The sequence below is a fragment of the Rothia sp. 27098_8_161 genome (genome assembly GCF_041432905.1).
Lineage (GTDB): Bacteria > Actinomycetota > Actinomycetes > Actinomycetales > Micrococcaceae > Rothia.
This window is the reverse complement of the sequence record NZ_JAPWAL010000003.1, coordinates 1-57,671: the sequence shown is the minus strand read 5'-3', so window position 1 is coordinate 57,671 and position 57,671 is coordinate 1. Positions and strand designations below refer to the sequence as shown.

General features: G+C 59.4%; 39 protein-coding genes, 3 tRNA genes and 1 pseudogene (1 of these 43 running past the window's edge). 9 read left to right on the top strand and 34 right to left on the bottom strand.

The annotated features are described in order from the left end of the window. Positions 1 to 1,963, top strand: the final stretch of a protein-coding gene (gene hrpA, locus O3648_RS01860; protein WP_371568063.1) for an ATP-dependent RNA helicase HrpA. 2,528 nt of this gene lie to the left of the window's left edge; the window shows 1,963 of its 4,491 coding nt (coding positions 2,529-4,491); its start codon lies beyond the left edge, outside the window; it ends in the stop codon at positions 1,961 to 1,963. 366 nt (positions 1,964 to 2,329) lie between these two features. On the opposite strand, the gene O3648_RS01855 is transcribed toward hrpA, so the two are convergent. From O3648_RS01855 to glnA, 5 genes are all read right to left on the bottom strand, one after another. Continuing rightward, positions 2,330 to 2,401, bottom strand: a tRNA-Val gene (locus O3648_RS01855). 24 nt (positions 2,402 to 2,425) lie between these two features. Continuing rightward, positions 2,426 to 2,496: transfer RNA gene (locus tag O3648_RS01850), tRNA-Cys, on the bottom strand. Between the two features lie 47 nt (positions 2,497 to 2,543). Further along, positions 2,544 to 2,616, bottom strand: a tRNA-Gly gene (locus O3648_RS01845). A gap of 403 nt (positions 2,617 to 3,019) precedes the next feature. Continuing rightward, positions 3,020 to 6,358 (bottom strand): bifunctional [glutamine synthetase] adenylyltransferase/[glutamine synthetase]-adenylyl-L-tyrosine phosphorylase, encoded by a 3,339-nt coding sequence (locus tag O3648_RS01840; protein ID WP_371568062.1) that lies wholly within the window; start codon positions 6,356 to 6,358, stop codon positions 3,020 to 3,022. Between the two features lie 217 nt (positions 6,359 to 6,575). Beyond that, positions 6,576 to 7,916 (bottom strand): type I glutamate--ammonia ligase, encoded by a 1,341-nt coding sequence (gene glnA / locus O3648_RS01835; RefSeq protein ID WP_279740488.1) that lies wholly within the window; start codon positions 7,914 to 7,916, stop codon positions 6,576 to 6,578. A gap of 389 nt (positions 7,917 to 8,305) precedes the next feature. Between glnA and O3648_RS01830 the strand changes: the two genes are divergently transcribed. Further along, the gene (locus O3648_RS01830) at positions 8,306 to 10,153 is read left to right on the top strand and encodes a geranylgeranyl pyrophosphate synthase (RefSeq protein WP_371568060.1); all 1,848 of its coding nucleotides are present in this window, start codon (positions 8,306 to 8,308) and stop codon (positions 10,151 to 10,153) included. A gap of 54 nt (positions 10,154 to 10,207) precedes the next feature. Beyond that, entirely contained in the window at positions 10,208 to 11,122 is a 915-nt protein-coding gene (gene panB / locus O3648_RS01825; RefSeq protein WP_371568057.1) for a 3-methyl-2-oxobutanoate hydroxymethyltransferase, read from the top strand. A gap of 140 nt (positions 11,123 to 11,262) precedes the next feature. Here panB and O3648_RS01820 read toward each other — a convergent pair whose 3' ends face one another. Further along, positions 11,263 to 11,520 (bottom strand): hypothetical protein, encoded by a 258-nt coding sequence (locus tag O3648_RS01820; protein ID WP_348539259.1) that lies wholly within the window; start codon positions 11,518 to 11,520, stop codon positions 11,263 to 11,265. 277 nt (positions 11,521 to 11,797) lie between these two features. Between O3648_RS01820 and map the strand changes: the two genes are divergently transcribed. Beyond that, the gene (map, locus tag O3648_RS01815) at positions 11,798 to 12,709 is read left to right on the top strand and encodes a type I methionyl aminopeptidase (RefSeq protein WP_279740483.1); all 912 of its coding nucleotides are present in this window, start codon (positions 11,798 to 11,800) and stop codon (positions 12,707 to 12,709) included. 112 nt (positions 12,710 to 12,821) lie between these two features. Beyond that, positions 12,822 to 13,673 carry a polyphosphate--glucose phosphotransferase gene (gene ppgK / locus O3648_RS01810; RefSeq protein ID WP_279740482.1) on the top strand — a complete coding sequence of 284 codons (852 nt, stop codon included), beginning with the start codon at positions 12,822 to 12,824 and terminating at the stop codon, positions 13,671 to 13,673. Positions 13,674 to 13,842: 169 nt separating this feature from the next. Here the strand turns inward: ppgK and nrdR are convergent, their stop codons facing one another. The 24 genes and pseudogenes from nrdR to dinB all read right to left on the bottom strand — a co-directional run bounded on the left by nrdR (position 13,843) and on the right by dinB (position 45,940). Continuing rightward, complete coding sequence (gene nrdR / locus O3648_RS01805) at positions 13,843 to 14,298, bottom strand: transcriptional regulator NrdR (protein WP_005506525.1); 456 nt, start codon at positions 14,296 to 14,298, stop codon at positions 13,843 to 13,845. Between the two features lie 177 nt (positions 14,299 to 14,475). Beyond that, complete coding sequence (gene dnaE / locus O3648_RS01800) at positions 14,476 to 18,018, bottom strand: DNA polymerase III subunit alpha (RefSeq protein WP_371568053.1); 3,543 nt, start codon at positions 18,016 to 18,018, stop codon at positions 14,476 to 14,478. A 90-nt stretch (positions 18,019 to 18,108) separates the two neighbouring features. After that, complete coding sequence (locus O3648_RS01795; RefSeq protein WP_279754657.1) at positions 18,109 to 19,095, bottom strand: RluA family pseudouridine synthase; 987 nt, start codon at positions 19,093 to 19,095, stop codon at positions 18,109 to 18,111. 133 nt (positions 19,096 to 19,228) lie between these two features. Then, on the bottom strand, positions 19,229 to 19,894 hold the full coding sequence (gene lspA, locus O3648_RS01790) for a signal peptidase II (protein WP_279754659.1): 666 nt from the start codon (positions 19,892 to 19,894) through the stop codon (positions 19,229 to 19,231). Positions 19,895 to 20,197: 303 nt separating this feature from the next. Further along, a complete protein-coding gene (locus O3648_RS01785; RefSeq protein ID WP_254756137.1) occupies positions 20,198 to 20,737 on the bottom strand; it encodes a DivIVA domain-containing protein in 540 nt (179 codons plus the stop codon). Positions 20,738 to 21,184: 447 nt separating this feature from the next. Next, a complete protein-coding gene (locus O3648_RS01780; protein WP_254756139.1) occupies positions 21,185 to 21,484 on the bottom strand; it encodes a YggT family protein in 300 nt (99 codons plus the stop codon). A gap of 10 nt (positions 21,485 to 21,494) precedes the next feature. Then, a pseudogene (locus tag O3648_RS01775) lies at positions 21,495 to 21,806 on the bottom strand (cell division protein SepF); the annotation flags it as partial. Positions 21,807 to 22,593: 787 nt separating this feature from the next. Continuing rightward, the gene (locus O3648_RS01770) at positions 22,594 to 23,430 is read right to left on the bottom strand and encodes a YggS family pyridoxal phosphate-dependent enzyme (protein ID WP_279740472.1); all 837 of its coding nucleotides are present in this window, start codon (positions 23,428 to 23,430) and stop codon (positions 22,594 to 22,596) included. Positions 23,431 to 23,449: 19 nt separating this feature from the next. Continuing rightward, positions 23,450 to 24,298, bottom strand: a complete 849-nt coding sequence (locus tag O3648_RS01765; RefSeq protein ID WP_279788738.1) for a polyphenol oxidase family protein — start codon at positions 24,296 to 24,298, stop codon at positions 23,450 to 23,452. Positions 24,299 to 24,446: 148 nt separating this feature from the next. Beyond that, positions 24,447 to 25,628, bottom strand: a complete 1,182-nt coding sequence (ftsZ, locus tag O3648_RS01760; protein WP_279788740.1) for a cell division protein FtsZ — start codon at positions 25,626 to 25,628, stop codon at positions 24,447 to 24,449. Positions 25,629 to 25,824: 196 nt separating this feature from the next. Continuing rightward, the gene (locus O3648_RS01755) at positions 25,825 to 27,447 is read right to left on the bottom strand and encodes a cell division protein FtsQ/DivIB (protein WP_371568048.1); all 1,623 of its coding nucleotides are present in this window, start codon (positions 27,445 to 27,447) and stop codon (positions 25,825 to 25,827) included. Between the two features lie 9 nt (positions 27,448 to 27,456). Beyond that, positions 27,457 to 28,956 carry a UDP-N-acetylmuramate--L-alanine ligase gene (gene murC / locus O3648_RS01750; RefSeq protein ID WP_279740464.1) on the bottom strand — a complete coding sequence of 500 codons (1,500 nt, stop codon included), beginning with the start codon at positions 28,954 to 28,956 and terminating at the stop codon, positions 27,457 to 27,459. After that, positions 28,956 to 30,056: an undecaprenyldiphospho-muramoylpentapeptide beta-N-acetylglucosaminyltransferase gene (gene murG / locus O3648_RS01745; RefSeq protein WP_279740463.1), complete on the bottom strand. Its 1,101-nt coding sequence runs from the start codon at positions 30,054 to 30,056 to the stop codon at positions 28,956 to 28,958. Before murG ends, murC begins: the two co-directional genes overlap by 1 nt. A 184-nt stretch (positions 30,057 to 30,240) precedes the next feature. Continuing rightward, a complete protein-coding gene (locus tag O3648_RS01740) occupies positions 30,241 to 32,397 on the bottom strand; it encodes an FtsW/RodA/SpoVE family cell cycle protein (RefSeq protein ID WP_371568045.1) in 2,157 nt (718 codons plus the stop codon). A gap of 149 nt (positions 32,398 to 32,546) precedes the next feature. Then, positions 32,547 to 34,133 carry a UDP-N-acetylmuramoyl-L-alanine--D-glutamate ligase gene (murD, locus tag O3648_RS01735; protein WP_371568042.1) on the bottom strand — a complete coding sequence of 529 codons (1,587 nt, stop codon included), beginning with the start codon at positions 34,131 to 34,133 and terminating at the stop codon, positions 32,547 to 32,549. Beyond that, a complete protein-coding gene (gene mraY, locus O3648_RS01730) occupies positions 34,133 to 35,338 on the bottom strand; it encodes a phospho-N-acetylmuramoyl-pentapeptide-transferase (protein WP_279740457.1) in 1,206 nt (401 codons plus the stop codon). The genes murD and mraY overlap by 1 nt, the downstream gene beginning before the upstream one ends. A 6-nt stretch (positions 35,339 to 35,344) precedes the next feature. Beyond that, entirely contained in the window at positions 35,345 to 36,964 is a 1,620-nt protein-coding gene (murF, locus tag O3648_RS01725; protein ID WP_371568039.1) for a UDP-N-acetylmuramoyl-tripeptide--D-alanyl-D-alanine ligase, read from the bottom strand. Next, entirely contained in the window at positions 36,957 to 38,702 is a 1,746-nt protein-coding gene (locus O3648_RS01720) for a Mur ligase family protein (RefSeq protein ID WP_371568036.1), read from the bottom strand. The genes murF and O3648_RS01720 overlap by 8 nt, the downstream gene beginning before the upstream one ends. A gap of 168 nt (positions 38,703 to 38,870) precedes the next feature. Further along, on the bottom strand, positions 38,871 to 40,736 hold the full coding sequence (locus tag O3648_RS01715; RefSeq protein WP_371568033.1) for a peptidoglycan D,D-transpeptidase FtsI family protein: 1,866 nt from the start codon (positions 40,734 to 40,736) through the stop codon (positions 38,871 to 38,873). Between the two features lie 62 nt (positions 40,737 to 40,798). Beyond that, positions 40,799 to 41,776, bottom strand: coding sequence for an amino acid ABC transporter ATPase (locus O3648_RS01710; RefSeq protein ID WP_371568031.1), 978 nt, complete (start codon positions 41,774 to 41,776; stop codon positions 40,799 to 40,801). Positions 41,777 to 41,796: 20 nt separating this feature from the next. Beyond that, positions 41,797 to 42,861, bottom strand: coding sequence for a 16S rRNA (cytosine(1402)-N(4))-methyltransferase RsmH (gene rsmH, locus O3648_RS01705; protein ID WP_371568029.1), 1,065 nt, complete (start codon positions 42,859 to 42,861; stop codon positions 41,797 to 41,799). 103 nt (positions 42,862 to 42,964) lie between these two features. Continuing rightward, positions 42,965 to 43,396, bottom strand: a complete 432-nt coding sequence (gene mraZ, locus O3648_RS01700) for a division/cell wall cluster transcriptional repressor MraZ (protein WP_279740445.1) — start codon at positions 43,394 to 43,396, stop codon at positions 42,965 to 42,967. Positions 43,397 to 43,900: 504 nt separating this feature from the next. Then, positions 43,901 to 44,302, bottom strand: a complete 402-nt coding sequence (locus O3648_RS01695; protein ID WP_049337555.1) for a DUF3040 domain-containing protein — start codon at positions 44,300 to 44,302, stop codon at positions 43,901 to 43,903. Between the two features lie 213 nt (positions 44,303 to 44,515). Next, the gene (dinB, locus tag O3648_RS01690; RefSeq protein ID WP_371568026.1) at positions 44,516 to 45,940 is read right to left on the bottom strand and encodes a DNA polymerase IV; all 1,425 of its coding nucleotides are present in this window, start codon (positions 45,938 to 45,940) and stop codon (positions 44,516 to 44,518) included. A 185-nt stretch (positions 45,941 to 46,125) separates the two neighbouring features. On the opposite strand from dinB, the gene O3648_RS01685 reads away from it, so the two are divergent. Continuing rightward, the gene (locus O3648_RS01685) at positions 46,126 to 47,358 is read left to right on the top strand and encodes a polyprenyl synthetase family protein (RefSeq protein WP_371568023.1); all 1,233 of its coding nucleotides are present in this window, start codon (positions 46,126 to 46,128) and stop codon (positions 47,356 to 47,358) included. Between the two features lie 133 nt (positions 47,359 to 47,491). On the opposite strand, the gene O3648_RS01680 is transcribed toward O3648_RS01685, so the two are convergent. Beyond that, on the bottom strand, positions 47,492 to 47,860 hold the full coding sequence (locus O3648_RS01680) for an Rv2175c family DNA-binding protein (RefSeq protein ID WP_279754678.1): 369 nt from the start codon (positions 47,858 to 47,860) through the stop codon (positions 47,492 to 47,494). 216 nt (positions 47,861 to 48,076) lie between these two features. On the opposite strand from O3648_RS01680, the gene O3648_RS01675 reads away from it, so the two are divergent. Beyond that, entirely contained in the window at positions 48,077 to 49,798 is a 1,722-nt protein-coding gene (locus O3648_RS01675) for a serine/threonine protein kinase (RefSeq protein ID WP_371568022.1), read from the top strand. A 167-nt stretch (positions 49,799 to 49,965) separates the two neighbouring features. Here the strand turns inward: O3648_RS01675 and O3648_RS01670 are convergent, their stop codons facing one another. Then, positions 49,966 to 51,330, bottom strand: a complete 1,365-nt coding sequence (locus O3648_RS01670; RefSeq protein ID WP_279754680.1) for a class II 3-deoxy-7-phosphoheptulonate synthase — start codon at positions 51,328 to 51,330, stop codon at positions 49,966 to 49,968. A gap of 305 nt (positions 51,331 to 51,635) precedes the next feature. Continuing rightward, positions 51,636 to 52,385 carry a lysophospholipid acyltransferase family protein gene (locus O3648_RS01665; RefSeq protein ID WP_371568020.1) on the bottom strand — a complete coding sequence of 250 codons (750 nt, stop codon included), beginning with the start codon at positions 52,383 to 52,385 and terminating at the stop codon, positions 51,636 to 51,638. A 213-nt stretch (positions 52,386 to 52,598) separates the two neighbouring features. On the opposite strand from O3648_RS01665, the gene O3648_RS01660 reads away from it, so the two are divergent. After that, on the top strand, positions 52,599 to 53,465 hold the full coding sequence (locus O3648_RS01660) for an alpha/beta hydrolase (RefSeq protein WP_371568019.1): 867 nt from the start codon (positions 52,599 to 52,601) through the stop codon (positions 53,463 to 53,465). A gap of 147 nt (positions 53,466 to 53,612) precedes the next feature. Next, complete coding sequence (locus tag O3648_RS01655) at positions 53,613 to 55,769, top strand: AMP-binding protein (protein ID WP_371568018.1); 2,157 nt, start codon at positions 53,613 to 53,615, stop codon at positions 55,767 to 55,769. Positions 55,770 to 55,897: 128 nt separating this feature from the next. Here the strand turns inward: O3648_RS01655 and O3648_RS01650 are convergent, their stop codons facing one another. Continuing rightward, positions 55,898 to 57,355, bottom strand: a complete 1,458-nt coding sequence (locus O3648_RS01650) for a mycothione reductase (protein WP_279788764.1) — start codon at positions 57,353 to 57,355, stop codon at positions 55,898 to 55,900. Positions 57,356 to 57,671: the final 316 nt, after the last annotated feature.

Sequence of the window (57,671 nt, the reverse complement as noted above, 5' to 3'; positions counted from 1 at the left end):
CAAGGGCACCCTCTTCGGCCTGACCATCTACGCCGACCGCCCCGTGCAGTACGCTCGCGTAGACGCCGCCGCAGCCCGCGAACTGTTCATCCAGTCCGCCCTCGTCGAAGGCCAATGGCACACCCAGCACAAGTTCTACCTGCGCAACCAGCGCGCCCTCGCCGAAGTCGAAGAACTTGAGGCGCGCCTGCGCCGCCGCGATCTGCGCGTGGATGACTCCGTACTCTTCGCCTTCTACGACGCACGCATCCCCGCCCACGTGACGGACGTTCGCGCCTTCGATAAGTGGTGGAAGCAGGCACGTCTCGAAGACGACAACTACCTGGACTTCAACCCCGAAAAGCTCATCAACGAGGAGGCCGCCGACTACGACGACTCCCAGTTCCCCCGTCAGTGGGTGCAGCGCACCGACAGCGGCGAACTGACCCTCGACCTGCGCTACGAATACGCCCCCACCGCCGGCATCGGAGGCGCACGCACCGACGCCGCCAAGCGCGACGGCGTAGCAGTCCAGGTACCCATCCTGTTCCTCAACCAGCTGAGCCCCGAACCGTTCCGCTGGCAAATCCCCGGCCTGCGCCACGAACTCGTTACCGCGCTCATCAAATCGCTCCCCAAGGCGATCCGACGCAACTTCGTGCCCGCGCCCGACGTGGCACGCGCCGCCTGCGCCGCTCTGGAAGAGGACTACTCCCCCGCCACCGACGAACTCGTCCCCTCCCTGGCACTCGTACTACGCCGCCTGCGCGGCGTCGTTGTCGAGCCCGAAGCCTTCAACTGGGACGCCGTGCCCGAACACCTGAAAATGGGATTCCAGGTGCGCAACGCACGCAACAAAATCCTGGGCGAAGGCAAGGACCTACGCGCCCTGCAGCAACAGCTCCACAAGGAGATTCGCGGCGCCCTCGCCGACTCGCTCGGCGCATCCGACGACACCATGGCAAAAATGGTGGCGCTCGCCCAGGGCGGCTCGGGTGGCTCAGGTACTTCCGCGGCTTCTGCCAAGAAGGGCGCGAAGAATGCTCAGGGTAGCACCACCGCTCAGGCAGCTGACGCACACGGCTCGCAGGTACGCGAAATCAGCGGCCTCACCGAATTCCCCGCCGACCTCTTCCCCAACGGAGAGATTCCCCGCAAGGTACAGCGCATCATCGCCACCCAAGCGGTCAACGGCTACCCCGCCCTCGTCGACGAAGAAACCAGCGTAGGCCTGCGCATCTTCCCCACCGAAGCCGAACAGCTCCACGCCCAGCGCCGCGGCATCATCCGCCTGCTCCAACTGCAGGTGCCCTCACCCGTACGCTACGTGAGCGAACACCTCTCCCACAAGGAGAAAATCGTCTTCACACAGAACCCGCACGGCTCCATCAACGAACTCATTCGCGACTGCACCGTCGCGGCACTCGACCATCTCGTGCCGCACACCCCCATCTTCACGCACGCCGAATACAGCGAACTCTACGAGCACGTGCGTGCCGAACTCATCGAGACGGTTTTCGACGTCACCAAGCTCGTCGCCGAAATCCTCTCCGAGACCACCGCGCTGAAGAAGGCAATCAAGAAGGCAACCTCGCTGACGACCATGCACGCCGTCTCCGACGTGAAGGCACAGATGGAGAACCTGGTCTACACCGGATTCGTGGCGAAGACCGGCTACGACCAGCTGGTTCACATCCCCCGCTACCTCAAGGCCGCCCAGGTGCGCCTGACGAAGCTCGGCCCGAACCTGCACCGCGACAACCAGCTCATGCTCACTGTGCAGGATCTGGAAGACTCCTACGATAACGCAGTTAAGTCGCTACCGACAGGCACCATCGTGCCGGATGCGCTCCGCCGCGTGAACTGGATGATTGAGGAGCTGCGTGTCAGCTTCTTCGCCCAGGAGCTTGGCACCGCCTACACGGTGTCTGAGAAGCGCATTGCGAAGGCTCAGCGTGAGGCGTTGAACGCTATCAAGCACTAATTCCGGGAATACGGTTTAGTTGCGGACAGGCGGTGTTCGTCCTCGCTCCTACAGGGGCGCCCGCCGCCCCGGACGCTCTCCGCTCTTCCTTACGTCGCGGTGGAGAGAGCCCGGGGCGGCACCCTGATGTCACGACGGAGGACACCGCCCCTCCGCCTCGTAAGTAAAACACTTAGCCTCGGTTCCGCATGTGCAGGGCTTGGGTACGCGAAGTGAGGCGAGGGCAGGTTCCCTGCGACACCACGGAGGAAATATACGCAGCACCGCCTCCAGAACATACACAGGGCAACGGAGCAACACCGCCCCTCCTCAACCAAAAAATTAAACACAAAAGCCCTTAGCTCGAAAGCTAAGGGCTTTTATCTGTGCGCGATACTGGGATCGAACCAGTGACCTCTTCCGTGTCAGGGAAGCGCGCTACCGCTGCGCCAATCGCGCTCACAAAACAATTGTTTTGTTGCGAGGTGAGGACGGGATTCGAACCCGCGTACACGGCTTTGCAGGCCGCTGCCTAACCACTCGACCACCTCACCGCATACGCTCCACAAGGGAACGCGTTCGAACTCTTGGAGTCCTTACGAGCGGTTGACGAGACTTGAACTCGCGACATCCACCTTGGCAAGGTGGTGCTCTACCAACTGAGCTACAACCGCATATCAGCTTATTCATTTTGAATCATTCCGAGGAGTTTTTCCCTCCGTCGTGCTGACAGGTAAATACTATACGGGGTTTTTGAGTGTTTGCCAAATCCTTTGTAGATTACCCCGTATTCCGCATGTTTCCGGGGCAGAATGGGGTGTTTCGCTTCGTTTTTGAGGAGTGCAATCAAAATTTATTTTCATGGTGCCAGTCACATTTTAGAAGTTTTGGGGTGGTTACTAGTCCCGCGAGGTTAGCGGCGGGCACATGATGTCCGCTGAACGTCCACAAAATTTTTCAAAAGAGAACGAAGAAAAGGAGAGGCGGGGAACCATGTTCCCTACCCCTCCCCTATGAAATCCGCACCGGAAATTCGCACCGGCGAAAACGCCAGGCTCATATTTTTATGGAATCTTTCTAGAACTCCTCGAAGAAGAGGCGTTCGTAGACCTTGCGGGCGTTGCGGGTTTGACGCAGGTAGTCCTCTTCGAGGGCGCGTGCGCTGCCGGCGGGGTATCCGCACCAGCGGGCGATCGCCTCCAGGTCGGCACGTCCTGAGGGCAGGATGTCGGATTGGCGCACGCCGCGCAGCACGTTGCCGCCGCGAATCTTCGTGACTAGCAGCCAAGCGCCGCTAAGAATATCCGCATCCGCACTCTCAATGAGTCCCGCCTCAACTGCCGCATTCAATGCTGACAGCGTGGAGGTGGTGCGTAGCCCCGGCACGGCGTGCGCGTGGCGCAGCTGCACGAGCTGTACCAGCCATTCCACATCGGAGAGGCCGCCGCGGCCGAGCTTGAGCTGGCGGGTGCGGTCGGCACCGTGCGGCATGCGTTCGTTCTCGACGCGCGCCTTCATGCGGCGAATCTGCTGCACCTGTTCGGGCGCGAAAGCTGCCGGGTAGCGGTACGGGTCGATGAGCTCCACGAAGACACGTCCGAGCTCCTTGTCGCCGGCGATGGGGCGGGCGCGGGTGAGCGCCTGGAATTCCCAGGTTTCCGCCCAGCGTTCGTAGTAGGAACGATAGGAGTCCAGCGAGCGCACAATAGCGCCCTGCTTGCCTTCGGGGCGCAGGTCGGCGTCCACTTCGAGGGGCCGTTCGGCGCGAATGGCGGGCTTCACCGGCTGCTTGAGGAGCGCCAGGGTACGGTTGACGATGCGTGCCGCCTGTTCCTGCGCGGCGTCTTCGTCGACCCCCTCGAGGGGTTCGTGGACGAACATGACGTCCGCATCGGAGCCGAAGCCGTTCTCGGCGCCGCCGAGGCGGCCCAGACCGATGACGGCGATGCGGGTGAGCAGCTTCTCCCCCACAGTTTCCTCCGCTGACTCAGAGCCTTCCGGGGTGACCTGAAGCTCACGCAGGGCAATCTGCAACGCCGCGCCAATCGTACACTCATCAATGGCAGCAAGACCGGCGCAGGTATCCTCAATGTCAACGATGCCCAGAGTCCACCCCATGGCAGTGCGCAGAGTCTCACGCCGACGCATATAACGCACGGCGCGCATTGCCTCGACCGCATCGGCGTGACGAGCCAGCAAAGAAGACACCTCAGAAGCGAGCGCTTCCTCCCCCAGCGGCTTGAGGTCTGCTACCTTATCCAGCCAGGCAATAGAGGCGGAGGCGTCCTCCAGCAGGTCGGTCATAAGGCGCGAGCTGGAGAGCAGCTGACTGAGGCGTTCAGCAGCTGCGGGTGAGTCACGGAGCATACGCAGGTACCAGCTGGTGCTGCCGAGTGATTCGGAGACGATGCGAAATCCGAGCAGGCCGGCGTCCGCGTCCACGCCGCAGGCGAACCAGCCCAGCAGCACGGGCATGAGGTGACGCTGGATATCTGCACTGCGGGAAAGTCCCGTGGTGAGTGCCTTGATGTGGCGCATAGCGCCGCGCGGGTCGCGGTAGCCGAGGGCTGCAAGACGGTCCTGTGCTGCCTGTTCGCTGAGAACCACTTCGTCGCGGCTGAGCGTGGAGACAGCGGCGAGTAGCGGGCGGAAAAAGATTCGCTCATGCAGAGAACGGACATTCCGTTTAATTTTCTGCCAAGCTTTCAGCATCTGTTCAGCGGAGAGCGTGCCATTGCGTTCCGGGGACAGGATTGAACGAGCCAGGGCACGCTGTTCGGCGTCCTTCTCGGGCATCAGGTGGGTGCGACGCAACTGCTGCAGCTGGATGCGATGCTCCAGCACGCGTAGCTTCTTGTAGTCGCGGCTGAACGTTTCGGCGTCAGTGCGGCTAATGTAGCTAACAGCGGTCAGCGCCGCCAGGGAATCCACGGTGGACTTGGTGCGCACGGCGGGGTCGGTTCGACCGTGCACGAGCTGTAGCAGCTGCACGGTGAACTCAATATCGCGCAGACCACCCGGGCCCAGCTTAATCTGACGGCCCACCTGGTGTATGGGAATGTTGTCGGTCACGCGGGCACGCATCGCCTGCACGGATTCCACGAAGGATTCACGGGCGGCGGACTCCCACACAAAGGGGTCGATTGCGCGGGCGTAGCGGGCTCCCAGCTGCGCCGAACCGGCGATGGGGCGTGCCTTGAGCAGCGCCTGAAACTCCCAGTTTTCGGCCCAGCGTTTGTAGTACTGAACGTAGGATTCGACGGTGCGAACGAGCGGGCCGTCTTTACCCTCGGGGCGCAGGTTCGCGTCGACTTCCCAGAGGGCGGGTTCGGGCGCGGGGCCCATGATGGCGCGGGTGAGGGCGTGCACGAGTTCCGTGCCGATGGTGGAACATTCGTTCTCTGTGAGCTTGAGCGGGGCACTCTCCCCCTCCGCCCCGGTATTGGGCGTGGCGGCGGGTTCCACGGGCGCAACCACGTACACCACGTCAACGTCAGAGATGTAGTTCAGCTCGCGGGCACCGCACTTACCCATGCCGATAATCGCCAAGTCCAGGGCGTTTACGGCTTCGCCACGGCGAGGAGCCGCCAAGCCAGGGCCCAGCCCCTCCGCAACTTCCGTGCGTGCAATAGCGAGCGCGCCCTCCAGCGCGGCGGCAGCCAGATCAGCGAGGTGACGACCGATGGTGGGCATCATTTCAACCGGGTCTTCACAGCACACATCAATGAGGGCGATACGCGCCAGGGCGGCACGGTAGGCAACGCGCAGGGTCACGTAGCCGTCTTTGCCGGTCTGCTCGACGGCAGCGCGCGGACGCTCCGCGTGGGGGTCGGCGCCGAGGGCGGTAAGGATATCGCGGCGGTAGGGGGTGTCCAGCGGTGCGATGGGGGTCAGGAATTCCCCATCGGTTTCCGGCAGAATCGACGCCGGGTGCTGGGAGCGAATCAGCGCGCTCTCAGCCGGGTACACCTGCGTGTCGAAGAGCGAGTCAATGTGCTCGGGGCGGCGGTAGAGAAAATCGCCAATCGCCTGGGACGCACCGAGCAGGCGGTACATGCCGAATTCTTCTTCGCTGCAGTTGGCGCGCTCAGCAACCGCTGGATGCTTCTCAATGAGGCGCACAAGGGCGGGCAGGGCAATATCCGGTGAGGGGGCAAGGCGCAGCCCGGCAAAGAGCGCATCCTGCGAGACGTGCTGCAGTTCAGGCGCGTTGAGCCAGCGCTCTGCCTTGGAGGGGTCGTGGAAGCCGGTGGCGATCATGCGGGTGCGCAGGCGCAGCTGGGCTTTGCGTTTGGCTTCGGCTCGCTGCTCGTCGCCGAGTGCGTCGGCAGCGATGTCAGTCAGCGGTTTGGGTTCTTTGGCAGGGTCGATCATGCGGATGAGCCCGGTGGCCGGGTAGTGGGATCTGTCAGTCATAGCGTGAGAACCATGGGTAGAGAACTACGGGTAGGGAGTAGGTCCGTGGGGTGGGGAGTATAAATTTTGGCCGCTAAAAACAGCGGTGAACGGTAAAGCTGATAGGTGCAATGGATATATCTGTAGGCGGTACCCGCCGGTGCGTTACCGGTGGCGGGTACCGCCCTGAGGCTGTCAGCGCTCACTCACCGTACGAGGAGGTGAGAGGATCCAACCGCTAGAGGATTCCAAGGTTGTACTTGAGCTCGTAGGGGGTCACCTGAGCCTGGTACTGATCCCAGTCGGCACGCTTATTGCGTAGGAACTGTTCGAAGACCTGCTCACCCAGAACCTCCGCCATGAATTCGGATTCTTCAGTAATGTTGATGGCTTCACGCAGGGAAGCAGGCAGCGGGTTGTAACCCATAGCGCGGCGTTCGGCGTTGGTCATGGCGGCCAGGTCCTCGGTCACGGCGGGCATGAGCGGGTACTCGTTCTCGATACCTTTCAAACCGGCGGCAAGAATCACCGCGTAGGCGAGGTACGGGTTCGATGCCGAGTCCAGACCGCGGTACTCGATGCGTGCGGACTGCATCTTGTTCGGCTTGTACAGGGGCACACGCACGAGGGCAGAGCGGTTGTTATGGCCCCAGGAGACGTAGGAGGGAGCCTCGCCGCCGCCCCAGAGGCGCTTGTAGGAGTTGATGAACTGGTTGGTGACCGCGGTGAATTCAGGGGCATGCTTGAGCACACCGGCGATGAAGTGGCGTGCGGTCTTGGACAGCTGGTATTCGGCACCCGCTTCGAAAAATGCGTTGGTGTCGCCTTCGAAGAGGGAGAAGTGGGTGTGCATGCCGCTACCGGCGTACTTCGTGAAGGGCTTGGGCATGAAGGTTGCGTACATGCCGCGTGAGTAAGCGACTTCCTTGATGACGGTACGGAAGGTCATGACGTTATCGGCGGTCTGCAGGGCATCGGCGTGGCGCAGATCGATTTCGTTCTGACCCGGGCCGGTTTCGTGGTGGCTGAATTCGACGGAGATGCCGACTTCTTCCAGCATGGTCACTGCCTTGCGGCGGAAGTCCTGCACGATGCCGCCGGGGGTGTGGTCGAAGTAGGATTCGTAGTCCACGGGCACGGGGAACCCGTCAGCGCCGAGCTTGGAGGATTCGAGCAAGTAGAACTCAATTTCGGGCGAGGTGTAGCAGGTAAAGCCCATCTCCGCTGCCTTATTGAGCACACGCTTGAGCACACCGCGGGTGTCGGAGGCGCTGACTTCACCGTCGGGGGTAAGCACGTCACAGAACATGCGGGAGGTGTAGTCTTCCTCGCCGCGCCAGGGCAGAATCTGGAAGGTGGAGGGGTCCGGTTGCAGCAGCATGTCGGATTCGTAGATGCGGGAGAAACCCTCAATCGAGGAGCCGTCAAAGCCCAAGCCCTCATCGAAGGCGCTTTCTACTTCAGCCGGTGCGAGCGCAACGGATTTGAGGGTGCCGACCACGTCGGTAAACCAGAGGCGGATGAAGCGGATGTCGCGCTCTTCGATGGTGCGCAGTACGAATTCCTGTTGGCGGTCCATGAGTTGCCCTCTCGGTGCGGGCGCGCATCCGCGTGGTACCCGTCTGCGGGTGGCGGAGGCGCGCTAAATTTTACTGCCGTGGTGCGGAAAGCCCTGCATATCCCTTGGGATTCCAGGGGTTCCGCCGGGTTACGTGCCAGCGGTGCTGGCGCTTCCTTGCCCCGGCGTATGTCCTGTTGTTATCTAGCCTATCGGGTTCTGCTGTGTGGCGGGCGGGTGAGAGGTTTCGTTTGTGTAAATTCTTGTTCCTGCGCCACGGCAGCTCAGATTCTGGGCGATACTAGGAGGGGCACTCCCCCACTTTTTCTGCGGTGTGGGTTTTGTTCAGATACCCAGCACATGACGGGTTCGCGGGACGGGGAGCGGTGTCGCCTTGCGATAATGGGAGTATGCCACATTCCATTATTCTTCCCTCGACTGTGCAGTTTCCGTTGGCGCAGTTTCCATTAGCGCAGCTTCCGCTGGCGACCAGCATGGTTGCTGCCGACCCTACCGGTTTAGAGTGGCTACTACTTATTGCCGCTCCCATTGTTTTCTTGGTGTTGTACCTAGTCTGCCTTTTTGTGGTTGCGGTCTTTGGCCCGACAGTCATGAAGAACAACAAGTCTGGCGGCACGACCTACCTGCTGGACCGCCCCTCCCGTGTGGCGTTTAGGATTCGCACTTTGGCGTCGTGGGCGCTGATTGGTGCGTTTGTGGAGTTCATCTGGACCGGTTACACGGGCCGTTTGGGTTCGAGCGCGGCTATTCCGGTCATTATTTTTAGTTGGTCGTGGAAGTACACTTTCTTCTTCCTGCCGCTTCAGGTACTTCGTGCCTGGTATGTTCACGCAAGCCGCGGCAAGTATGATGCGCTGTCCGCTGAGGGTGCTCAGCGCCGTGAGAAGCTGAACCATAAGAGCGCCTACGAAGTGTCGAAGATGATGCAGCGTAACCCACAGCAGTTTGCGATGAGCAAGGAGCTGCATACGCTGGCGTGCGGTCAGAAGATTGCAGGCGTGCGTCCGTTCCAGAACCTTGACGAGGCGGGTAAGAAGCGCCGCACGAACTATACGGTGGAGCTGGCTGTGGCGCTCATGCAGGCGCGTGTCATGAACCCCGGTAAGCTTCCGTCGGAGGCGTTCGGTGAGAGCATCCTGGGTATGGGTGCTGGCATTACTTCTGATCGGGCGGTGGAGCAGACCTGGCTGACTCTGTGCACGGAGCGTGTCAATGCGCCGGATGCGCCGAACTACCCGGATTCGCTGGGGCCGGTGGCGGCTCGTTTTTCGCTGTTTACCACGATGTCGCTGTTGCAGCCGGTGATGGGTCGCCCCTATTCGCCGTTTACCGCTGAGGATGCGCGCCGTTTTGTTCCGCGTGATTTCTCGGCAGACACCGTGCTGTTGAAGACTGAGGAGCGGGGCAAGAAGGCTCTGACGCAGAGTGCGATTTTCCGTCAGCTTCATGAGCGTCTTCTGCCATTACATCAGCAGCAGCCCCAGCTGGTGGATGGTCGCGCCCTGGCGTATTGCGGTGCCCTGCTGTTGACTGTTGCGAAGGCTGAGGCGGAGAGCCAGCGGTTGACGAGCCAGATTCTGGTAGCGGCGGCTTCGCAGCGCGGCATCCTGTCCTACGGTTTGTTCTCGCAGATTGCTGAGGATTATCAGTGTGTTCAGCGTCTGCTGAATCTGATGGTGAAGGCGACCGCCGACATTGAGCGTTTCCTGAACTCGGTGGAGGCGCTGGTGCAGATACATTCTGGTCCGGTTCAGCCGTCCGGTATTGCGTATGAGAAGGTGCAGATGGAGTACATCGCTGCTCTTCTGGACGTTATTGTCTTCTCTTCGCACGCCCCGCTTGCCGGTTCTGTTCAGGCGTCTTACGCCCTGCTGAAGGCAGACTATGAGGCATTTACTTTCAACACTACCGATGAGTTGAGCCGCAGCTACTGGTTGCAGTACGCGAAGAACGCGGTGAGCGCCTGCGATACGGGTCTGTCTGGCGGCTACGAGGGTTTCTTCGGCTCTAATGATGCGGCAAAGACGGCGTGGGAGTCCTACGCGGAGGACGTCGTGAAGGAAGTCTGCACCTATTCGATTACGCAGCTGTATTGGGATGCGCTGGTGCAGCAGGCGCTTATTCAGCGCGATTTGCCGCGTGAGTTTAGTGATGCTTCTTCCGCTATTCCGGAGCTGATGAATAAGAACGCTGCTGCATCATTCCCGACCTACTACATTAACCTCATCTGGAACTAGGTTCGGGGCGAGCGGTACACCAGGTTGGAGCCGTGCAGGGTTAGAATAGTCAGCATGACTACTGAGCGTTCTTCCGAGATCTCTTCGCCTTACGCGGCACAGCCTGCCGCTACCTCAGCGGCTGTTCCCGCTGCTGCTAGCACATCGAAGCCTTTTGACCTGGACACCATCAAGAAGGTGCGTACCGTTCACCTGGCGCAGGCTAAGGCTACCGGGCAGAAGTTCTCCATGCTGACCTGCTACGACGCCCTGACGGCAGAGATTTTTGACCATGCCGGCATCGACATGCTGCTGGTTGGCGATTCTGCGGCGAATGTGGTGCTCGGATACGAATCGACCCTGACCATTACTCTGGACGAAATGATTCCGCTGGTGGCGGCGGTTTCTCGCGGTGCTTCCCGTGCCATGGTGGTTGCTGATCTGCCGTTTGGTTCTTATGAGCAGTCTCCGCAGCAGGCGGTGGCGAGCGCTGTTCGCCTGATGAAGGAGGGTGGCGCGCACGCGGTCAAGATTGAGGCGGATGCTTCGATGACTGAGTGGGTTCGTGCCCTGGTTCATACCGGTATTCCGGTGGTGGCTCATGTTGGTTTCACTCCGCAGTCGGAGCATGCTCTGGGTGGTTTCCGTGTGCAGGGCCGCGGCGATGCGTCTGAGCGTGTTCGTGAGGATGCGGTGGCGCTGGCTGAGGCTGGTACATTCTGCGTGCTCATGGAGATGGTAACCGCCCAGACCGCGCAGCTGGTTGATGAAGCTGTGGGCGCTGTGCCGACTATTGGTATTGGTGCCTCGAATGTGACAACCGGTCAGGTGCTGGTGTGGCAGGATATGATGGGTGTTCGCTCCGGTCGCGTGCCGCGTTTTGTGAAGCAGTTTGCGCAGGTTGGCCAGGTCATGGAGGACGCTGCGCGTGCTTATCGTGAGCAGGTTCGTTCGGGTGAGTTCCCGGCGGCTGAACACACCTTTGAATAGGCTTTAGCTTAAGAAAAAGCTTGAGAAGAAAGACCCCCGTATCCGGTGCTCCGGGTGCGGGGGTCTTCGCGTCTCACGTTTTATGTCTATTGGTCGGCGTGCCCCTTGAGCAAGTGAGTAAGGCTGAGGGTGCTCGTTCTTTAGAGCCAGCCGCCGTCCTTTTCCCAGGCGTCGTTGCGTTCACGGGTGCGGTCCATGGCATGTGCCGCCTCCTCGTAGGTTTTGAAGGGGCCCCACAGGGAGGTGACGGCGCTCTGCTGGCCGCGTTCCACCTCGCCGGTGGACAGGTTGTACCAGTACTCTTCGGGGTGCGGGCTGGTGGCTTCGGTCGCGGAGTTTAGGGTCTTTTCGACCGCCGAAACGATTGCGTCGCTCAGGCGGTTTTTCGTCTCGCTCACGGGTTCTCCTTTGACGGTGAGGGGTTGGTGTTTCTAGCTTCTCACGCGCATCGGTTCGTGGCAATGAGGCAGGCGGAGCTTCTCACGGCGCTTCCCCCCCTCTTCCACGGTCGTCCGCCCCATGCCTTCCGCTCCTGTCTTCCGTTCCGCGCAGTTTTGCCGCTAGGCTGCATGAAATTTTATTCACAATCTGGGAAAAAGGTACGGCTTATGTATCCGCCGCTTTTTAGAGCCCCGGCAACGGACACAACCCGCCCACGCCCGGTAAGATGAAACTATGTCTTCAACCAAAACGAATACTTCGCATAATCTTCCCGCAGAGCCCGGTCGAGCACCCGTCGGTTGCCTGACTGCCGGACGCATCACCCCCGTGCGCCCGGTCCCCTCGCACATTGTTCGCCCCGAGTACGTGGGTAAGCCCACCGCCAACGAGGGTAACGACTCGAACATGTACACCCCCGAGGAAGTTGAGCGGGTTCGCGCCGCCGGCAAGATCGCGGCAGGCGCCATCGTTGAAGCTTCCAAGATTTGCGTACCCGGCACCACCACCGACGAAATTGACGTGCTGGTTCACGAGTACATTTGCGACCACGGCGCGTACCCCTCCACCGTGGATTACCGCGGCTACCCCAAGTCCGTGTGCACCTCCCTGAATGAGGTTATCTGCCACGGCATCCCGGACTCCACCGTGCTGGAGGACGGCGACATCCTCAATCTGGACGTCACCGCATACCTGGACGGCATGCACGGTGACACCAACAAGACCCTGCTCATCGGTAACGTGGACGAAGAGTCCCGCCTGCTGGTTGAGCGCACTGAAGAGTCCCTGAACCGTGCGATTAAGGCTGTGAAGCCGGGCCGCCAGATTAACGTGATTGGTCGCGTCATTGAGAAGTATGCGGCACGTTTCGGTTACGGCGTAGTTCGCGACTACACCGGTCACGGTGTGGGTCGCGAGTTCCACTCGGGCCTCATCATCCCCCACTACGATGCGGCACCCGCCTACGACACTGAGATTCGTGAGGGCATGATTTTCACCATCGAGCCCATGCTGACCCTCGGCACCATCGAATGGGACCTGTGGGATGACGACTGGACCGTGGTCACCCGCGACCGCAAGCGCACCGCACAATTCGAGCACACCCTCGTGGTGACCGCTGACGGCGCGGACATCCTCACCCTGCCCTAAGTTGTTGTCTTAGACATCTAAGTTTTAGGGATAACCTGGCGAACCATCTATTCATTATTACTCGATAGCGCAGATATGTTTCTCCGCTCAGGCGAAGGAAAGAAAGGAAATTATGGCTAACTACGCTGAGCCCAGCCTCATCAACGGCCTGCCCGCTCCTACCCCCAAGGACCTGCAGATTGGTGTGGACATTGGAGGCACCGGTATTAAAGGCGGCATCGTCGACCTGCGCACCGGTGACCTTGTTTCGGACCGTTTCCGCATCGACACCCCCAAGCCCGCAACCCCCGCCGCTGTGGCTGAGGTTGTACGCCGCGTAGTCGATGAGTTGCAGGGCCGTGACCTGGCTCCGGATCCCGAGTCCGCTGTCGGCATCGACTTCCCCGCAGTAGTGAAGAACGGCATGGTCTTCTCCGCAGCAAACGTAGATGACTCCTGGATTAACACCGACCTGGAGCAGGTTATGAGCGAGGCACTGGGCGGCCGCACCGTCTACGGTCTCAACGACGCTGACGCAGCCGGTCTGGCTGAGGCAACCTACGGTCAGGGCCGTAACCGTGACGGTCTAATCGCTGTCATCACCCTGGGCACCGGCATTGGCTCCGCCCTCATCAATGACGGTGTTTTGATCCCGAACACCGAACTGGGCCACCTGGAGCTGGATGGCCACAACGCCGAGTCTCAGGCTTCCGCTCGTGCCCGCGAGGTGCACGACCTGTCCTGGAAGAAGTACGGCAAGCGCCTGTACCGCTACTTCGACCATGTTCAGATGCTCTTCTCCCCCGACCTGTTCATCATTGGCGGCGGCATCTCTAAGAACCCGGAGAAGTTCATGCCCTACTTTGAGGACCACATCCGCACCCCCATGGTCATGGCTGCTCTGCGTAACAACGCGGGTATCGTCGGTGCGGCACTATGGGCTGGCGGTATGCTGCCTGAGCGTAAGCGTCGAGGCGAAGCTTAAGAGCTGCTTCCTGTTTTACCCGCGGCCGCGTCAGCGCCGCGGCGAAGCGTAAAGTGTAGCTACAGCTAAAGGGGCTGTTTCTGAGATAGTTATCTCGGGAACAGCCCCTTTCTGTGTGCCAACCGCGCGTATAGCAGCGGCTGAACTCATTAGCTACTGGGCTAAAAAGTTACTGGGCGATGCGGTCCTCACGCAGACGCGCAATCGCCTCCTCAAAGTCTTCAAGATTCTCAAACGCCTGGTACACACTCGCAAAACGCAGGTAGGCGACCGCATCCAACTTCGACAGCGGCTCCAGGATGGTCAGACCCACCTCGTGCGCGTTAATCTCCGCCAGGCCGCGGGCACGAATCAGCTCTTCAACTTCCTGGGCGAGCTTTGCCAAATCGTCCTCACCCACGGGGCGGCCCTGGCATGCCTTACGCACACCGGCGGCAATCTTCGAACGGTCGAAGGGCTCGGTCACGCCGGAACGCTTAATCACCGAAATGGTGGTGGTTTCAACGGTCGTGAAACGGCGAGCGCAGGAGGTGCACTGGCGGCGGCGGCGAATTGCGGCGCCATCATCGGTGGTGCGGGAATCCACTACGCGCGAGTCGGTGTGCTTGCAATAGGGGCAGTACATTCTTTTCTCCTTGGCTGGGCGATAGCACCCGAGTATACAGCGCTCAAGAATATTTATACCTATTCTACCGTGATATACAGCGGGTACACCGTATGTTTTGGGTGAATATACGCTCAGAGTGGACCTTGTCATATAGAATCCACTCTGAGTCTTACCCCTCGCGGGGACCTTCTACCGTTAGCGTCGAATACAACTCGGGCCGAAAATTGTCTTAATCTCACCGAAGAGGCTCGGGTTCGGTTCCACGCGCACACTCGGATCCAGCAGCACCAGCTGCTCCTTATCGCGGGTACGCACAAGCATGCGCACATCCGCGGTGCCCTTATGGTCGCGCAGGGTCTCCTTCAGCTCCTTCAAGTTCACCTCGGTCACCAGGTACTCGGGTACCATAATGGTGATGGGTGCGGCGCGGCCGTCATCGCTGATTTCCAGGATCTGCAGTTCCTGCGCGCTCATGTTCACACTGCCGTCATCGCGGCGCTGAACGCGGCCACGAATCGAGCAGATGAGGTCGTCCGCCAGGGCGGCGCCCATCGTCTCGTAGGCGCGGGAGAAAAACATCACCGTAATGGTTGCGCCCGAGGGGTCTTCCAGCTCCACGGAGGCGTACTGGTTACCGCTGGACTTGGCGATACGGCGCGAAACGCCGGTGAGCATACCCGCAATGGTAACGGTTTCACCGTCGCGCACGTGCGAATCTTCACCGATGATATCGTGCACCGAATGGTTTGCGGCATCCGAGAGCGCACGCTCCAGGCCACGCAGCGGGTGGTCCGAAACGTACAGGCCCAGCATGTCACGCTCAAAGTTCAGCTTCTCGCGGCGCTCCCAATCCGGTACCTCCGGGATGGTCACGGTCAGCTCATCACCCAGAGCATCATCCATGCCGAGGGAACCGAAGAGGTCGAACTGACCCGCCGCTTCCTTACGCTTGACCACCACGGCCGCGTCCACCGCCGCCTCGTGAATGAGGGACAGCGAACGGCGCGTATGGCCCAAATCGTCGAAAGCGCCCGCCTTAATAAGCGACTCAATGGTGCGCTTATTGCACACCTGCAGCGGCACCTTCTTCAGGAAGTCGTTGAAGGACTCGTATCGGCCCTTCTCTTCACGGGCGGCAATCATACCTTCGACCACGTTCGCGCCCACGTTACGGATTGCGCCCATACCGAAGCGAATATCGTCACCGACAGGGGCGAAGGTCAGGGTGGACTCGTTCACGTCCGGTGCGAGCACGGTAATGCCCATGGCGCGGCACTCATTCAGGTACAGCGCGAGCTTGTCCTTGTTGTCGCCCACGCTGGTCAGCAGCGCAGCCATGTACTCCTGCGGGTAATGCGCCTTCAGGTACGCCGTCCAGTACGACACCAGACCGTACGCAGCCGTGTGTGCCTTGTTGAACGCGTAGTCGGAGAACGGCAGCAGAATATCCCAGAGCGCCTTAATAGCTCCCTCAGAGTAGCCGTTAGAAATCATGCCGTCGTGGAAGGTAGCGTACTGCTTATCCAGCTCCGCCTTCTTCTTCTTACCCATCGCACGGCGCAGCAAGTCCGCCTCACCCAGAGTGTAGTTCGCAACCTTCTGAGCAATCGCCATCACCTGTTCCTGATACACAATCAGGCCGTAGGTGGTGTCCAGAATATCCTTCAGCGGCTCTTCCAGCTCGGGGTGGATCGGCTCAATCTCCTGCTTACCGTTCTTACGCAGAGCATAATTGGTGTGCGAGTTCGCACCCATCGGGCCCGGACGGTACAGCGCCAACACTGCCGAAATGTGCTCGAACTCCTCGGGCTCCATGAGCTTGAGCAGCGAGCGCATCGGGCCGCCATCGAGCTGAAACACGCCGAGAGTGTCGCCGCGCGCCAGCAGACGGTACGATTCCGGGTCATCCAGAGAGAGGGACTCAAGGTCCAGGTCAATGCCTCGGTTAGCCTTAATGTTCTCCACCGCATCAGAGATGATGGTGAGGTTACGCAGACCCAAGAAGTCCATCTTAATCAGGCCCAGACCCTCACAGGTGGGGTAATCGAACTGGGTAATGACCTGGCCGTCGGCCTCGCGGCGCATCACGGGGATCACGTCCACGAGGTCCTTGCTGGACATGATCACGCCCGCAGCGTGCACGCCCCACTGGCGCTTCAGACCCTCCAAGCCCTTCGCAGTTTCGAATACCTGGCCGTAAATCTTATCGACCGGGTCCTCAATGAGGGCGCGCAAATCTGCCGCCTCGGCGTAGCGTTTATCCTCTTCGTTGTACACATTCGCTAGGGCGATGTTCTTGCCCATGACATCCGGCGGCATCGCCTTGGTGAGGCGCTCGCCAACCGAGTACGGCTGGTCCATCACGCGGGAGGCGTCCTTGAGCGCCTGCTTCGCCTTAATGGTGCCGAAGGTGACAATCTGTGCGACCTTCTCTTCACCGTACTTTTCGGTCACGTAGTCGATAACTTCGCCGCGGCGACGATCGTCAAAATCCACATCGAAGTCGGGCATGGAGACACGGTCGGGGTTGAGGAATCGCTCGAAAATCAGGTCGTGGTCGAGCGGGTTCAGGTCGGTAATACGCATCGCGTACGCGACCATGGAGCCTGCACCGGAACCACGGCCGGGACCCACGCGAATACCGTTGCGCTTCGCCCAGTTGATAAAGTCTGCGACCACGAGGAAGTAGCCCGGGAAGCCCATGGAGGTAATAACCCCCACCTCGTACTCTGCCTGCTTGCGCACAGCGTCGGGAACGCCCTGCGGAAAGCGGTAGTGCAGGCCCTTCTCGACCTCCTTCACGAACCAGGATTCCTCGTTTTCGCCCTCGGGCACGGGGAAGTTCGGCATGTAATTCGCCTTGGTATTGAACTCCACGTTGCAGCGTTCAGCGATTTCCAGGGTGTTCTCACACGCGCCGGGAATGTCACCGAACAGGGCGTACATCTCTTCTGACGAGCGCAGGTAGAAGTTATCCGCGTCGAACTTGAAGCGCTTGGGGTCGGTAAGGGTCGAGCCGGACTGCACGCACAGCAGCGCCGCGTGAGCCGTGTTGTCTTCCTGGCGGGTATAGTGCAGGTCGTTGGTTGCGACGAAGGGCAGGTTCAGCTTCTTGGCGAGGCGGTGCAGATCCTCCTGGACGTTGCGTTCAATGTCCAGGCCGTGGTCCATGACCTCGCAGTAGAAGTTGTCCTTGCCGAAAATATCGCGGAATTCGCTCGCCGCCTGGACTGCCTCATCGAACTGACCCAGGCGCAGGCGCGTCTGAACCTCACCGGAGGGGCAACCGGTGGTCGCAATCAGACCCTTCGAGTAGGTCTGCAGCACCTCACGGTCCATACGCGGCTTGTACAGCTGACCTTCCAGCGAAGCAATCGAGGAGGCACGGAACAGGTTGTGCATACCCTCGGTGGTTTCAGCCCACATCGTCATATGGGTGTACGCGCCACCGCCGGAGACGTCGTCGCGGGAACCGTCGCCCCAGCGCACACGCGAACGGTCGGTGCGGTGCGTGCCGGGGGTCAGGTACGCCTCCACACCAATGATGGGCTTAATGTCGTGCGCTTTAGCCTGGCGCCAGAAGTCGAAGGCACCAAAGAGGAAGCCGTGGTCACTGGTCGCCATGGACTTCATGCCGAGTTCTTTAGCGTGGGTGAACAAGTCGCCCAGGCGCGCGGCACCGTCGAGCATCGAGTACTCGGTGTGCACGTGCAGGTGCGTAAATTCTTTGGTTGCCACGGGAATCTCCTGGAGGTATGGGCTGGAGGATGGGCGGTGAAGGTGAAGCTGTGTGCGGCGGCGTGCGGGCTGCTATAGCTAGCCGACTGTCTAGCCGAGCTGAACCTTACCCTCGCGCAGAGCGGTCAGCGCGTAGGACAGGTCGAGCGGGTACTCGCTGTTGAAGGTTACGCGCTCGCCGGTGCCGGGGTGATCGAAGCCCAGGCGGTGCGCGTGTAGCCACTGGCGGGTCAGGCCCAGTTCGGCGCTAAAGCGCGGGTCGGCGCCGTAGGTGAGGTCGCCGCAGCAGGGGTGGCGCAACGCAGAGAAGTGGACACGAATCTGGTGAGTGCGTCCGGTTTCCAGGTGTACCTCGACCAGCGATGCGGGGCCGAAGGCTTCGAGCACATCGTAGTGGGTAATGGAGTTGCGTCCGTCTTCGACCACGGCGAACTTCCATTCGTTGCCGGGGTGGCGGCCAATGGGTGCGTCAATGGTGCCGTGCAGCGGGTCGGGCAGGCCCTGCACGAGGGTGTGGTAGACCTTGTCCACGGTGCGTTCCTTGAAGGCTCGCTTGAGTGCGGTGTAGGCGCGTTCGCTGCGGGCTACGACCATCAGGCCGCTGGTGCCCACGTCCAGACGATGCACGATGCCCTGGCGTTCTGCCGCGCCGGAAGTAGCAACCGAAATGCCCTCGCCCATGAGCGCGGAGATGACGGTGGGGCCGTGCCAGCCCGGTGAGGGATGTGCCGCCACGCCTGCGGGTTTGTCCACCACGACGATGTCGTCGTCCAGGTGCACGATACGAAAGCCGTCCACCTTTTCGGGGCGGATGTCTGCCAGATCACGCGGTGCGGGTGCATCCACGACGACTTCGTCCCCTACAGACAGCTTGTAGGACTTGCCGATTTTCACGACCTTGCCGTTGTTGGTCACGGTCACGTGGCCATCACGAATCCACCCGGAGGTGCGGGTGCGCGGCGCGTCGAGGGCACCGGCGAGCGCGGCGTCCAGGCGCATACCGGAAAGCGCGCCTTCAACGGTGAATTCGGCGCGGATACCTGCCGATTCTTCGGTGGCGTTGGTAGTTTCGCTCATGCGGCTCTCCTTCGGGTGGTGCTTGCTTTAGTTGTCTGTGTGGGAGGGGCTGTGTGAAAACGTCTCTGTGTGAAAACGTCTGTAGGCGCATGTGGCTACGATGTAGCCGAGGCATGTAGCGGAGGAGGGAAAGCTACTTGGCGCTCTTCGCTGCCCTGTTCTTCTCAGCCGCGTTCTTGTCACCAGCCAGGGCCTCGTCAGCCGAGGTTTCTTCAGCGGGCGCCTGCACGCGGGTGCCGTTGAGGTTCAGACCTTTGAAGTTCAGCAGCACGATGAACGCCATGCACACGCAGATTGCGGAGTCTGCAATATTGAAAATCGCGAAGTTCGGTACGGAAATAAAATCGACCACGTGGCCGGAGCCGAAGCCGGGCTCACGGAAGAGACGGTCGAAAAGGTTGCCGCAGATTCCGCCGAGCAGGCCACCTAATGCGAGCGTCCAGGACAGGGCGCGGGTGCGGCGTAGCAGGTACAGTACCACGGATGCGGCGGCGATCATGACGAGGGTGAAGGCCCAGGTGACGTTCTCGCCCATGCTGAATGCGGCGCCAGAGTTACGAATCGAGTACCACCACAGCAGCCCGTCAATGACGGTAACGCGTTCCCCCAACTGCATCTGAGTAACGACCAGGTATTTCGTGCCCTGATCGATAGCGAACACGACGGCGGCAAGCACGAGCGCGAGAATACCCGCGGAGCGTCCAGAAAGGATGCGCACGCGGTGACCAGTAGCTTCTTCGGCGGCGTTATCGGCTACCTGTGAGACTGAGGATTCAGCAGTCTTGGGGATGTTGGTCATAGCTCTCCTCTAGTCTGTGCCGGTTGCTGCGCCTACGGTGTGGCGGACCTGCGGTGCGGAGGCGGGATGCGCTCGCGTTCGATAGTGCCCCTCTAGCTTAGCAAATCGGGGTAGTGCATCGAGTATTCTGGGTGATTTTGCGGGTACTCTCCCCCGCTTCGCACGCTGGGTTCTTGAGTCATGCCGGGCGGACATGAGAATACCGCCCGGTTCTCTCGATCCCCCCAGTGAATAGCGGTGGAAGAGAAAGAATCCGAGCGGCATACGCTTCAAAGCGTCGTTAGCTTATTCAGACACGCTGTTTTATGCGGAAGCCTCGATAGATTTGAGGTTCTTGAGCTCCTGAACCTGTGCGTCCAGGTGCTGCAGCAGCTTGGAGCGGTAGCGGCTCTCGAAGCCGCGCAGAGCCTCAACAGCGACCTCCAGCTCTTCCTTCTCATCGGTGAGGCGAGAGAGAATCTCTTCGCGCTGCTGCTGAGCTTCGCTCACCATAGCGTCTGCCTTCTTCTCTGCTTCTTCGAGCAGTTCCGCCTTAGCCTTTTCGCCCTGTGCCACATAGTCGTCGTGAACCTTCTGTGCCATGGCGAGCAGTGCCGCCGCATCCTGAGGTCCAGACGGTGCCGCGGAAGACTGTGCGGGTGCTACAGCCGCTGCGGGGGAATCGGGTGCGTTTGCAGAGAGCTGCTCAACCTGGCGTTCGAGGGTATCACGCTCGGAGTAGAGTGCACGCAGTTCGACAACGAGCTCGTCCAGGAAATCGTCGACCTCGTTGCGGTCGTAACCGGACTCTTCGGTCACGACCTTGAAGCTCTTAGTGATCAGGTCTTCGGGGGTGATTGCCATGGGCTTCTCCTCTAAATATCTCTACGGGGTTGGTGATGAATTAAGTGCAGCGAATTCGCCACCCCAATAGTTCAGGGGTATGGCTATACCGCGATGCAGTCATTGGCACCAATTCTACTATTCTTTGGTTTCTGTGCCCGGTTATATATCGGCTGAATAACAAAATATGTACTCGGCACAAGGGTGGGATTCACCACGTGACGCGTCCTCCCTTATCCCCCGCCATATCAGGCTCAGTATCTGCTGACAGGTGCATTTCTCATCATCTGATGTAGCTCGCGAACCCAGCTTGTAACCTGTCACGGAAAGCTACCTCAGCCACGGAGCGGGACACCGCAATCAATCCAGCAATCAGGCACAGAAAACCCCGCCAGCATTCCAACCCACAGGGTTTAGAGCGCAGGCGGGGCTCTACAACATTGTTCTCTAACCTCTCAACGGAGCGGTTTAGGAGAATGCCGCTGTCATCCGCATCATAATGCTCAGCAGCAGAGACAACACAACAATCAAAATCAGGAAGCCGGTATCCAACGCAACGTTACCCACACGAACCGGCGGGATCAGGCGGCGCAGCTGGTTCATCGGCCAGTCCGTCACCGCGTACACGCCGCTGGCGAAGAGTAGCACAAAGCCCTTGGGTCGCCACTCCGGAGCGAACATGCGCACCCAGTCAAAGAGCATGCGCAACAGCATCGCAATGTAGAGAACGTAGACAACGATTGTAATGAGGGCGAAAATATAACCCATCTATCAGTCCTTAGCCCTGGTCGAAGGGGAATTCGCCGTCGGTCTCAAAGCCGGCGGGAACCTCGGAATTAGCCACGCCCAGAACCTCCAGGTTGGAGGGGGTCAGCAGAAACACCTTAGCGGTGACGCGCTCAATGCGGCCTTCCAGCGCGAATGCCAGACCGGATGCAAAGTCCACCAGGCGCTTTGCGTCTGCGTCAGGCATTTCTTCCACGTTCATAATCACGGGGATGTTCTCGCGGAATGCCTCACCAATGATCTTTGCGTCATTGTAGGAGCGGGGGTGGATAGTGGTGATACGGCGCAATTCGTCCTCTTCTTCCTCGTAACCGTAGGTGTATCCGTTGGTTTCTTCGGGCTCGTAGCCCTGGTCGTAGTAGCCGTCGTTGGAGTACGTCTCGGCGTACTGCTCGGTGTATTCGGTATTCGGCACCGGGGTGTCCTCCCAATTGTCTGCGCTGACGTCGTCCCAAGTCTGCTCGGTTTCCGCCAGATCAGCTGTGGTTTCAGGTGTATGAGCGGTGGCGTATGCCGCTGCATCTACGGTTGCTCGTCCGTCGGCAGTTTCTTCTGCGTCCAGATACTCGGTTTCTGTACCGTCATCGTAGCTATTAGCTTGCTGGTACACTTCTTGTTCAGTATAGGGGGGTTCGTCCTGCAGGTGGTAGGTTGCGCTCTGCGACTCGGCAACGCTGTACTGTGCTGAGCCGGGCAGTGCTGAGAGCCTGTTAGAGCTGTCGGTCTTCTGTGCTATAGCAGCCTGCCCTGCGGAGGCGTTTGCCTCCCGGCGGGAGTCAGCCTGCACAGCCTGCGGGGATTCTTCCGGCGTCGTCTCAGCGTTCTGGTATCGTTCCAGGCCGAGGAAACCCGCCAGACGGCTTTGTTTCGCCATGATTCTCTCGCTGTTCTTTCACGTTGGTGGTGTACAGGTTCTGCCGTAGTGCGTCATCAGAAGGTGTGTGCGTAACGGTACGCCATGCACCGGCATGTATATATTACCAGCGCACGCCCCGCGCAGGCGGTCAAGGGCACCGATGATTATGCCGCAGTTTGTACCGAAAGCAGTCCAGAGTGCGATAGGCAACGCACGGCGCGTAGCTTGGGCGAGGCTAGAGCGCCGGGCGCTTACCCATGATGTCGCTACCCACGCGCACGCAGGTCGAGCCCCAACGCACCGCAGCCTCCAAATCCCCGCTCATACCGGCAGAAATCTCGGTCGCATGCGGCACCTGCTCACGCACCAGCAACGCCAGCCCGTAGAGCTTCTCAAATGCCTCATCAGGGTTCATTCCCAGCGGCGCCACCGCCATCACGCCACCACAGCGCAAATGCTCGTGGTTCTCGATGCGCTCCACCAACTCCAGCAGCTCAGAGGCGCTCGTACCACCGCGCGCGCCCTCAGCGGCGTGGCCAGCCGTCGCAACCTCTGCCAGGGACACCTGCACCAGGCAGGTCAGCGCACCCTGCTCCGCCGCCGCGGGTGCGGGTGCCTCCCCCGCCTCGAAGCGCGCGAGCTGGTTTGTGTACGCCTTCGCCAGCGCGTCCGCCAGGGAGGGGCGGTCCACTGAATGCACGCTGGAGGCGTACTTGACCACAGACTTCGCCTTATTCGTCTGCAACTGGCCAATAAACGCCCAGTGCGGGGGCTGCACCTCACGCTGGGCGCAGTAGGCGGCAAGCTCGCGAGCCTTCGTACTCGCCTCCTGGTCGCGGTTCTCACCGAAGAGGGCCACTCCCCCATCCAGCAGCGCCGCTGCGTCAGAGGCGGGGAAGAACTTCGTGACCGTCACCAGCTGCACTGAGGCGCTCGCCTCAGTACGCACCGCGCTACGGTCCTGCTCCGCGGCGCGGATACGCGCAAGCACGCGACGGTAGTTCTGCAGTAGTTGCTCGGCGCGTTCGGGAGTGTAGTGCAGGTTCTGTTCTTCTACATTCATCTCAGGCATCTTCTCTCCTTCAGCGTCTCTACGCGGCGGGCTCTTCCAACTTCTGAACCCACACCAGACCCGCGATGCGGCCCGGCTTCTCACCGCGGTTCGTGAACCCGCGATGTGAATACACCTCAGGCTCCTCAAACGTGCACCGCGCACAGTCCATGCTCACCTGCACGCCCGCCTCTTCCAGCACCGCACGGGCGCCGGCGGGCAGATCCAGTCCGGGGGTCTGCTGGCTGGTCACCGCATGCACCTGCGGAATCAGTTCAGTGGACTCGGCGCGCATATCTTCGGGTACCTCGTAGCAGCTACCGCAGATACTCGGGCCCAGCCACGCGATAATTTTCTCCGCGCCGAGCTGACGCATCCGCTGCACGGTCTGCTGGAGTACACCGTCAAGCAGGCCGCGGCGGCCAGCATGGGCTACCGCAAGAATCGGCTGCCAGTTCGCGACCCGCTCACCCACCAGCACCACCGGGATGCAGTCCGCCACCATAATCGCCAGGGGCACACCCTCACTGCTGATGGCGGCATCGGCCACCGGGGAGTTCTCCAGCACCGCTCGGGCACGCTTAGCGGTACGCTCCTGCGGGGCACCGGGCGCGTAGGATTCCACCGCGTAGTCTTCCGGGCGGGCAATCTGCACACCGTGCACCTGGTTCAGGTAAAAGAACGGGTCGGTACCCAGCGCATCCTCCAGGGCGGCACGGTGGTTGAGGGTACGCACCAGGGATGCGTCCATACCGCCACCGAGCTCATCGTCCACGTGCAGGCCCAGGTTGCCCGCCGCGCGGGAGGTGAAACCTACCCGCACACGCCAGGGGCCCAAGGTGAGGGTATCGGCAGAGGCAAGTAACGAAGGTTTGGGATTATCGCTCATCTTCCATTCCTTATCAGAGGTCAGCGGGTATAACGGCGGGTATAGCAAAGGGGAGCCGAGAACAGCACAATGTGCGTGTTTCTCAGCTCCCCTATAGCTTCATAGGACTCTCAGCCGTGCAACGCTTAGGCGTTCACAGCCGGGCAGACTACTTCAGGAAGTCAGGGACGTCCAGGGTGTCGCGGCGAGCCGGAGCTTCCTCCACAACTGGGGGAAGGTCAACGTCGAAGCCAGCAGCGCCGGTGGAAGCCGGAGCAGCAGCGGGTGCGTTGTAGCCGTAGCCGTTAGCAGCCGGAGCGGTGGAACCGCCGAAGGATGCCTGGGTGCGCTGAGCCTGGGTAACTGCAGCAGTGGAAGCGTTGGAGTTGGTCTCCGGGTTCACTGCGTCGAAGCCAGCAGCAATCACGGTCACGCGAGCCTCATCGCCCAGTGCGTCGTCAATAACAGCACCGAAGATGATGTTTGCATCGGGGTGAGCAACTTCCTGAACCAGGCGTGCAGCCTCGTTGATCTCGAACAGACCCAGGTCTGAGCCACCCTGAATGGACAGCAGAACGCCATGTGCACCGTCGATGGATGCTTCCAGCAGCGGCGAAGCGATAGCCAGCTCAGCTGCCTTCACGGCACGGTCCTCACCGGATGCCGAGCCGATACCCATCAGAGCCGAGCCTGCACCCTGCATGACGGACTTAACGTCAGCGAAGTCAAGGTTAATCAGGCCGGGGGTGGTAATCAAGTCGGTAATGCCCTGCACACCGGAGAGCAGAACCTGGTCAGCGGACTTGAATGCGTCCAGCATGGAGACGTTACGATCCGAAATCGACAGCAGTCGATCGTTCGGAATAACGATCAGGGTATCAACCTCATCGCGCAGAGCAGCGATACCGGTCTCAGCCTGGTTGGAGCGGCGGCGGCCTTCGAAGGTGAAGGGACGGGTCACCACACCAATGGTCAGAGCGCCGAGGGAGCGGGCAATACGTGCCACGACGGGTGCGCCACCGGTACCGGTGCCACCGCCCTCACCTGCGGTCACAAAGACCATGTCTGCGCCCTTGAGGACTTCCTCAATTTCCTGCGCGTGATCCTCGGCTGCCTGACGGCCAACCTCGGGGTTTGCGCCCGCGCCAAGACCGCGGGTCAGCTCACGACCAACGTCCAGCTTAACGTCTGCATCGGACATCAGCAGAGCCTGAGCGTCAGTGTTGATAGCAATGAACTCAACGCCGCGCAGACCAACCTCAATCATGCGGTTGACTGCGTTGACGCCACCGCCGCCGATACCAACGACCTTGATGACTGCCAAGTAGTTCTGGGGAGTTCCAGCGTCCATGTATTCCTCGATTGTTCCGTGTTCCAGCTTCGGAAGACCCGCAGCTTAATCTAAGCCTAAAGGTTTCCTCTAAAGAATGACTTTATCTGCTAGGATACCAAACTGTTTTTGCTGGTTCCTAGTCACAAAGCGCAATTACCCCCTCTTTTTGTGGATTTAACACAAAAAGGGAGGATATAGCGCCTGAATGGTTCCCCTATCGGGTCACCGGTACGCGCGGGGCAGACACATCGTAGATGGTCACATTCTGCATCTGTGCTTCGGAAGATTTCTCTTCCTGAGCACGCTTGGCAATAGCCTGGCGCAGGGAGAGCAGGACCTTCGCCTTCAACTCGCTCTCTTCAGCGGTTCCCCACTGCACCGTAGTATTATCCCTCAAGGTTATAGTGATACTTGAGGTTGAGGTGGCACCAGCTTCCTTAACCTGAACTAGAAGTTCAGAGGGCATCGCCGAGAGCACCGTAGAAATGGTGCGGAATTCGTCCGAAGTCTTCGGATCATCACCGCTGAAACGAACCAGCGGCACCGAAGTATCGGGCTGAGTCGCCGACTCGAGCAGGCTCACACCATCGCTATCAACAGTATGGTACGTATCTCCCTGCTTCACAACCGCAACAGCGGTACGCTCCTTCAGGGTCACCACCAGCTCATGCGGCGGACGGCTCTCCACCTGCACGCTACGAAGCACGTTATCCTGCCCAATCAGCTCACGCACCTTCTTCTCGTCAATGCGAGTGAGCGGAACCCCGCGCAGAGGCCCCAGCTTCTGCTCCACCTGGGTGGTTTCCAGCAGGGATGTGCCGCGCACTGTAATCTTCTGAGTCGCCAACAGGGGCGAGAAGAAGACCAGCACCACGTACAGTACCGCAATAATAGCCAGCACCGAGGCGGTGTACAGCAGCTTACGGGCACGAGTCAGAGGCAAACGCTCCTTACGGGAGCGCTCCTCTGCACGCAGACCGTCTAGGCCCGGATCCTGACGCAGACGCTCACGGTGAGCCTGACGGCTCGCACGCTCGCGTTCCTTCTCAATCTCCGCTGCACGCTGCTGCTCACGCTCGGCACGCCAACGACCAAAACGGCTCGCGGGGCGAGGGTCTTCGGCAGCCTTCTCCCCCGCCTTATCGGCGCTTTCTTCAGCCTTCTGAGCGACAGACTCTTCGTGAGATTCAACAGAACCGGCAGATGCTTTGCCAGCGGTGGACGCCGACTTCTTGTCAGCGTCCTTATCGCTACCCCTATCTACGCTCTTCACCAACTGCGAGGATGCAGTCTGAGCAGAGCCGCTCTTCGAAGAAGAATCCTCAAACGCCTCAACATCAAACAGCTCGGGAGCGTGTTCCACCTCAGACACGGTACGACCGGTCATCAGCGCCGAACGCACCGAATCCTTCAAAGACTGCGCCGAAGAATGAACCTCCGAAGCGCTCTTGGACGCCGAAGATTCAGAATTCTTCTGCATTGAAGCCTTATGCACAGGCTTACGCGGCATGTGTCGAACGGAACTCGAAGACTGAGTAGCGGCAGACTGCGCAACAGCAGGCTGTGCAGAAGCCTCGGAGGCTACAGACCCAGTAGGCTTCGTAACATCAGTCTGAGCAGCACCAGTCGGCTGAGGTTCAGCCTGAGGCACTTCAGCCTTTGTTACCGAAGCCTTCACCTGCTGAGGTGGCACGGACTTAGCCTGTACCGCCTCAACCGGTGCCACCTCAGTCTTCGCATTCTCAGCTACTTGCTGAGCACGCAGACGAGCACGCGAACGCGGAGCCTTTGGCGCGCGCGAGGAGGAATGCCCCTCCGCAGAGAGACCAGAACTCATCGGCACAGCCTAAGCCTCCGACTTCTTCGACTCGCCACCGTGACGGATCCCCAAGGACTCCAGCAGACGCGCACCCAAAGCGGTCACGTCACCAGCGCCCACAGTCATCACAATATCGCCGTCCTGAGCGCAGGTCACAATATCCTCAATAGCGCCCTCAGCGGTAGCGTAACGAACCTCAGAGAAACCAGCACCGGTAATCAATTCACTGGTTACCCCCTCAATCGGCAACTCGCGAGCAGGGTAAATATCCAGCACATGAGCGCGGTCAGCCACCGACAGGGCCTCCGCGAACTCCTTCGCGAACTCACGAGTACGAGAGAACAGGTGCGGCTGGAAAATCACGTACAGGCTATGACCATCAGCCACGGTACGACCGGTCTCCAGGGCACGGAAAACCTCAGTCGGGTGGTGCGCGTAATCATCAAAGACCTTCACACCAGCAACCTCACCGCGCAGGGTAAAGCGGCGGTCAGCACCCACAAACTCAGCCAGCGCACGAGCAATATCAACAGCCTCGTAACCAGAAATCAACGCCGAAGCAAAAGCAGCCGAAGCGTTCAGCTGGTTATGAATACCGGGCACCTTCAGCGCAAGATTCTGCTGGCCTTCATAACGCACACCGCGGCACTCAAAAGACCAGGAAAGGTGCGAAGAAGAGGAAGAACCCGCGCTGGTAATCTCGCTAATGCGCAAGTCAGCATCCTCAGACTCACCGTAGGTCACAACGGAAACACCCGCCGCACGAGAATGAACCGCCAAAGCCGTCGCACCCTCATCATCGGCGCAGGTCACCACAACACCGTTAGGTGCCAGCGAACCCACAAAACGGTTGAACGCCTCAAAGACACGCTCGTCCGTCTTATAGAAATCCAGATGGTCCGGCTCAACATTCGTCACCACAGCAATAGCCGGGCGGTAACGCACAAACGAGCCGTCCGATTCATCAGCCTCAGCCACAAAAATCGACTCGGGGCCCTGAGTACCTAGATGGGCGTTCGTGCCGCGACCAGTAATCACAGTACCCACCGCGAAGGACGGCTGTGCACCCAGCTGATCAAACATCACAGAAATCATGGAGCTGGTCGTGCTCTTACCGTGAGTACCGGCAACAGCAACCACCTGAGACTCACCCATCACAGCGGCGAGCGCCTCAGAACGATGCAGCACACGCAGACCTTGCGCACGAGCGGCAGCAAGTTCCGGGTTATCCTCACGAATCGCAGTAGAAATCACCACGGTATCAACATCCACAATGTTCTCAGCCTGCTGAGGAACAGCCACACGAGCACCCGCAGCACGCAAAGACTCAACAGTAGCCGACTCGGCGCGGTCAGATCCGCTCACCGTCACACCAGCCTGCAGCATCAAAACGGCAATAGCGCTCATACCCGCACCACCAATGCCGATGAAGTGCACACGACCCAACTCGCTCATCTTCGCACGCTCAGGGAACGGCGGGTTCAGCGGTGCCGGCAGCACCATCTCAAGATTCATCAATTCAGTCATTACTTCTCAGCTGCTTTCAATACTGCTTCAGCCATAACGCGTGCCGCGTCACGGATACCAAGTTCATACGCCGCAGCGCCCATGCGCTCCAACTCCTCCGGATTCGCCATAAGAGCCGGAATCTCACGGGCAAACCACTCACCGGTGACCTCTGCATCCTTCACCAGCAGAGCCGCAGACGCCTCCACCAGAGAACGAGCATTCAGAGCCTGCTCACCATTACCAATGGGAAGCGGCACAAAAATCGCGGGAACACCCACTGCAGCAACCTCACTGACAGTCGCCGCGCCCGAACGCACCAGCAGAAGATCAGCGGCAGCGTACACATCCTGCATGCCGTTGCTGAACTCAATCTGACGGTAATTCGGCTCACTCAACGGCTCACCATTCTCATCCAGAACAGTCTTACCCTTACCGGTAATATGCAGAATCTGGAAGTCCCACTCCGCAAAGTGGTCACGGCACGCCGCCACCGCATTGTTCAGGCTCTGCGCACCCAGCGAACCACCGGTGACAATCACGGTAGGCTTCTGCGGGTCCAGACCCAGGTTACGGCGAGCCTTCGAACGGTGCGCCTCACGGTTCAGGTAGGCAATCTCATCCTTCATCGGCATACCTACCAGGGTTGCGCGCGGGAAAGGAGTGTTAGGGAATGCAACACCGGTGAACTTAGCGAACGTGCCACCCAGGCGGTTCGCCAAACCGGGCTTCGCGTTCGCCTCGTGAATCACCACGGGAATCTTAGTGCTCAACGCCGACAAATACGCTGGCGGGCACACGTAGCCACCCACGCCAACGACCACATCCGCATCTACATCCTTGAGGATGCGGCGGGTCTTCGACAGGCCACCCAAGAACTTAGCGGGGAAAGCAAAAGCTGCACGGTTGATGCTACGGGGGAACGCCGCACGGGGAATAAACTCAATATCGAAACCAGCTGCCGGAACCAGCTCGGCTTCCATCTTGTCCGCAGTGCCCAGCATCAGAATCTTAGCGTTCGGCTCAAGATCACGAACCGCACGCGCAATCGCGAGCATCGGATTAATATGACCGGCGGTGCCACCACCGGCGAAGACTATAGAGCGCGTCTTCTTCGTCATAGATCTTTCTCCCAACACATCGATACAGGATTATTTTACGCTATCGCATCTGTTCAATAGAGCGCCCCCGCCGTCGAGCTATGACTCAACGGCGAGGGCTTTATCTCTTATTCAGTGCAAGTGGAGGCTCAAATAGTAGCCCGAACAGCATGCTCCGGCCGCGAGCCTTTCACCCCTGCAGAGGCTAACTCTGCCTGCGGGTGCCGCGCTGAGCCGAGTTCCGAGCCGCGCCCTGAGCCGGACGCTGCACCTGCTGAGCGTCATCCTTCGGAACACCTTTTGCCTGGGCGCCCTGTCGCGGCGTTGCCTGACGCGGAGCACCCTGTCGAGGGTTGCCCTGTCGCTGGGCACGACGCTGACGATCCTCAGGATGCAACGGCTGCAGACCCGCAGGCAGCAAACCCGACGGACGGTGCTGCGCGCTACGGAGCTGAGCACCACGAGGCTGCTGCACTCGCTTCTGAGCAACAGGCTGCTGAGCGGTACGAGGCTGAGCGGAGCGCTGCTGTACAGCCTGCTTCGGTGCAGCTTGCTTCGGAGCCGAGGGCATCTGGTCTGCAGGCTTCGCAGCGGTCGCCTTCTGAGCAAGGCGAGCCTGAGCGGGACGACCCTGCGTGGGCAGCCCACTCGCAACACGAGCCTGCTGACCGGTACGAGGCTGAGCGGATGCCTTCTTCGGAGCTGGGTTCGTCGGTGCAGGCTTCTGAGAGACCTTCTGCTTCTGGGCCTCGGCCTTCTGCTCCGCCTTCACAGGGGTAGCTTCCTCACGAGCCTGCGCCGCCTCCTGACGACGACGAACCTCCTCCTCGTGTATACGAGCCTTCTCCTGACGGATACGCTTCTTCTCCTGCTCACGAGCCATACGTGCCAACTCACGCTGCTGATCCGGCGCAAAACCCAACCAGCGGCGCAACGTACTCTCCGGACCAAACATCAGCGCAAACGGGTTATGTTCCTTCAGTAGGTGGCCACCGGCAGCCGCACGAGCTGCCTCCTCCTGATTCAGCACAATCTGCAACGGCGTACGACGCTTCCAGTCAGCATTCGCACGACGAACCTCACGCGCACTCTGGGTTTCAATATTCGACGGTGCCGCTGCGCCACGCATCGGAGTCTGCCACGCAAACGCCAACAACAAACCCGCCGCAAACAACGAGGACAACAGCGACGAACCACCATAGGAGACAAACGGCAGAGGCACACCAATCACCGGTAAAATACGGGACACCATGGCCATATTGATAATCGCCTGAGAGCTCAACCAAATCATGATGCCGCCCGTAGCCAAACGCACCAGGGGGTCAGTAGTGCGCAGCATAATACGCACTGCGCAGTACACCAGACCTACATACAGCAGCAGAACTGCCAAAGTGCCCAGCAGACCCAGCTCCTCACCAATAATGGCAAAAATATAGTCATTATGCGCCTCAGCCAGGTAGTTATACTTCTGACGCGACTGGCCCAGACCAACACCGAGGAAACCACCGGTTGCCAGCGCCACCTCACCAGAATTCGCCTGATCGCAGTTAGCGTTCGTACACGAACCCCAGATACCGAAGATACGAGCCACACGGTTCGCGCTACTGAAAACACCCAACAGCGCCAGCATCGCAAACGCGCCGCCAATCTTCAGCAACGAGCTACGAGAAGCACCCGCCAGCCACATCATGCCCACAAAGATGAAGCCATACACCATGGCGGTACCCATATCGCCACCGAGCATAATCAGCAGCACCAGGGCGCCCACACCATAAATCGAGGGGAATAGAGTACGCCAAATGCTGTGAGAAATATCGCCGTGACGGCTGTACACCCATGCCAGCCACATAATAATCGCCAGCTTCGAAAATTCCGATGGCTGAATCTGCACAACGCCGGGGATTTTCAGCCAGTTACGGTTACCGTTCACCTCAACGCCAACAACCACCACAGCAAGCTGCATGACCAACGCGGAAATCAGCATCGCGTTCACCACAAATTTCTTGTGGTAATACCCAACAGGGATACGCGTAATACCCACCATCGCGATCACACCAAGAACCAAGAACATGATCTGCGAGGAAACCTGTGAAAACGGCGACTGCCCCTGCGAAATCATGGTGACGCTCGACGCCGACAGCACCATAATGCAGCCAAAAATAGCCAGACCCAGGGTGGTCACCAGTAGCATCACCGGTACATCCCACAGGTCAGCCTTCAAACCACGACGATACAGCCTATCGGCACGAGCACGGAACGGCGCAGAGAAATCCTCCAAACCGGCTCGCAAAGACGCCCAACGACCACTCGCTGTCGAACGCGTCGAAGAAGCCGAACGCGCCGAAGATGCGCTGGTACTCACATGCCCTCCTATAGGCCTCAACTGCCACGGATCCGTCGTGGCGAATACACGAAAAAGGTTCAGGGGTGGGACACCATGACCATCCCACCCCCGAGAAGAACCCGCAGAAAGCACCCCGGTCACCCGAGACACCCCCTACAGGCAACGTCCTAAGAGTCTGCCAGCTGAGCGGCAACAGCATTCGCAAACGCCTCACCGCGCACCGCATAATTCTTGAACTGGTCCATCGACGCAGACGCGGGAGCCATCAGCACAGTATCCCCCGGATGCGCCAGCTCAGCAGCCTTCGCAACGGCCGCATTCATCACGGTAACTCCGTCCGAAGAATCAGCCACAGCGGCAGTCATATTGTAGGTCGGAACCTGCGGGGCATGAGTCGCCAACGCAGACTTCAATGCCGCAGTGTCAGTACCGATAATCAGCACAGCCTTCAGGCGCTGAGCGTGGGCAGCAATCAGCTCATCGTACTCAACGCCCTTCGACAGACCACCAGCAATCCACACCAGAAACGGGTAGCCGCTCATCGACGCATTTGCAGCGTGAGGGTTCGTAGCCTTCGAATCATTCACCCACATGATGTCGTTCGCGTAGCCCACCAGCTGGTTACGGTGCGCACCAGTTTTGAAGGAACGCAGGCCCGCGCCAACAGCCTTCGGGTCAATATCAACCGCACGGCACAGCGCCGCAGCCGCCAGAGCATTCTCCACGGTGTGCTTCGCCGGCATCTTACCCGGTGCCGGAGCCAAATCCTCCAGAACCGCCAGCTCATACGCCTCGTTATAACGGTTCTTCAAGAAGGCGCGGTCCACCATGATATCCTCAGCCAGTCCCAGCATCGATACGGCGGGCATCTCAGTAGAACTGATTCCAATCGCGCGGGCACCCTCAATAACATCCGCATTCTCAACCATGCGCAAGGTTTCCACGTGATCGGTGTTGAAAATACAAGCAACCTGAGTATGCTCGTACACGCGAGCCTTATCAGCCTTATAGCCGTCGAAGGAGCCGTGCCAGTCCACGTGATCCTCAGCAATGTTCAAAACCACAGAAGCGTACGGGGACATCGAGTAGGTCCAGTGCAGCTGGAAGCTGGAGAGTTCCACGGCGAAGAACTCATAGGGTTCATCATCGGCAGTGGCGTACACGATGGGCATACCGACATTACCCACCTGAATAGACTTCTTACCGGCTGCATTCAGGATGGAATCCACCATACCCACGGTGGTGGTCTTACCGTTCGTACCGGTCAGGCACAGCCACTTGGGGGTCGGGCGGTCGCTACGCTCATTCAGGCGCCACGCCAGCTCCACATCGCCCCAAATCTGGATGCGACGCTCATACGCGTCGAGCATGACCGGGTGGTCGGGACGCACACCCGGGGAGGTCACCACAAGCTCGGGTTCCTGACCATCCACCAGGGGCAGTGCACGCATGTGCTCGGGGCCGAACAGGCCCTCAACATTGCCGTAGGCGTTAGCGTACAGGTCAATGCGTTCACGCTTCTCCGGGGTATCAACCCCGTCGATGACAACAATATGTGCACCCAACTGGGCGAGCACATCAGTCACGGCGTCGCCGCTGGTACCCATACCCACCACAACCACGCGCAGGTTAGCCCAGGGAGAACCCCAGTGAGTCAGCTCCGCGAGTCGCTCATTCTCATACACCGGGTTCACCGCAATAGCAGCGGCATTCGCTTCGATACGAGCGGCAACCGGCTGTTCGTTAGTTGACATTAGTGAATCACTCCAGACGTCTGCGAGAACCAGTCACCGAAGAACAGCGCCAGAGCAACGAGCACGCAGAGGGCGTTAATAACCCAGAGGCGGAACACGGAGTTCACTTCGCCGCTGCTGACGGTACCGGGGACAATGCCCTTCTTATCAATTGAGTATTTGCCGTTGACACCGACCTTCTCCATGTGGTGGTGGAATGGAGTCATACGGAAGTAACGGTGCGCGTGCAGGGGCTTCTCCCCCGCTGCCACCGAACGCTTACGGCTGGTTTTGAACACGAACTTCTGCACGATCACAGAGAACACTTCCAGCACGGGAATCAGAGCGATAACCAGCAGGAGCAGCTCGGTGCGGGTAAACAATGCGAAAGCAACCATAGCGCCACCGAGTGCCAAGGATCCGGAGTCGCCCATGAAAATCTGCGCCTTCGACACATTCCACCAGAGGAAGCCAGCCAGCGAACCCACCAGGGATGCGGCAATCAGCGCCAGCGAACCAGGGTCGCGCACATCGTAGCAGGCGGTACCAGCACCAGCGGAGCAAGCGTGCACGTACTGCCAGATGCTTATGGTCAGGTAGCCGGAGAAAATAGTCATCATGATGCCGCCGGCCAGGCCGTCCAGACCATCGGTGAAGTTCACCGCGTTCGTGCCGGACAGGGAAATGATGGTAATCCAAGCAACCATCAGGATGCTGCCAAAGACCGCACCCGCCGCAAACAAATCAATGGGCAGGTCACGCACAAACGAGATAGCCGTAGACGCCGGGCGAGCACCCGACTCGTTCGGGAACTGGAACGCCAAGTACGCGAAGGGCAGGGCCACGCCCAGAAGACCGATGGTCTTCTGCTTCTCGGTCAGGCCCTCATTGCCTTTGTGACGGAATTTCATGATGTCGTCCGCTGCGCCCACGCCAAGCATACCCAGGGTGAAGGCAATGGTCAGCCACGCGGTAGCGGTCGGTACCGGTGTAGTACCGAAGAACAGGGCACTCACCGCCAGGGTCAAGAAGTAGGCGAGAATCGCCGCGGGGATAAAAATCAGACCCGCCATGGTGGGGGTACCCGCCTTATGCTGGTGAGCTGCCGGTCCTTCCTCACGAATCAGCTGGCCAAGCTTGAGAGACTTCATCTTCTTAATGAACACCGGCAGCGCGGTGAGGGAAATGAGGAACCCAAAGATTCCAGCAATGAGCACGGTAATCATAAAGCGCTACCCTTCCTTCGTGGTCTGTTCAGTCGACGTACGGTCGGCGTCAGCTGCGCCGTCCAGATGAGCGGCAAGGTGGTCGCTCAAATCGGTGGTTTCAACAAAGTCACCGGCAGAAAGCCAGGTCGGTGCCTGCTCCTCCTCAGCGCCGAAGGTGTACTCAGCGAAAGCAACCCGGTCGCCCAGAATGCCCAGCTTCGCACCGTTCGAGGACTTAAAGAGCACAATATCGCCGGAGCGAACCTCAGCGCGCAGAATCTGCTCTGCTTCTTCCGGGGTCTTAACCCAGGTCGCTTCATTACCCCATGAGCCTTCCAGGTGAGCCGCATTATAGGTGGGCTTCGTTTCGTCACCCACAGCAATCAGCTTAGAAATATTGATGCGCACCACGAGGCGGCCGATGCGGTCGTGTTCCTCCACGGAGGCGTCTCCGAGCTCCAGCATGGCACCCAGAACAGCCCAGGTGCGGTGCGGCTGACCGGTCACCGGGTCAATGGTGCGGCCCAGCTGCGCCAGAGTACGCAGTGCAGCCGCCATCGACTCGGGGTTCGCGTTGTACGCGTCGTTAATGACGGTCACGCCGTCAGCACGGTCGGTGCGAGCCATACGCCACTTCGAAGCTGCCGCCGCCTTGTTGAGCGCGCGAGCAATCTTCTCACCCGAAATGCCGCTGTTGTAGGCGATTGTCGCCGCAGCCAGCAGGTTGTGCACGTGGTGCTCACCGATCAGCTGCGAGGAAATCTCGTACTCTCCACCGTCAGGCAGGCGCAGAGTGAACTCGGGGCAACCGGCATCGGTAGTACGCAGGTTCAGCGCCGCAACATAGCGTTCGTAGGGGTGACCGTTCGCTTCGGTCTTCTCGCCCACGCCAAAGTAAGTAATGGGGGCAACCGAACGCGATGCCATGCGTAGCACGCGCTCATCATCAGCGTTCAGAGCCAGGGACCCGGTCGGCTGAACGCCTTCAGCCAGCTCACCCTTAGTGCGTTCAATATTGTCCACGCCGCCGAACTCGCCAGCGTGCGCGGTACCAACCTTCAGGATTGCGCCGTGGTCGGGATGCGTAATATTCGCCAGGTACTCGATGTTACCCACGTGATCCGCGCCCATCTCAATGACCAGGTAGCGGGTGGACTCATCTGCCCGGAAAACGGTCAGGGGCACGCCTACCTCACTGTTGTAGGAGCCGACCGGGGCAACGGTCGGGCCCTCCGGGGTGAAAATGGCGGCAAGAAGGTCCTTGGTGGTGGTCTTACCAGCAGAACCGGTGATACCAATAACAGTCAGCTCACCCTGAGCGCGCATCTGCTCTATGGAGTAGCGCGCCAAATCGCCCATCGCCAGCACCACATCCGGCACCTGGACACTCGGGTACGGCACACCCTGCTCGTCGAGTACTTCACGCTCAACCAGTGCCAGGGTCGCACCCTTCTCAAACGCCATTGGAATAAACCTGTGGCCGTCAGTGACCGCGCCGGGCTTCGCCACGAACAGGGTACCTGTCTGTACCTCACGGGAGTCGGTAGTGGCGAAGTCTGCCAACACCTGCTCCTCACGACCATCCAAGCCGATAGCGGTGCCGCCGGTTGCTTCAATAATCTGGGCGGCGCTGAGCTTAATCATTCTTCACCATACCTTCAGCGGTCTTAGAGTCACTTTCATCGAGCATGAGCTGGTAATCAGGCAGAATCTCGAAACCGTGCGCACGCAGGGCGCGAGCAGTTTCAACACGGTCATCCAGAGCGATATCCACGCCGTCAACATCCTGTTCGGTTTCGTGGCCGCGGCCAGCAATCAGGATGGCATCGTGCTCGCCCGCCAGGGTAATTGCCGCGTCAATAGCGGCGGCACGCGGAGCGATATTCAGAATCTGGGTGGCTCGGCGGTTCTCAGCCCTCTGCGCACCCTCCTCGATGGCGGCACGAATCGGCTCGGGTGCCTCACCGTGCGGGTCATCATCAGTCACGATCACAATATCTGCGTGCTGTGCCGCAATCGCACCCATAATCGGGCGCTTGAGCTCGTCACGTTCACCGGTCGCACCGAAAACAATCATGACCTTACCCTCACCGGGGCGGCCCATCGCTTCCAGAGCGCGAGTCAGACCGTCCGGGTTGTGAGCGAAGTCCACAATCGCGTGCGGAGCCAAAGAAATCAGCTGCATACGACCCGGCACCACCGGGGTCAGAGCTGCACCGGAGGCCAGCTCGGGCAGCAGACGCTCACGCTCAGCGGAGTCAGTGTCCAGGTACGCCATGAGCGCCGCCAGCGCCGCATTCGAAACGTTAAAGTCAGCGGGCAGACCGGTGCAGCATTCAACGCTCTCACCGGCACCATTAGCCACGTGGAAGCGGTGGCCCAGGCCCTCACGCTGAACCTTCACCACAGCCCAATCGCGGGCACCAAACTCAGCGGGCACCTCAGCCAGACCGGCTCCGCGAGCAGTCACCAGACGGTGAACCTGCTGCGCACCCATCTGCTCACAAGCGGTGGAGAACATCTTCTCACCCCACTGGTCATCAGCAGTAATCACAGCCAGCTCGGCACGTTCGGGAGTGAACAATTGAACCTTCGAATCGAAGTAGTGCTCCATGGTGCCGTGCAGATCCAGGTGATCCTGAGTCAGGTTCGTAAAGCCTGCAACCGCATACTTCACACCGTCCACACGGTGGTAATCAATCGCGTGCGAAGACACCTCCATCGCCGCGCAACGTACCTGCTGCTGACCCATAATCGTCAGCAGAGAATGCACGTGAGGAGACTCCGGGGTGGTCATCTTCGAAGGAACCGAGACACCATCAATCAGAATCTGAATAGTGCCAATCAAACCAGTCTTCACACCCAGGCCGGTGCGGAACACCGACTCCAGCATGTAGGTGGAGGTGGTCTTACCGTTCGTACCGGTGACCGCATAACGGTGAGTAGCAGGGAACGACGCTGAACCATAAATCAGCGCCGCCAAGGGACCGACGTACTCACGCAGGTTTTCAGTCACCAAGAGCGGCACTGGCGTCTTACCCAGCAGCTGCGCACCGGCAGTATCCGTCAAAATAGCGGAAGTTCCCAGCTTCAACGCAGCCTCAGCGAACTGTGCACCGTGCACCTTCGCACCGGGCAGAGCCACGTACAGGTCCTGCGGGCGCACGCTTCGGGAGTCCATGCTGATACCGGTAACCTCAACGGACTCACCGGGTTCAGACCCCTGAACGCCGTTAGCCAGCTGGAAGGTCACCTGAGCACCCAAGCCCTGCAGATGTTCGCGAAGGTGCGCCAAACTCACCGGGCGCACAGAATTCGGTCGCAGAGTCTGAGCATCGCCGCTCAGTAGTTTCTGGCCGGGTGCGTGAGATGCGGTATCCATCGTCCTTCTTTCCTCTCCGCTGTCCGAAGCGGTGAGCTCTGTATGGTCAATGCGCTCAAGGCACACAGGGTCATTCAATATTCTACGGTCTTTAGGCTTCGACAGGTGTTCAGTACCGGCGCTTCTTCATCACGAATCAGCTACCGGGCGCCTCTCCCCCGCTCACCTTTAGCTCGTCTTATTGGGGCTATCCTCAGCAAAAAGCGGAATCAACTCCGGTTCACCGGTAGAACGCGGCACATTATAGGTGTGCAGAGTCTTCTCCATAATCTTGGAGAACTCAGCCGTCGTACCGTTCGTACCCACGCTACCCTCAGGACGCTGCATGGTCACCGCCACCAAGAACTGCGGGTTCTCAATCGGCGCCACACCAACAAAGGACGTCGTGTTGCCGTCATAGCCGCCCTTCTCACTCGGAGTTTCCGCAGTACCGGTCTTACCGCCCACGCGGTAGCCAGTCACCTTCGCCGGACGGGCATGGCCCTGCTCCACCACATTCTCCATGAGAGTCAGGCAGGAGGCGGCAGTCTGCTCACTCACCATGCGTTCGCCAGGCTCCACGGCACGCTTATGTTCGGTACCGTCCGCGTCAATGATCGCGTCCACAATGCGCGGCTTCAGACGAACACCCTTATTGCCCAGCGCCTGGAAAATCATGGCGGTCTGCAGAGGAGTCTGCGCAACACCCTGACCGAACAGCACCGTGTACTGCTGACGGCCGTCCCAATCACGCCAATCAGCAATCAGGCCCTGCTCCTCACCGGTCAACTCAATGCCGGTAAACTCACCAACACCGTACTTCTTCAACCAGTTGTAGCGCTCTTCCTTGCTGAGCTTCTGACCGACCAGCACCGTACCGGTGTTCATCGAGTCATGAATAATGCCCGAGAAAGTACGCCGCTGCGCCCCGTGCTCAAACGCATCCTTGAAAGTCTGGCCGTCAATCGTGAGGGTCGCGGGCACATCATACACGCTAGTCGGAGTCGTCAGGCCCTGCTCAATCAGCGCCGAAGAAGTCAGCATCTTCTCGGTCGAACCGGGCTCCACGTTCTGCGAAATAGCGCGCGGAGTCATATCCGCCGCATCCTCAATGGTTGCCGCACCCGGGTCCATCGTGGAGGAATCAGCGAGAGCCAAAATGGAGCCGTCACGCACATCCATAACAATGGCGGTACACCATTCAGCCTTCAGCTCCTCAGCGCGGGCACGTACCACCTGCTGCGCAAAATACTGCACATCACGGTTAATGGTCAGACGAATATTCTTACCGTCCACCGCCAGGCGCTGCTCTTCCTTAGCCACCGGAATACGCACACCATCAGCACTAATCTCGTAGGTACGCTCACCGGGGGTACCGGCAAGCTCCTTCTCGAAGACACGCTCAATGCCCACCGAGAAGTTACGGGACACCGTACCGCCCTTACCGTTGCCGTCAGCCTCTTCAACAATGTTGTACTTGCCGACCACGGAGCCACCCACACTACCGTTGGGGTACAGGCGCTGGGAGAACGCCTCACCGTAGATAAAGGGCGCACCCAGAGCATCAATCTTATTGAAAATTTCCGGGGTGATATTTGCCTTAATCACCGAGTACTTGGAGGTGCCGTCCAGCTTGGACTTGATGAACTCGTCGGTAATGCCCGGATCAACGGTCTTGAGAATATCGACCATCTCGTACACCAGCTGGTTGGGGGTGACCTCAATCTTCTGCGTGCGGTCTTCGTTGTAACGCTTGAAGGTCGCCACGGCGCTCTGATCTGCGGTCAGGTTATAACGCTGCACGGTACGCGCCATAACGTTACCGTTGATATCGAGAATCTGGCCACGCACAGCAGGCAGTACCTGCGAGCGCAGACGCTTCTGACGGGACGCATTCGCCACCGCACCGGGATCAAAGCCCTGACGGATAAACAGGTTCGCACCGATAACGCCCAGAGCGCAGGTGGCAGCGGCGCCGGCGACAAAGCCACGGCGGGTCAGATCCGGCTGACCGGATGCCGATTTGTTCGCGTTCTTGCGCGCGTCAGAGCTCATGCGGTGGTCCTTTCGCTGGTCTAGTCTATCGGTGATGCTGTGCATCCTGTGGTCAATGGTGTTTATCGTGTAGCCTGGCTTGCTGCGGGCTGCTGAGCGGCGCTCGGTGCGGCGGAAGCAGCCGGGCTAGCAGGTGCGCTATTCGCCGGTGCCGGGTTGGCCTGCTGTGCGGGGTTGGCCTGCTGAGCGGGGCTTGCCGAGGCGCTTGCAGATGCCTTAGCCGCCGCGCTCGCCTGGCCGTGGCGTTGTTGAACGGACTTGTCCGCATCCACAATGCTCTTGGCGTAGCTTTCGTTCGAGCCAGCTGCCGGAGGCGAAATCAGGTTCTCCTGCTTGTTTCCCTCAGCACCGGTCGGGCTTGCCACCGGGGCGGGGGTGCCCTCAATCGTGGAGGACTGCAGGTTCAGGGTCGCCTGCGAAGAGCTCACAAACATGCCCAGGGTACTGGCGCGTATCGCCAAATCCTGCGGAGCTTCCTTGAAGCCAATCTCCTGCTGCAGAGCCTGGTTTTCTTGCACAAGCTGCTGCTCCTGCGCGCGCAAATCCACCATGTCGTACTGTCGGGTCACAATCAGCACGTTGAGCAACAGAATAAAGACCAGGGTCAGCGGGATTGCTGCAAAAACAGCGAGCATGGTGGGTGGGCTGAGCTTACGGGCTCGACGGCGCACGGTGGACAGTGGGTGACGCGACTTCGGCTTCTCCTCGCGGGTCTCCTCGGTGCGTGCTGCCGCACGGACGCTCGAGGGAACACGGCTCGCGTTGGTTGAAGTGCGCTTACCACCGTGAGATGCGGCGGTGCTGGTAGGGCGGACCACCGGCTGGGAGGCGGTGACCGGCTCCAGACGTGCGGTACGGGTACGGCCGGAGTGTGCTCGGGTGGAGGCGCGGTTCACCCCGGTAGAGCCGCCGGCAGAGGATGCGCGGGTAGAGCCAACGGCGCCGGGGGTTCCGGCGGCAGGGCGCGAGGAACCGGCGCGTCGACTCCGCGGGACGCCCTGGGCGCGGGTGGGGCGCTGGGATGCGTGCTGGGTGCTCACTCTTCTTAGCTTTCTGTCTTCTACTTGGAAGGGATGCGGATCTTCTCGGCGGCGCGCAGCTTGGCGCTGGCGGCGCGAGAGTTCTGTTTGATTTCCTCGTCGGTAGGCGGTTCGGCGCCGCGGGTCATGATTTTGACGGTGGGCTTGTGCTCTTCAAGCTCTACCGGGAAGCCCTTGGGCGCCTTGGAGGTTGCCTCTGCGGTCAGTGCCCTCTTGACGATTTTGTCTTCGAGGCTGTGGTAGCTCATGGCGACAAACCGGCCGCCGAGGTTGAGCGCCTCCAGGGCTGCCGGTACGGCTCGTTCGAGGGCTTCCAGTTCGTGGTTCACTTCGATACGCAACGCCTGGAAAGTACGCTTGGCGGGGTGGCCGCCGGTGCGCTGCGCGGCGACGGGCACCGCCTTCTGAATAATGCGCACAAGCTCACCGGTTGTTTCCAGCGGTGAGTTGGCGCGGGCGGTGCAAATGGCGCGGGCGATACGCGATGCGAACTTCTCTTCACCCCAGTTGCGGATAATGCGACGCAGCTGGTCTTCGCTATATTCATTGACGACGATGCGGGCGGTGAGCTCGTCTTCGGAGTTCATGCGCATGTCCAGGGGCGCATCGTAGGAGTAGGCGAAGCCGCGGGTGCGTTCGTCCAGTTGCATGGAGGAGACCCCCAGGTCCATCAGGATGCCATCGATGCCATGCACGCCAGCGGCTTCCATGGCGCGGTCAATCTTGTCGTAGACAGCGTGAACAGGTACGAAGCGGTCACCGAAGCGTGCCAGACGCTCACCGGCGATAGCGTGTGCCTGCAGGTCGCGGTCAATACCGATCAGCACAAGGTTTTCGAAGCGTTCAAGCAGTGCCTCGGAGTGACCACCCATGCCGAGCGTGCCGTCAATAACGTAGGCGGTGCCGCGTTCCTCAACAGCACGTTCGACACCGGGGGCAAGCAGGTTAATGCAGCGGTCCAGCATGACGGGTACGTGGCGTTCGCTGGCTTCGCGCTGGGAGAGGTTCTCAATGGATGCGCCGGTGACCTTGGCGGCAGTACCGGAGTCGGTCGTACCGGTTTCGGGGGCGTGTTCTACGCTCATGGGTGCTCCTGTGAGAATTTGTCCTGCGGGAAAGCTTACGGAAGAATGGTGCGGTGCGATAGAGAGATGCCGGGCAATAGCCGTCACACCAGCAGAATGCTGGTTAGAGTAGCGGGCTGAATGGGTCCTCGTCGAGGGAGGCGAATTCAGCTTCGGTGCGGGCGAGGTATTCTTCCCAGACTGCGGCATCCCAGATTTCTGCGCGGGTACCGGATCCGATGACGACGAGGTTGTCGGTCAGTCCTGCGTACTGGCGCAGTATCGGAGGGATGGTGATGCGTCCCTGCTTGTCGGGCAGTTCGTCTGAGGCTCCGGAGAGGAAAACTCGCAGGAAGTCTCGGGCGGCTCGTCCTGGCAAAGGTGCGGTGCGCATCCGTTCGTGGATACGTTCAAATTCTGCGGCGGGGAAAACATACAGGCATCGTTCTTGACCGCGGGTCAGAACGAGGCCTGCTGAGAGTTCCTCACGGAATTTGGCGGGAAGGATGATGCGTCCTTTGGCGTCCATTCGTGGTGAGTAGGTACCTAGGAACATTCACTTCACCTCCCCGATGTGTGCCGTTGTGCTGAAGTCTGCGGGAGCGGGGCTGTTCCACAATCCTGCAGGTGCCGGTGGTAGGGTGTGCCAAACCAGCGCCTCCACCGCGTGTTTGAGGGCACGGCGATAGGACTGACTTTTCAGCTTCTTCCTCCACTTTACCCCACTTTGCACCACCTACCCCACCCGGCAGAGTATCTTTTAGTGTTTTTATGCTCTCTTCTGCATTTTTAACGCTGGTGCACAGCTTCTACACAGGTTCGGGCGTATGCACTCAGCGCTCCACCCTCATCATATTTGCCATACCCAGATTCAGTGACGGGGGCTGATTTCAGGATTTGGTGTGCTCCCTCTACCCAATTCCTCATACGTACATCTCTCACTAGTTCCGGCATAGAAAAAGCGGAGGTAAGAGCATTCTTACCTCCGCCTACGAAGTCTTGAGAGTGTAGTAGAGTACGGACACTTAGCCACAAAAAAATTTATTGAGACAAATCAGTGTTAGAGCTGACCGTTGTTGCGTTCGTCCCAACGGTCCTCCAGTCGGTTCATGAAGGAGGACCGCTCCTTCTGTTCACGCTGACGTACACGCGCTGCGCCTTCTGCTTTACCGCCGAGGAAGGAATCAACCGGGGTCTTCTTACTGGTAGTTGCAAAGTACACGCCACCAGCCGCGAAGAGAAAGCCAAATACCCCCAACCAAATCATGTTAGATGCGACCGCGCCAATAATGATACCCAGACCGATGAGAACGAAGAGAATGCCGAGAGCCAAATGGCGAGCACTAAAAACCGGCGCAGTATTGCCGGTTGAAGACATGGAGGAGGCAAAGTGCGGATCCTCATTGCTCATGAGTTCTTCAAGCTGGTCCAGAACCTTCTGTTCACGCTCAGACAGTGCCATCGTTTTCTCCTTTGAGGTGTCTCTGCTCAAGATGACGTCGGTATCAACCGGGTCATAACCGGGTTAGCCGATGTATCAGCTGGCGCGATAGCGCTTCTTCCCGTCGTATGCTTCCCATCGTACCGCGCCGGATGAGGTTGGCGCATTCTTTTTTAGGCAAAAGCAACTTAAGGTCTTCTACGGAGGGTGCCGCCCTTTCCGTGGTGGTTTCCCTCAGCCTCTTTTCCCTTCTTCAGACTCTTGCTCAGCTTTCCGTTGGGGTGAGGCAACTCCGGAGGCGGGTTTGAGGCTTTCCTGCGAGTACTTGCGGTGAACGGCGTCCATGACGTGCTCCACCTCGGACCATCTGCCGTTTTTCATGAGGCGAGCGCCAGACCCCAAGCGAATACCAGACCCTGTGTGAGTACCGTTCCGCTGACTATTACCGGCTCCCCCACCGCCCCATTGTATGGAGATGGTTTTTGCGGAGAGGATTCTTGCGGAGCCAGTTTGCATGGAGCGTGAGCTTGCCCTGTTCTCAATGGAGTCGAAGAGAGTCTGTTGCACCCCGTCTTCTGCACGGGTTAGTTTCTCAGCGCGCACTCCAATGAGTCGCAGGGGGCGGGGCGCCGCCTGCCCTACCAAGATTCCATCTGCATGCAGGGCTTCCAATGCCAGGGAGGCAATCTGCATGCCGGAGTCTACAGGCACGTTCAGGGCAATAGCGCGGGTGTGCGTTTCGAAGGTGCTGTAGCGGATTTTGAGGCTGAGCCCTCCGGCGAGTTTCCCGGCTGTGCGCAGGCGCTTGCCCAGGTTGAGGCTCAGCTCCCGAATAGCAGCGCTAATCTCCTGGGCATCGGTCGCATCCACCTCGAAGGTATGCTCGCCCCCCATGCTTTTTTCTTCACGTTCGATCGTCACGGGGCGTTCATCAATACCGCGCGCCATAGCCCAGAGGTGCTCACCTTGGGCTGTGCCGAAGCGTTCTTTGAGCCAGTCCAGGCTCATGGCCCTCATCTGGGCGATGGTGTGAATACCGTATCGGGAGAGCTGCTCGGTACTTTTCGCACCCACTCCCCACAGGTCGGAGACTTTTCTCGGGTCAAGAAATTCTTGAACGCGCTCGGGCGGAATAACCCACAGCCCGTTCGGCTTGCTACCGGTGGACGCCATTTTGGCGAGTAGTTTATTGGGCGCAACCCCCGCGGAGGAGGGTAGGGAAAGTTCCTGGGCGATGCGGTCGCGAGCATGCTGCGCCAGGGCGACGGGGTCTTGGCCGTGCAGATAGGCGCCGGTTAGGTCCACAAAGGCTTCATCCACGCTAACCTGCTCAACGTAGGGGCTCAGATCGTTCAGGATTGCCATGACGGCACGGGAGTAGTGCCGGTAGTCGCCACGTAACGGCAGGACGGTGGCATTGGGGCTGAGGTTTCGAGCGCGACTGAGCGGCATACCGGAACGCACTCCGTGGGCGCGCGCCTCGTAGGAGGCGGAACAGACGACCGAGCGGGGGCCCAGGGGCGCCACGATGATGGGTTCGCCGCGCAGAGCGGGGTTTTCGAGGAGTTCGACGTTGACGAAGAAGGCATCCATGTCCAGGTGCATCATGACGCGACCGTTCCTTGCGCCACTATTCTTACCGGTTCGCGTCTGCCCCATGTCGCCTCCTCTCATAGCTTCTACACCCACCTACCGAAAATATAGCATATTTATACGAAAAACAGAGGCATCCTATCGTAAACGTGTTCGTAAATGCATTCTCTTGGACTTTTCTCCACTAAGCTAGAAGAAGTGCACACCGCACCGTATCAGGACCGTACACAGCGACCATCAGCGAGGATAGTATGACTCCCCCTTCTCCTTCCGGAGCACCCACTCCCCGGGCGACCGAGAGCCTCACCGTAGCGGCACCGAATATCCCGGCGGATTCTGCGCACCTCGCTGAGCGCATTGCTGAAGAGCAGCGAGCCTACCTGCACGCTTTTGACACTCTCATGGCTGAGTTTTTTGCAAGCCAGCGCAAGCTGCTCGAGGGCATTTCTACCGAAACTCTACCCCTACTTGAGGCTATTGAGTCCCTCTCCACCGGCGGCAAGCGTCTACGTGCCTTGCTGAGCTACTGGGGCTGGCGCGGTGCGGGTGGCGCACCCGTAACCGAGAACCGCGCATCCTGGTCCATTGTGAAGGCTGGCATGGCGGTGGAGCTGTTCCAGACCTCCGCGCTGATTCACGACGACATTATCGACCGGTCCGATACCCGCCGCGGTGCCCCCTCCGTACACAAGCGTTTCGAAGCGTCGCACGAGCAGAATAGTTGGCGCGGTGATGCTTTCAACTACGGGCTGACCGGCGGCATTCTTGCTGGCGATCTGACCCTGGCTTGGTCTGCCGAGGTTTTTACTTCCCTGGGTGAGGGGGCAATCTATGGCGCCCCTGCACGTACTATTTTTGACCGGATGCGCACCGAGGTTCTGGCGGGTCAATACCTGGACGTCTACTCCGAGGTTCTCGAAACCGAGGACGCTCAAGCGGCTCTGCAACGTGCCCTGAACGTAATTCGTTTCAAGTCCGCCAAGTACTCGTGCGAGCATCCCTTCACGATTGGTGGTGCTTTGGCTCTGCAGGCTACCGCACTGGAGAACAGCACCGGTGCCGTGAGCGAGCAGCACCCGGTACTTACCGGTTACCGCGCGTTCGGTCTGCCCCTGGGCGAGGGCTTCCAGCTGCGTGATGACGAGCTGGGTGTCTTCGGTCAGCCCGAGGTGACTGGTAAGCCCGCCGGCGATGACCTGCGTGAGGGGAAGCGTACCGTGCTGGTGGCACTCACCTCCGCCGCCCTCGATGAGAAGGATGCGGCACTTCTGCATAATAGCTTAGGCGAGTCCGAGCTGAGCGATGAGCAGGTGGAGCGCATCCGTGAGCTAATGGTTTCTTCGGGTGCTTTCGCCAAGCATGAGCAGCTAATTGAGCAGAAGTCTCAGGCTGTGTTTGAGGCTCTGGAGGCAATGAACTTGGACGAGCTGACTCATGCGGCTCTGACCGATATTGTGGGCCGTGCGCTGCGTCGTAAGGCGTAGGGGTTCAATGCAGTTATAAACGTTAAACAAGTTGAGGCGGCATACTCCGGTATGCCGCATCAACGTATTGAGCTATCGTTCCGGACAGGTGTCACCAAGCAGATGTTACCGGACCGGCGTTACCAAGCTAGTATTACCAAGCCAGTGCCTGCGCACGGCGACGGATTTCAGTCTTACGACCGTCAATCAGTGCGTCGATGGGACGGCCGGGCAGGGACTCGTCGTTAGTGTACAGCCAGGTAATGGCTTCTTCATCGCTAAAGCCGGAGTCCTTCAGGACAGCGAGGGTGCCCTTGAGGGATTCCAGAACTCGCGAACCGTTCATGAACAGTGCGGGTACCTTGCGCACGTTGGTTTCCGGGTCGCGCAGCGCGATAAGCGTACCGTCAGAAATCAGGTTGTGCACGCGGGTCACCTTCAGGTCGAGGGCCTGCGCAATTTCGGGGATAGTTACCCAATCGCCAACGAGGGCGAAGGTCTGAGCAATATTTTCGTTAGTCACCTTTTAAGAGTGCCAGAGCTGGCACGTATTTACCACTTTTGACCCGTATCTGGAACGGGAGCTCTCCTACGCACCTTTCGTTTTTGTTCGTTGTCTACGGTTCTTGAGTTGGGTGCGGAGCCCTCGGTGCTTCTTAAGAATTCGCTGAGTGTTCACCTGCTCGGTTCTCTTTGGCATCGCTTCTATCCAGGTGGGCGGGCTAAAATGAGGAAACGTATGAATACTCCCAGCACACGCCAAACTTCTCCCGTGAACCCCCAAGCTTTCTCATCTTCAAAGACTTCTGTTCCTCCCGCCACTCGTCCCGCTGCCCCGGATACCGCTATCGGTTCTTCGCAGTGGCTCAGTGGCGCCATTATTGAGGGTCACTACCAGGTGGGTTCACTCATTGGCCGCGGCGGCATGAGCGAGGTCTATTATGCGCTGGACCTGTGGTCAAATAACCCGGTTGCGCTCAAGGTCCTCTCCCCCGCTCTGGCTGAAGACGCGGCAAACCGCCAGAAGTTCCACCGTGAAGAGCGTTCAATGCGTCAGGTAGGTGGTGGCGGACATACGGTGGGTGTGATCTCTTCGGGTACCGAATATTTTTTAGGTCAGATGGTCATGTATATCGTGCTCGAGTACGTGCACGGTTGTACACTGAGCCAGCTGCTGCGTGTGCGTGAGGCTCTGTCCCTGGGTGAGGCTCTGGATATCCTCATTCCAGTGGTGGAGGCACTCTCGGAGGTGCACGCGAACCGCTACCTGCACGGCGATATTAAGCCGGGCAATATTCTTCTCGACGCTAACGGTCAGGTGAAGCTCACGGACTTTGGTCTTTCCCGTCGTGATGATCAGGTGGATGCGGGCGCACCCATGGGCACCCCCGCCTACGTTGCACCGGAGGTCCTTGATCCCGAGGTGAAGGTCGGCGCGCAGGCTGATATTTTTGCGCTCGGCGTGATGATGTACCGCATGCTTTCGGGTCGTCTACCCTTTGTGGGTCTGGAGAATGACCAGCAGGTGCTCTACCATAACGCCAACATTGAGATGCCCGCGCTGACCGATGTTGCGCCGGGTGCGGACCGCGATATTGCGGGGCTGGTTTCGTGGTGTACCCGCAAGCAGCCTCATGCCCGTCCCGAGGATGCAACTGACCTGTTCACTGCTCTGCTGGAGATTTCTGAGTCATTGGGTGAGTCCGAGCGCGCTTGGCGTGCCCCCTCGTACCCAGAGCCGGAGCTTCCCCTCTGGGAGGCTGTTGCTGATATTGCGGAGCGTAGCGGCGCTGCACAGATGGTGCGTAACACCCCGATTAGTGCTTTTAGCGATGCCCGCGATCTGCTGGTCTACGATGTCTACTCCCCCGACAGCCTCGTGTACGATACATCGGAGGCTGGTCAGGGTGTACACCTTGCCGACGTTGACGCTGAGGACTCGGTGCTGAACTGCCAAGGTATTCCGCCTCTGGTCAGTTCCGCTCCCTATAACGAGGATTCTGAGAGCGAGCCGGAGAAGGGCCAAAAGTCCGCTAAGCTCGGTTTGGGTTCTTTCCTTGACCACCGTGCGGGCGCGAAGGTCCCGCAGACTCAGTCCGTTGGTATTGGTCCGCAGACGGAGCAGGAGTTTATCTCAGCTAACGGCGAGTACACCCCGATTCAGGCGGAACGTTCGTTGAGCCCCTCGGGTTCGCGCCGTTCAAGGGTTAAGGGGGCGGGGAGCGATTCTGAGGCTGAGGAGTCTACGGGTATTTCTAATGATTCCGCTCAGTCTTCGAAGAAGAATCCTCGTCTGCCTGCTAAGCAGTTTAGGACTCCGCCTTCCGGTATGGCGGTGGGCGGTTGGGCTCTGGCCTTGATTCTGATGGGTATGGGCGCGAGCTTTACCGGCTGGTGGCTTGCTACTTCGTTGGTGCAGTCGGCGTGGTGGCGTAATATTGAGGCGTTCCTGACCTTCTAGCACCTGCTGTGCTTAACATCTGCGGTACCTAGCACCTGCCGCGTCACTCTTCTGCCGAGCGTAGGTTAAACACAATGCCCGGGTCTTCATCTTTGTCAGGTGAAGACCCGGGCATTGTTGTGTCTGCTGCTCACCGCCAACTCTAGCGGCGAAAAGCATGAGCGTTTTTATGCGCGGTTCTTGAGGTACTCGGAGACCAGGAACGCGATTTCCAGGGACTGCGAGTGGTTCAGACGAGGGTCGCACAGGGACTCGTAGCGGCTTGCCAGCGCTGCCTCGTCAATGGCGTCGGAGCCACCCAGGCATTCAGTCACGTCGTCACCGGTCATCTCCACATGAATACCGCCGGGGAATGTGCCCAGCGCCTCGTGCACCTCGAAGAAGCCTCGAACCTCGTCGAGTACGTCGTCGAAGCGGCGGGTCTTGTAGCCGGAAGGCACAGAGATAGTGTTGCCGTGCATCGGATCGGTAACCCAGACAACCTTTGCGCCTTCAGCCTGCACGCCCTCAACGATTGCGGGTAGCTTCTCGCGGATGTTCTTTGCGCCCATGCGGGTGATGAAGGTCAGTCGGCCGGGTTCGCGGTTCGGGTCGAGCTTATCGATCAGTGCGAGTGCATCCTCCGCGGTGGTGGTCGGGCCCAGCTTCACGCCGATGGGGTTGCGGACCTTGGAGAGGAAGTCCACGTGTGCATCGTCGATGCCGCGGGTGCGCTCACCAATCCACAGGAAGTGCGCGGAGGTGTCGTAGGGCAGCTGGGTACGCGAGTCGATGCGGGTGAGGGCACGCTCGTAGTCCATTACCAGGGCTTCGTGGCCGACGTACATATCGGTGGTCTTGAGTGCTTCGAAGTTAACGCCGCAGGCTTCCATGAACTTGAGGGCGCGACCGATTTCGCGGGCGGTCTTCTCGTAGCGCTCATGCGCGGGGTTGGAGGTGAAGCCGCGGTTCCACTGGTGTACGGCGCGCAGGTCTGCGAAGCCGCCCTTGGTGAAGGCACGAATCAGGTTCAGGGTGGAGGCGCTGGTGTGGTAGCCCTGTAACATGCGCTTGGGGTCGTGTACGCGGGCTTCGCGGGTGAATTCGAAGCCGTTGACAGTTTCACCGCGGAAGGAGGGCAGGGTAACGTCGCCGCGGGTTTCCATGTCTGCGGAACGCGGCTTGGAGAACTGACCCGCCATACGGCCCATCTTCACCACGGGCATGGAGGCGCCGTAAGTGAGCACTGCAGACATCTGCAGGATAGTCTTGACACGGCCGGAGATCTTGTCAGCGGTTGCGCCCGCGAAGGTTTCTGCGCAGTCCCCGCCCTGCAACAGGAATGCGCGGCCTTCAGCAACCTCACCGAGTGCCTGGCGCATGGCGTCGACCTCACCGGCGAAGACGAGCGGCGGTACCGAGTTCAGTTCGGCGATGGTGCTTTCAAAATCTTCGTGTTCGCTCCAGGTGGGCTGCTGGTCAATGTTCAGCTGACGCCAGGTGTCCAGGCCGTGGTCGGGGGTCTGCGAGGTGCCGAGGTTTTGATTGCTCATCTTCACTCCATCGGGATGGTCTTGTGCGTTTTCTGGTTCAGCCCCGTTTCGGGCGCCCGGCGCGCAGCGTACGGCGTGCTGGCTTGCGATTTTTCAAGCTGAATAGACCTAATTGTACTCTTGCTTGCTTCAACACCTAACCCTGCACTCAGGTATATCTCACATGTTTAGATAACGCCCCAGGTGTCGGCGATAGGCGGGTTGATGAGCACCGTTGCAGAACGCCATACGAAAGGGCAGGATACGGCATGTACCGCATCCCGCCCTCTGTCGTATGTGTGCACCCGGGGGTGATGTCTTATTGTTTAGTGCTGCAGGTGTGCGACTGCCGCATCAGCACTCATGTTCTTATCAGTCATGATCTTCTTGACGCGGTCGGCGTACACGTCCACGTATTCCTGGCCGCTCAGAGCACGGATCTCGGAGCCGATACGGTCGGCGATTTCACGCTGAACTCGGTGGCTCATGTCTGAGCCGTCGGTGTATTCTTCGAAGCTGAGGGGCTTGCCGATAATCGTGCGCACCTGAATGGGCTTGCCGTCGTGGCGCAGACGGACACGGTTTGAGCCGGAGGGCTGAATCAGGTCGGTACCGATCTGGCCAACGGGTACTACGGGTACGCCGGTTTCTAGGGCGAGGCGGGCGACGCCGACCTTGGGGCGGTAGCCGCGTCCGTCGGGGCTACGGGTGCCTTCGGGGTAGATGCCGATGATACCGCCCTCCTTGAGGACCTGCCCGCCTGCGTTGAGGGATTCCTGGCTCTTTTGGCCGCCGGAGCGGTCCATGGGAAGCTGGCCAACACCGCGGAAGAACGCCGCCATGGCACGACCCTTCACGCCGGGGGTAGTGAAGTAGTCGCTCTTGGCGAGGAAGTTCACGGTGCGAGGCATGGCGAGAGGAATAAAAATGGAGTCGCAGAATGCCAGGTGGTTGCTGGCGACAATGTAGGGTCCCTCGGGCAGGTTTTCCAGGCCATCCACGTCGTGGTGGTACAGTCCCTGTAGCAGGGGTGAGCTAAGAACCTTGAGCGTTGAATACAGGGCGGTGTTTGGCATTGGGGTCTCCTCTCTGAATATTCCCGGGTCAATTCTATCCTGTCTGGAGCGTAGCGAGATAATAAAAGAAAGAGAACGATTTTTCTGCGCACCGGTGTATCGATGCACTTGAGGCGATAAGACCGCGAGTTGCTGCACCTCAGGTGTTCTGAGCGGGTGCGCTATAGAGCCTGCACCTGCGCTAATAGCACCGCAGGTAGGCGAAGGAGGACCATGAGCATTTTCGATAATTTGCTGGAACCGGTTAAAAGAATTCGGTGTAAGGCTCGCGAGCGCAGGCTTGTTGCGACCCAAAATGTTAAGGAATCTTTGGCGCGTTGGCTCGGGGAAGAGCAGGATGCCTTCGACCATTCTCCTGTTTCTTTTACCCCTGATTTGGCGCAGCATTCTGTGGGTATTTTGCTGGTGCATGGCTTTACGGGTTCACCGCACAGTATGCGCCCGGTGGCGCAGCATTTTATGGAGCTCGGGTATGCGGTGGAGATGCCTGTACTGACTGGTCACGCGACCCGTTGGCAAGATTTGCGTGATAGTACGTACCAGCAGTGGCTGGCTTCTGCCGAGCAGGGGTACCGCCGCCTGACTGATCAGGGTCTGCAGGTGGTGGTCATTGGTATGTCGATGGGTGGCACGGTGGCAACTCATCTATCGGCGCGTCTGCCGGTGGTGGGCACGGTGCTGATTAACCCCTACATGGTAGATGTGAACCCGATGATGCGCCATACGGGCAAAATGGCTAAGGTTCTGCCGATACTCAAGGCAATCGGTTCCGATATTGCGGTTCCAGGCGTGAGTGAGGGCGCGTATTCTATCGTTCCGACGGCGGCGGTGTATCAGTTGCATCTTTTGGGTGCAGAGACTCGTGCTCTAATTCCGCAGTTGAAGTCACCTGTTCTATATTTGCGTTCACTGGGTGACCATACTGTGTCAGATAGCTCTCACAAATATTTTCTCGAACATTGTTCAGCTCCTGTAGAATTTAGGTGGCTGACCCGCAGCTACCATGTGGCAACGCTCGACTACGACGCCGAGTATCTTCTCTCCACTGTTCAAGCTTTTGTCGCATCCCTAAACCATTAAATTCTGAAGGTTCCACCCGTTGGCGAATGCATCACCCGCCGCGGTGGGCAGAACATTCAGAAAGCCATCACGGCACCTCGAGCCATCGAGGACAGCCTGCGGCACCGAATCCGCCACGGGCTCACGCCCTGATTTGAAAGGCGCATTATGAAAGTCTTCTCCACTCCCGCTGAGGTTATTGTCGACCCCTCACTGAATCTGACAAGCATTGTTGAGCGCCACCGTGCCGATAGCTCCAATCCGGTGCTGTACCGCCGTCAGATGTCTCCAGGTAACTGGCAGCCGGTTCGAGCCCAACAGTTCCACCAGATGGTGACCGACCTGGCTAAGGGTATGATTGCCGCTGGTATCCGCCCGGGTGACCGTGTGGGTATTATGAGCCGTACCCGTTTTGAGTGGACTGTCATTGACTTTGCGATTTGGTATGCCGGCGCTGTCTCCGTGCCGGTGTATGAAACGAACGCTGCCGCCCAGGCGGCGTGGGCACTGTCCCATTCTGAGGCTGTTGCTATTTTTGTTGAGGATGAGAAGCTCCTGAATCGTGTTGCTGAGGCTGAAGATTACGCCGCTTCTACTCCTGAGCCATGCCAACTCAAGCACCGCTGGGTCATTGAGAACGGCGATCTTGACGTTTTGAGCGCTCGCGCGTCCGAGGTGAGCGAGGAGCAACTGGAGCAGGTACGTTCCGCTGCCGGTTGTGATGACCTCGCGACCATTGTGTATACCTCCGGCACGACCGGTCGTCCCAAGGGTTGCCCACTGACTCACGGCCACTTCCTAAACCTAAGTGTCAACACCAAAATGATCGAACCCGAGATTGCGAATTCCCGCAACTCCTCTATTCTTTTCTTGCCGTTGGCGCACGTTCTGGCACGTCTGATTCAGGTACTGGCGCTGGACGCTGGCCTGGTTATCGGCCACTCCCCCAATATTAAGAACCTGGCTGCTGACTTGGATAGCTTCAAGCCGACCATGCTGCTGGTGGTTCCTCGCGTCTTTGAGAAGGTATACGAGGGCGCCATGGCGAAGGCGGCTAAGGGCGGTAAGTTCAATAAGTCGCTCTTTGAGCGTTCCACTGACATTGCGGTGCGCTGGTCGCAGGCGAAGGTTGAAGGCCGCGTACCCGTCAAGCTGGCGGCACAGTACGCTCTATACGACAAGCTGGTCTACTCGAAGCTGCGTGCGGCTCTGGGCGGCGAGCTACGTTACGCGGTTTCGGGCGGTGGCCCCCTCGGCGAGCGCACGGCGCACTTCTTCCACGCGGTAGGTGTTCAGGTGGTTGAGGGTTACGGTCTGACCGAGACCTGCGCCCCGATTGCGGCTGGCCGTATCAACCCGTACCAGATTGGCATGATTGGCCCGCTCATCCCCGGTTCCGAAGGCTATATTGCTGAGGATGGCGAGCTTCTGGTTCGTGGTGTAGGCGTGATTAGCAGCTACTACAAGAACCCCGAAGAGGACGCTCAGGCGTTCACTAAGGATGGTTGGTTCCGTACCGGTGACCTGGCTCGTTTCGATGAGCGCGGCTACCTGAAGATTGTGGGCCGCAAGAAGGAAATCATTGTCACCGCCGGCGGTAAGAACGTGATTCCGGGTATTGCAGAGACTCATCTGCGTACCTCTCCCCTGGTTTCTCAGGCGATGCTGGTAGGCGATGAGAAGCCATTCATTGCGGCTCTGGTGACCCTGGATCCGGATACCCTGCCCGAGCAGTTGGAGCACCTGGGTCTGCCACGTTCGCTCTCCATCCCGGAGGCTGCTGTTCACCCGGCGGTTCGTGCTGCGGTTCAGAAGCTCGTGGACGAGGCGAATCAGTTAGTTTCCCGTGCTGAGGGTATTCGCGAGTTCCGCATTATGAACCGCGACCTGACCGAGGCGGACGGCTATCTGACTCCTTCGCAGAAGCTGCGCCGCGCGAAGATTCTGCAGGACTTCTCCTCCTACGTGGATGAGATGTACGGCAAGGTTTCCGATAGTACGTCGGATTCTTTGGCTCGTCTGCAGGAGTACGCGGCGGAGCAGTCTGAGAAGTTCGCTGAGCTGCGTGAGCAGGCTGCCGAGCGTCTGCAAGAATACGCGGATCATCAGGCGGAGCGTCTTGCCGAGCTGCGTGAGCAGGCGGCTGAGAAGTTTGAGGAGCTGCGTGAGCAGACCGCCGAAATGATGCAGAAGCCTCATGACGAGAAGGCTGGGGATTCCTCCGCTGAGGTTTCTTCCGCCGAGATTCCCATTGAGAAGCCCGCGCAGGCTGAGAAGAAGACTGCAGAGCAGAGCCCTCAGAAGTCTGACAGCGACAAGGTATAACCGGCTCTGGCCACTATTAACGAGAGGAGGGGGGTCGTACCACTTAGGTACGACCCCCCTCCTCTCTGTTTGTTCGCCAGAGACCTCGGTTTCCGGACGTTATCTAGCCGTCGTTAGATGGCAGATTCTTAGTTTGCGGGCTCGTCGAATTCCAGACCGAGCAGCGCATTCTCAACGATTTCGGTCAGCGCCGGGTGAATCCAGTACTGGCCGCGTGCGAGAGTACGCGCATCCATGCCGAAGCTCATTGCCTGCAGTAGCGGCTGAATGAGCACGGAGGACTCTTCACCGACCAGGTGTGCACCGAGCAGCTCGCCGTTGTCCTTGCGAGCAATGAGCTTGCACAGGCCGGTCTTGTCTTCCATTGCCCAGCCGTAAGCGGTGTCGCCAAAGTTCTGTACCTTGACGGTAATCTCAAAGCCTTCACGCTCAGCCGCCTGGCGCGCCTGCTCTTCGGTCATGCCGACTACGGCAATCTGCGGGTTGCTGAAGACCGCGCCGGGCACGTAGCGGTGGTCGCTAGCACGCAGGTCCTCGGGGTGGCTGAGGTTATGCTGCACAACGCGTGCCTCGTGGTTTGCCACGTGCTTGAGCTGGTAGCGGCTGGACACGTCGCCGAGGGCATAGACGCCGGATACGGGCACGCCGTTGTAGAGCACGCGCTGGTACTTATCAACACTGAGCTGACCGCCGTCCTGCACGTCGAAGTAGTTCTTCGCGTTGAGGGTGTCGGTGTTGGGGCGGCGGCCGGTTGCCACAAGCACAGCGTCTGCCGGGATTTCAAGCAGTTCTTCACCATTCTCGGTAGTGTGCTTAGCTACAACGGTCACGCTACCGTCGGCATTCTCACGGATTTCGGAGAGACCAGCATTCTTGACAATGTTCCACTGCTTGCTTGCGGCTTCTTCAAAACGTGCCACGACCTCTTCGTCCATGCCGCGAAGCAGGCGGGAGGAGCGGTTCAGCTGGGTTACTTCGGTGCCGAATGCGGAGAAAACGTGTGAGAATTCCGCCGCAATCACGCCGCCACCGATGACAACCATGCGGGCAGGCAGCTCATCCATGCGCATGATGTGGTCGTTGGTGTAGACCTTAGAGGAGTCGATACCAGGCACGGGAGGCAGCACGGCGCGCGAACCTGCCGCAACGACAATCTGGCGGCCCTGCAGGCGGGTGCCATCGGTCAGCTCGACAGTGTGGGAGCCGACGAAGCGCGCGTACTGGTCGTAGAAATCGACGTTGGGCAGGCCGGCACGCCAGTCGCGACCACCTGCAGAGATCTGGTCAATGCGGGAAGCAAAGATACGGTCACGAATCTGCGCCCAGTGCACGGCGTCTACGTGTGCGTCGATGCCCAGGTGCTTGACCTCGTGGGTCTTCTGCGCGATGGTCGCCGGGTAGACGTACATCTTGGTTGGGATGCAGCCAACGTTCAGGCAGGTGCCGCCGAAGATACCGCCGTCGATGAGGGCGACCTTCTTGTCGTCCCATTCGGGGCCGATAAGGGTGTTGCCGGATCCGGAGCCGATGACGATAAGGTCGTACTGTGCTACGCCGTCAATGCGTTCTACGTTCTCGATGCTCATGTGGTCCTCTCGTTGATGATGTTGAAGCTGGGCTCGTTCCCAGCGTGGCCCTCGATGACGGGCTTATTCCTATTACTGCCACTATAACGTGTATGGGCTGCACACTATTCCCGCCATCTCGTGTCAATGGTGACGGATATGCGCAAGTGCGCTCCCATAGAGCAGAGCACTGAGAACACAGCGGTTCTTTGAGAAGACGCACTCAAGCATTGAAACTACGTGAACCCACAGATTAGTAATCCGTAGAGGTCTGCGCTTAGAGATCAGCCATAAGCCCAGCCAGCAGGCGGGTGAAGTCAATGGCGGGATCAACCGA

Excerpts from the sequence above, each read along its gene's own strand:
- O3648_RS01675 (WP_371568022.1), top strand. The coding sequence starts at position 48,077 with ATGAATACTCCCAGCACACGCCAAACTTCTCCCGTGAACCCCCAAGCT.
- panB (WP_371568057.1), top strand. The coding sequence starts at position 10,208 with ATGACTACTGAGCGTTCTTCCGAGATCTCTTCGCCTTACGCGGCACAG.
- murG (WP_279740463.1), bottom strand. The coding sequence starts at position 30,056 with ATGACGAAGAAGACGCGCTCTATAGTCTTCGCCGGTGGTGGCACCGCC.
- ppgK (WP_279740482.1), top strand. The coding sequence starts at position 12,822 with ATGGCTAACTACGCTGAGCCCAGCCTCATCAACGGCCTGCCCGCTCCT.
- lspA (WP_279754659.1), bottom strand. The coding sequence starts at position 19,894 with ATGACCAACATCCCCAAGACTGCTGAATCCTCAGTCTCACAGGTAGCC.
- dinB (WP_371568026.1), bottom strand. The coding sequence starts at position 45,940 with ATGGGGCAGACGCGAACCGGTAAGAATAGTGGCGCAAGGAACGGTCGC.
- rsmH (WP_371568029.1), bottom strand. The coding sequence starts at position 42,861 with ATGAGCGTAGAACACGCCCCCGAAACCGGTACGACCGACTCCGGTACT.
- murF (WP_371568039.1), bottom strand. The coding sequence starts at position 36,964 with ATGATTAAGCTCAGCGCCGCCCAGATTATTGAAGCAACCGGCGGCACC.
- O3648_RS01830 (WP_371568060.1), top strand. The coding sequence starts at position 8,306 with ATGCCACATTCCATTATTCTTCCCTCGACTGTGCAGTTTCCGTTGGCG.
- O3648_RS01670 (WP_279754680.1), bottom strand. The coding sequence starts at position 51,330 with ATGAGCAATCAAAACCTCGGCACCTCGCAGACCCCCGACCACGGCCTG.
- O3648_RS01780 (WP_254756139.1), bottom strand. The coding sequence starts at position 21,484 with ATGGGTTATATTTTCGCCCTCATTACAATCGTTGTCTACGTTCTCTAC.
- O3648_RS01720 (WP_371568036.1), bottom strand. The coding sequence starts at position 38,702 with ATGGATACCGCATCTCACGCACCCGGCCAGAAACTACTGAGCGGCGAT.
- O3648_RS01795 (WP_279754657.1), bottom strand. The coding sequence starts at position 19,095 with ATGAGCGAAACTACCAACGCCACCGAAGAATCGGCAGGTATCCGCGCC.
- O3648_RS01655 (WP_371568018.1), top strand. The coding sequence starts at position 53,613 with ATGAAAGTCTTCTCCACTCCCGCTGAGGTTATTGTCGACCCCTCACTG.
- mraZ (WP_279740445.1), bottom strand. The coding sequence starts at position 43,396 with ATGTTCCTAGGTACCTACTCACCACGAATGGACGCCAAAGGACGCATC.
- glnA (WP_279740488.1), bottom strand. The coding sequence starts at position 7,916 with ATGGACCGCCAACAGGAATTCGTACTGCGCACCATCGAAGAGCGCGAC.
- O3648_RS01770 (WP_279740472.1), bottom strand. The coding sequence starts at position 23,430 with ATGCCTGAGATGAATGTAGAAGAACAGAACCTGCACTACACTCCCGAA.
- murC (WP_279740464.1), bottom strand. The coding sequence starts at position 28,956 with ATGACTGAATTGATGAATCTTGAGATGGTGCTGCCGGCACCGCTGAAC.
- O3648_RS01695 (WP_049337555.1), bottom strand. The coding sequence starts at position 44,302 with ATGGCACTGTCTGAGCGTGAACAGAAGGTTCTGGACCAGCTTGAAGAA.
- mraY (WP_279740457.1), bottom strand. The coding sequence starts at position 35,338 with ATGATTACCGTGCTCATTGCTGGAATCTTTGGGTTCCTCATTTCCCTC.
- murD (WP_371568042.1), bottom strand. The coding sequence starts at position 34,133 with ATGTCAACTAACGAACAGCCGGTTGCCGCTCGTATCGAAGCGAATGCC.
- O3648_RS01660 (WP_371568019.1), top strand. The coding sequence starts at position 52,599 with ATGAGCATTTTCGATAATTTGCTGGAACCGGTTAAAAGAATTCGGTGT.
- O3648_RS01665 (WP_371568020.1), bottom strand. The coding sequence starts at position 52,385 with ATGCCAAACACCGCCCTGTATTCAACGCTCAAGGTTCTTAGCTCACCC.
- O3648_RS01785 (WP_254756137.1), bottom strand. The coding sequence starts at position 20,737 with ATGGCAATCACCCCCGAAGACCTGATCACTAAGAGCTTCAAGGTCGTG.
- O3648_RS01715 (WP_371568033.1), bottom strand. The coding sequence starts at position 40,736 with ATGAGCTCTGACGCGCGCAAGAACGCGAACAAATCGGCATCCGGTCAG.
- map (WP_279740483.1), top strand. The coding sequence starts at position 11,798 with ATGTCTTCAACCAAAACGAATACTTCGCATAATCTTCCCGCAGAGCCC.
- O3648_RS01650 (WP_279788764.1), bottom strand. The coding sequence starts at position 57,355 with ATGAGCATCGAGAACGTAGAACGCATTGACGGCGTAGCACAGTACGAC.
- O3648_RS01755 (WP_371568048.1), bottom strand. The coding sequence starts at position 27,447 with ATGAGTTCTGGTCTCTCTGCGGAGGGGCATTCCTCCTCGCGCGCGCCA.
- ftsZ (WP_279788740.1), bottom strand. The coding sequence starts at position 25,628 with ATGGACGCTGGAACTCCCCAGAACTACTTGGCAGTCATCAAGGTCGTT.
- O3648_RS01685 (WP_371568023.1), top strand. The coding sequence starts at position 46,126 with ATGACTCCCCCTTCTCCTTCCGGAGCACCCACTCCCCGGGCGACCGAG.
- O3648_RS01840 (WP_371568062.1), bottom strand. The coding sequence starts at position 6,358 with ATGACTGACAGATCCCACTACCCGGCCACCGGGCTCATCCGCATGATC.
- O3648_RS01765 (WP_279788738.1), bottom strand. The coding sequence starts at position 24,298 with ATGAGCGATAATCCCAAACCTTCGTTACTTGCCTCTGCCGATACCCTC.
- nrdR (WP_005506525.1), bottom strand. The coding sequence starts at position 14,298 with ATGTACTGCCCCTATTGCAAGCACACCGACTCGCGCGTAGTGGATTCC.